At 63.5% G+C, this 56,320-nt stretch carries 56 protein-coding genes, 2 tRNA genes and 2 riboswitches (1 of these 60 only partly in view); of the genes, 28 read left to right on the forward strand and 30 right to left on the reverse strand.

Features of this window, described 5'->3' with window-relative positions:
- The 5 genes from sucD to ABFX19_RS14400 form a co-directional block, all read right to left on the reverse strand.
- A partial coding sequence (sucD, locus tag ABFX19_RS14380) for a succinate--CoA ligase subunit alpha (RefSeq protein WP_346028699.1) occupies positions 1–823 on the reverse strand: 823 nt, incomplete at its 3' end.
- A gap of 32 nt (positions 824–855) precedes the next feature.
- Complete coding sequence (sucC, locus tag ABFX19_RS14385; RefSeq protein ID WP_346028700.1) at positions 856–2,025, reverse strand: ADP-forming succinate--CoA ligase subunit beta; 1,170 nt, start codon at positions 2,023–2,025, stop codon at positions 856–858.
- A gap of 136 nt (positions 2,026–2,161) precedes the next feature.
- A complete protein-coding gene (locus tag ABFX19_RS14390) occupies positions 2,162–2,848 on the reverse strand; it encodes a hypothetical protein (RefSeq protein WP_346028701.1) in 687 nt (228 codons plus the stop codon).
- 29 nt (positions 2,849–2,877) lie between these two features.
- Positions 2,878–5,322 (reverse strand): DNA helicase PcrA, encoded by a 2,445-nt coding sequence (gene pcrA / locus ABFX19_RS14395; protein WP_346028702.1) that lies wholly within the window; start codon positions 5,320–5,322, stop codon positions 2,878–2,880.
- Between the two features lie 115 nt (positions 5,323–5,437).
- A complete protein-coding gene (locus ABFX19_RS14400; protein WP_277358950.1) occupies positions 5,438–6,982 on the reverse strand; it encodes an alanine/glycine:cation symporter family protein in 1,545 nt (514 codons plus the stop codon).
- Positions 6,983–7,142: 160 nt separating this feature from the next.
- Between ABFX19_RS14400 and ABFX19_RS14405 the strand changes: the two genes are divergently transcribed.
- The 6 genes from ABFX19_RS14405 to yczE all read left to right on the forward strand — a co-directional run bounded on the left by ABFX19_RS14405 (position 7,143) and on the right by yczE (position 11,256).
- Positions 7,143–7,739: a hypothetical protein gene (locus tag ABFX19_RS14405; protein ID WP_346028703.1), complete on the forward strand. Its 597-nt coding sequence runs from the start codon at positions 7,143–7,145 to the stop codon at positions 7,737–7,739.
- Between the two features lie 52 nt (positions 7,740–7,791).
- Positions 7,792–7,865 (forward strand) — tRNA-Arg (locus tag ABFX19_RS14410).
- A gap of 84 nt (positions 7,866–7,949) precedes the next feature.
- Complete coding sequence (locus ABFX19_RS14415) at positions 7,950–8,699, forward strand: hypothetical protein (RefSeq protein WP_346028704.1); 750 nt, start codon at positions 7,950–7,952, stop codon at positions 8,697–8,699.
- Positions 8,696–10,174, forward strand: a complete 1,479-nt coding sequence (locus ABFX19_RS14420; RefSeq protein WP_346028705.1) for a PGAP1-like alpha/beta domain-containing protein — start codon at positions 8,696–8,698, stop codon at positions 10,172–10,174. Before ABFX19_RS14415 ends, ABFX19_RS14420 begins: the two co-directional genes overlap by 4 nt.
- On the forward strand, positions 10,171–10,551 hold the full coding sequence (locus tag ABFX19_RS14425) for a hypothetical protein (protein WP_277358946.1): 381 nt from the start codon (positions 10,171–10,173) through the stop codon (positions 10,549–10,551). The genes ABFX19_RS14420 and ABFX19_RS14425 overlap by 4 nt, the downstream gene beginning before the upstream one ends.
- A gap of 63 nt (positions 10,552–10,614) precedes the next feature.
- Positions 10,615–11,256, forward strand: coding sequence for a membrane protein YczE (yczE, locus tag ABFX19_RS14430; protein WP_056550049.1), 642 nt, complete (start codon positions 10,615–10,617; stop codon positions 11,254–11,256).
- Between the two features lie 28 nt (positions 11,257–11,284).
- On the opposite strand, the gene ABFX19_RS14435 is transcribed toward yczE, so the two are convergent.
- From ABFX19_RS14435 to fdhD, 3 genes are read right to left on the reverse strand one after another with little or no spacing between them, the layout of a single operon-like run.
- Entirely contained in the window at positions 11,285–13,198 is a 1,914-nt protein-coding gene (locus ABFX19_RS14435) for an ABC transporter ATP-binding protein (RefSeq protein ID WP_346028706.1), read from the reverse strand.
- Positions 13,199–13,226: 28 nt separating this feature from the next.
- Positions 13,227–14,300, reverse strand: coding sequence for an LLM class flavin-dependent oxidoreductase (locus ABFX19_RS14440; protein WP_346028707.1), 1,074 nt, complete (start codon positions 14,298–14,300; stop codon positions 13,227–13,229).
- Between the two features lie 29 nt (positions 14,301–14,329).
- Positions 14,330–15,172, reverse strand: coding sequence for a formate dehydrogenase accessory sulfurtransferase FdhD (fdhD, locus tag ABFX19_RS14445; protein ID WP_346028708.1), 843 nt, complete (start codon positions 15,170–15,172; stop codon positions 14,330–14,332).
- 153 nt (positions 15,173–15,325) lie between these two features.
- Here fdhD and ABFX19_RS14450 point away from each other — a divergent pair, with 153 nt between their 5' ends.
- Positions 15,326–17,689, forward strand: coding sequence for an FdhF/YdeP family oxidoreductase (locus ABFX19_RS14450; protein WP_277358942.1), 2,364 nt, complete (start codon positions 15,326–15,328; stop codon positions 17,687–17,689).
- Between the two features lie 41 nt (positions 17,690–17,730).
- Here the strand turns inward: ABFX19_RS14450 and ABFX19_RS14455 are convergent, their stop codons facing one another.
- The 8 genes from ABFX19_RS14455 to ABFX19_RS14490 form a co-directional block, all read right to left on the reverse strand.
- Positions 17,731–18,984 carry a molybdopterin molybdotransferase MoeA gene (locus ABFX19_RS14455; RefSeq protein ID WP_277358941.1) on the reverse strand — a complete coding sequence of 418 codons (1,254 nt, stop codon included), beginning with the start codon at positions 18,982–18,984 and terminating at the stop codon, positions 17,731–17,733.
- Positions 18,981–19,265 (reverse strand): DUF6457 domain-containing protein, encoded by a 285-nt coding sequence (locus ABFX19_RS14460; RefSeq protein WP_346028709.1) that lies wholly within the window; start codon positions 19,263–19,265, stop codon positions 18,981–18,983. The genes ABFX19_RS14455 and ABFX19_RS14460 overlap by 4 nt, the downstream gene beginning before the upstream one ends.
- Before the next feature lie 13 nt (positions 19,266–19,278).
- Complete coding sequence (gene mobA, locus ABFX19_RS14465) at positions 19,279–19,920, reverse strand: molybdenum cofactor guanylyltransferase (protein ID WP_346028710.1); 642 nt, start codon at positions 19,918–19,920, stop codon at positions 19,279–19,281.
- Positions 19,917–20,417 carry an HNH endonuclease gene (locus ABFX19_RS14470; RefSeq protein WP_346028711.1) on the reverse strand — a complete coding sequence of 167 codons (501 nt, stop codon included), beginning with the start codon at positions 20,415–20,417 and terminating at the stop codon, positions 19,917–19,919. Before ABFX19_RS14470 ends, mobA begins: the two co-directional genes overlap by 4 nt.
- 185 nt (positions 20,418–20,602) lie before the next feature.
- The gene (locus ABFX19_RS14475; protein ID WP_346028712.1) at positions 20,603–21,451 is read right to left on the reverse strand and encodes an NlpC/P60 family protein; all 849 of its coding nucleotides are present in this window, start codon (positions 21,449–21,451) and stop codon (positions 20,603–20,605) included.
- 23 nt (positions 21,452–21,474) lie between these two features.
- Complete coding sequence (locus ABFX19_RS14480) at positions 21,475–22,203, reverse strand: NlpC/P60 family protein (protein ID WP_346028713.1); 729 nt, start codon at positions 22,201–22,203, stop codon at positions 21,475–21,477.
- 83 nt (positions 22,204–22,286) lie between these two features.
- A riboswitch (cyclic di-AMP (ydaO/yuaA leader) is annotated at positions 22,287–22,446 on the reverse strand.
- Positions 22,447–22,602: 156 nt separating this feature from the next.
- Positions 22,603–23,481: a M23 family metallopeptidase gene (locus ABFX19_RS14485; RefSeq protein ID WP_277358935.1), complete on the reverse strand. Its 879-nt coding sequence runs from the start codon at positions 23,479–23,481 to the stop codon at positions 22,603–22,605.
- A gap of 97 nt (positions 23,482–23,578) precedes the next feature.
- Positions 23,579–23,772: riboswitch (cyclic di-AMP (ydaO/yuaA leader) on the reverse strand.
- Positions 23,773–23,889: 117 nt separating this feature from the next.
- Positions 23,890–24,594, reverse strand: coding sequence for an iron-dependent transcriptional repressor DtxR (locus ABFX19_RS14490; protein ID WP_346028714.1), 705 nt, complete (start codon positions 24,592–24,594; stop codon positions 23,890–23,892).
- A 240-nt stretch (positions 24,595–24,834) separates the two neighbouring features.
- Between ABFX19_RS14490 and serC the strand changes: the two genes are divergently transcribed.
- On the forward strand, positions 24,835–25,962 hold the full coding sequence (gene serC, locus ABFX19_RS14495) for a phosphoserine transaminase (protein WP_346028715.1): 1,128 nt from the start codon (positions 24,835–24,837) through the stop codon (positions 25,960–25,962).
- Here the strand turns inward: serC and ABFX19_RS14500 are convergent.
- The 3 genes from ABFX19_RS14500 to ABFX19_RS14510 are packed head-to-tail and all read right to left on the reverse strand — an operon-like array spanning position 25,959 to position 28,225.
- Positions 25,959–27,245, reverse strand: coding sequence for an MFS transporter (locus ABFX19_RS14500; protein WP_346028716.1), 1,287 nt, complete (start codon positions 27,243–27,245; stop codon positions 25,959–25,961). The two genes, serC and ABFX19_RS14500, sit on opposite strands and share 4 nt — an antisense overlap.
- Positions 27,246–27,278: 33 nt before the next feature.
- Positions 27,279–27,836, reverse strand: a complete 558-nt coding sequence (locus tag ABFX19_RS14505) for a DUF3027 domain-containing protein (RefSeq protein WP_346028717.1) — start codon at positions 27,834–27,836, stop codon at positions 27,279–27,281.
- A 5-nt stretch (positions 27,837–27,841) separates the two neighbouring features.
- Positions 27,842–28,225, reverse strand: a complete 384-nt coding sequence (locus tag ABFX19_RS14510; protein ID WP_277358930.1) for a cold-shock protein — start codon at positions 28,223–28,225, stop codon at positions 27,842–27,844.
- A gap of 181 nt (positions 28,226–28,406) precedes the next feature.
- Between ABFX19_RS14510 and ABFX19_RS14515 the strand changes: the two genes are divergently transcribed.
- The 6 genes from ABFX19_RS14515 (at position 28,407) to ABFX19_RS14540 (ending at position 35,471) form a co-directional block, all read left to right on the forward strand.
- Positions 28,407–28,670 (forward strand): hypothetical protein, encoded by a 264-nt coding sequence (locus tag ABFX19_RS14515; protein WP_277358929.1) that lies wholly within the window; start codon positions 28,407–28,409, stop codon positions 28,668–28,670.
- Between the two features lie 102 nt (positions 28,671–28,772).
- Positions 28,773–31,157 (forward strand): helicase-associated domain-containing protein, encoded by a 2,385-nt coding sequence (locus ABFX19_RS14520; protein WP_346028718.1) that lies wholly within the window; start codon positions 28,773–28,775, stop codon positions 31,155–31,157.
- Positions 31,150–32,793 carry a DNA repair helicase XPB gene (locus tag ABFX19_RS14525; protein WP_277359118.1) on the forward strand — a complete coding sequence of 548 codons (1,644 nt, stop codon included), beginning with the start codon at positions 31,150–31,152 and terminating at the stop codon, positions 32,791–32,793. Before ABFX19_RS14520 ends, ABFX19_RS14525 begins: the two co-directional genes overlap by 8 nt.
- A gap of 63 nt (positions 32,794–32,856) precedes the next feature.
- A complete protein-coding gene (locus ABFX19_RS14530) occupies positions 32,857–33,567 on the forward strand; it encodes a response regulator transcription factor (RefSeq protein WP_056550000.1) in 711 nt (236 codons plus the stop codon).
- A gap of 71 nt (positions 33,568–33,638) precedes the next feature.
- Positions 33,639–35,033, forward strand: coding sequence for a sensor histidine kinase (locus tag ABFX19_RS14535; RefSeq protein WP_277359117.1), 1,395 nt, complete (start codon positions 33,639–33,641; stop codon positions 35,031–35,033).
- 147 nt (positions 35,034–35,180) lie between these two features.
- Complete coding sequence (locus tag ABFX19_RS14540; protein WP_056549995.1) at positions 35,181–35,471, forward strand: WXG100 family type VII secretion target; 291 nt, start codon at positions 35,181–35,183, stop codon at positions 35,469–35,471.
- Positions 35,472–35,639: 168 nt separating this feature from the next.
- On the opposite strand, the gene groL is transcribed toward ABFX19_RS14540, so the two are convergent.
- The 4 genes from groL to ABFX19_RS14560 all read right to left on the reverse strand — a co-directional run bounded on the left by groL (position 35,640) and on the right by ABFX19_RS14560 (position 38,940).
- Positions 35,640–37,274: a chaperonin GroEL gene (gene groL, locus ABFX19_RS14545; protein ID WP_204534288.1), complete on the reverse strand. Its 1,635-nt coding sequence runs from the start codon at positions 37,272–37,274 to the stop codon at positions 35,640–35,642.
- 298 nt (positions 37,275–37,572) lie between these two features.
- On the reverse strand, positions 37,573–37,779 hold the full coding sequence (locus ABFX19_RS14550; RefSeq protein WP_056549990.1) for a cold-shock protein: 207 nt from the start codon (positions 37,777–37,779) through the stop codon (positions 37,573–37,575).
- Positions 37,780–37,905: 126 nt separating this feature from the next.
- Positions 37,906–38,598, reverse strand: coding sequence for a LytR C-terminal domain-containing protein (locus tag ABFX19_RS14555; RefSeq protein WP_346028720.1), 693 nt, complete (start codon positions 38,596–38,598; stop codon positions 37,906–37,908).
- Positions 38,599–38,634: 36 nt separating this feature from the next.
- Positions 38,635–38,940 carry a DUF3263 domain-containing protein gene (locus ABFX19_RS14560; RefSeq protein WP_056550316.1) on the reverse strand — a complete coding sequence of 102 codons (306 nt, stop codon included), beginning with the start codon at positions 38,938–38,940 and terminating at the stop codon, positions 38,635–38,637.
- A 125-nt stretch (positions 38,941–39,065) separates the two neighbouring features.
- Between ABFX19_RS14560 and ABFX19_RS14565 the strand changes: the two genes are divergently transcribed.
- Positions 39,066–39,806 carry a uracil-DNA glycosylase gene (locus tag ABFX19_RS14565; protein WP_346028721.1) on the forward strand — a complete coding sequence of 247 codons (741 nt, stop codon included), beginning with the start codon at positions 39,066–39,068 and terminating at the stop codon, positions 39,804–39,806.
- Between the two features lie 10 nt (positions 39,807–39,816).
- On the opposite strand, the gene ABFX19_RS14570 is transcribed toward ABFX19_RS14565, so the two are convergent.
- A complete protein-coding gene (locus tag ABFX19_RS14570; RefSeq protein WP_346028722.1) occupies positions 39,817–41,442 on the reverse strand; it encodes a threonine/serine exporter family protein in 1,626 nt (541 codons plus the stop codon).
- Between the two features lie 28 nt (positions 41,443–41,470).
- Complete coding sequence (locus tag ABFX19_RS14575) at positions 41,471–42,544, reverse strand: lipid II:glycine glycyltransferase FemX (RefSeq protein WP_346028723.1); 1,074 nt, start codon at positions 42,542–42,544, stop codon at positions 41,471–41,473.
- A gap of 121 nt (positions 42,545–42,665) precedes the next feature.
- Between ABFX19_RS14575 and ABFX19_RS14580 the strand changes: the two genes are divergently transcribed.
- The 8 genes from ABFX19_RS14580 to ABFX19_RS14615 all read left to right on the forward strand — a co-directional run bounded on the left by ABFX19_RS14580 (position 42,666) and on the right by ABFX19_RS14615 (position 47,663).
- Complete coding sequence (locus ABFX19_RS14580; RefSeq protein WP_346028724.1) at positions 42,666–43,670, forward strand: aldo/keto reductase family protein; 1,005 nt, start codon at positions 42,666–42,668, stop codon at positions 43,668–43,670.
- A complete protein-coding gene (locus ABFX19_RS14585) occupies positions 43,667–44,515 on the forward strand; it encodes an NAD-dependent epimerase/dehydratase family protein (RefSeq protein ID WP_346028725.1) in 849 nt (282 codons plus the stop codon). Before ABFX19_RS14580 ends, ABFX19_RS14585 begins: the two co-directional genes overlap by 4 nt.
- Before the next feature lie 123 nt (positions 44,516–44,638).
- Positions 44,639–45,058, forward strand: a complete 420-nt coding sequence (locus ABFX19_RS14590) for a hypothetical protein (RefSeq protein WP_277359114.1) — start codon at positions 44,639–44,641, stop codon at positions 45,056–45,058.
- Between the two features lie 41 nt (positions 45,059–45,099).
- Entirely contained in the window at positions 45,100–45,435 is a 336-nt protein-coding gene (locus tag ABFX19_RS14595; protein ID WP_346028726.1) for a hypothetical protein, read from the forward strand.
- An 82-nt stretch (positions 45,436–45,517) separates the two neighbouring features.
- Complete coding sequence (locus ABFX19_RS14600; protein ID WP_056549972.1) at positions 45,518–45,964, forward strand: hypothetical protein; 447 nt, start codon at positions 45,518–45,520, stop codon at positions 45,962–45,964.
- A gap of 5 nt (positions 45,965–45,969) precedes the next feature.
- Entirely contained in the window at positions 45,970–46,572 is a 603-nt protein-coding gene (locus ABFX19_RS14605) for a hypothetical protein (RefSeq protein ID WP_346028727.1), read from the forward strand.
- Between the two features lie 59 nt (positions 46,573–46,631).
- Entirely contained in the window at positions 46,632–46,943 is a 312-nt protein-coding gene (locus tag ABFX19_RS14610; RefSeq protein ID WP_277359112.1) for a hypothetical protein, read from the forward strand.
- A 120-nt stretch (positions 46,944–47,063) separates the two neighbouring features.
- Positions 47,064–47,663 (forward strand): uracil-DNA glycosylase family protein, encoded by a 600-nt coding sequence (locus ABFX19_RS14615; protein WP_346028728.1) that lies wholly within the window; start codon positions 47,064–47,066, stop codon positions 47,661–47,663.
- 63 nt (positions 47,664–47,726) lie between these two features.
- Here the strand turns inward: ABFX19_RS14615 and ABFX19_RS16110 are convergent, their stop codons facing one another.
- On the reverse strand, positions 47,727–47,909 hold the full coding sequence (locus tag ABFX19_RS16110) for a hypothetical protein (RefSeq protein ID WP_404800739.1): 183 nt from the start codon (positions 47,907–47,909) through the stop codon (positions 47,727–47,729).
- A 146-nt stretch (positions 47,910–48,055) separates the two neighbouring features.
- On the opposite strand from ABFX19_RS16110, the gene ABFX19_RS14620 reads away from it, so the two are divergent.
- Positions 48,056–48,997, forward strand: coding sequence for an HNH endonuclease (locus ABFX19_RS14620; protein WP_346028729.1), 942 nt, complete (start codon positions 48,056–48,058; stop codon positions 48,995–48,997).
- Between the two features lie 43 nt (positions 48,998–49,040).
- On the opposite strand, the gene ABFX19_RS14625 is transcribed toward ABFX19_RS14620, so the two are convergent.
- Positions 49,041–49,117: transfer RNA gene (locus ABFX19_RS14625), tRNA-Thr, on the reverse strand.
- A gap of 109 nt (positions 49,118–49,226) precedes the next feature.
- On the reverse strand, positions 49,227–50,087 hold the full coding sequence (locus ABFX19_RS14630) for a DsbA family protein (RefSeq protein WP_277359109.1): 861 nt from the start codon (positions 50,085–50,087) through the stop codon (positions 49,227–49,229).
- Positions 50,088–50,208: 121 nt separating this feature from the next.
- Between ABFX19_RS14630 and otsA the strand changes: the two genes are divergently transcribed.
- From otsA to ABFX19_RS14650, 4 genes are all read left to right on the forward strand, one after another.
- Complete coding sequence (gene otsA / locus ABFX19_RS14635; protein WP_204534256.1) at positions 50,209–51,654, forward strand: alpha,alpha-trehalose-phosphate synthase (UDP-forming); 1,446 nt, start codon at positions 50,209–50,211, stop codon at positions 51,652–51,654.
- Positions 51,647–52,432 (forward strand): trehalose-phosphatase, encoded by a 786-nt coding sequence (otsB, locus tag ABFX19_RS14640; protein ID WP_346028730.1) that lies wholly within the window; start codon positions 51,647–51,649, stop codon positions 52,430–52,432. The genes otsA and otsB overlap by 8 nt, the downstream gene beginning before the upstream one ends.
- 136 nt (positions 52,433–52,568) lie before the next feature.
- Positions 52,569–53,657 carry an ABC transporter ATP-binding protein gene (locus ABFX19_RS14645; RefSeq protein WP_277359107.1) on the forward strand — a complete coding sequence of 363 codons (1,089 nt, stop codon included), beginning with the start codon at positions 52,569–52,571 and terminating at the stop codon, positions 53,655–53,657.
- Positions 53,658–53,783: 126 nt separating this feature from the next.
- Entirely contained in the window at positions 53,784–55,142 is a 1,359-nt protein-coding gene (locus ABFX19_RS14650; RefSeq protein ID WP_277359106.1) for a DUF4032 domain-containing protein, read from the forward strand.
- Positions 55,143–55,245: 103 nt separating this feature from the next.
- On the opposite strand, the gene ABFX19_RS14655 is transcribed toward ABFX19_RS14650, so the two are convergent.
- Both ABFX19_RS14655 and ABFX19_RS14660 read right to left on the reverse strand, forming a co-directional pair.
- Positions 55,246–55,812, reverse strand: a complete 567-nt coding sequence (locus ABFX19_RS14655; protein ID WP_346028731.1) for a hypothetical protein — start codon at positions 55,810–55,812, stop codon at positions 55,246–55,248.
- A gap of 124 nt (positions 55,813–55,936) precedes the next feature.
- Positions 55,937–56,320, reverse strand: partial view of an FAD-binding oxidoreductase gene (locus tag ABFX19_RS14660; RefSeq protein ID WP_428831050.1) — the final stretch only. It continues 993 nt past the right edge of the window; the window shows 384 of its 1,377 coding nt (coding positions 994–1,377); the start codon falls outside the window, past its right edge; the stop codon is at positions 55,937–55,939.

The raw sequence follows: 56,320 nt of genomic DNA on the forward strand, positions 1-56,320 counted from the left end.
GGGCCTCCTTCTTCGCCTGGGCAGTACCGGCCGAGCCGGACACGATCGCGCCCGCGTGGCCCATGGTTTTACCCTCGGGCGCAGTGAAGCCGGCAACGTAGCCCACAACCGGCTTGGTCACGTTGGCTTTGATGAACTCGGCTGCGCGCTCTTCGGCGTCGCCGCCAATCTCGCCGATCATGACGATCGCCTTGGTCTCGGGATCCGCCTCGAACGCCTCAAGGGCATCGATGTGCGTGGTGCCGATGACCGGGTCTCCGCCGATGCCGATTGCGGTGGAGAAACCGAGATCGCGCAGTTCGAACATCATCTGGTAGGTCAGGGTGCCGGACTTCGAGACCAGTCCTACACCGCCCTTGCCGGTGATGTTCGCGGGAGTGATACCAACCAGTGCTTCCCCGGGGGTGATGATGCCGGGGCAGTTGGGGCCGATAATCCGGGTGATCTGCTTGCCGTTCTCGTCCACGCGGGACTGCGCCAGCGCCCAGAACTCCGCGGAGTCCTGCACGGGAACACCCTCGGTGATGATGACGACCAGGCCGATACCGGCATCGATCGCTTCAACGACTGCGTCCTTGGTGAATGCCGGCGGCACGAAAATGATGGAGACGTCAGCGCCGGTCTCGGCGATCGCTTCCTTCACGGTGCCGAAAACGGGGAGGGTAGTTTCGCCGTGAGTGACGGTGGTTCCGGCCTTGCGGGCGTTGACGCCACCGACCACCTGTGTGCCGGCTTTCAGCATCAGCGCGGTGTGCTTGGTGCCTTCGCCGCCGGTGATGCCCTGGACGATCACCTTGGAGTCTTTGTTCAGAAAGATAGACATGTGAAGTTCCTTAGTCCTGGAGTCGCGACCGGTCAGCGAGCGGCGTGAGCCAGCTCGGCGGCCTTGTCTGCGCCTTCGTCCATGGTGTCGGCGAGAGTGACCATCGGGTGGTTTGCCTCGGCGAGGATACGGCGGCCTTCTTCGACGTTGTTGCCGTCGAGGCGCACCACGAGTGGCTTGTTCTCCTTGTCGCCAAGGATTTCCAGCGCCTTAACGATGCCGTTGGCCACGGCGTCACACGCGGTGATGCCGCCGAAGACGTTCACGAACACGCTTTTAACCTGCTCGTCATTCAGGATGACGTCCAGACCTGCAGCCATGACCTCGGCAGAGGCTCCACCGCCAATATCCAGGAAGTTGGCGGGCTTGACGTTACCGTGGGCCTCGCCTGCGTAGGCAACGACGTCCAGCGTGGACATCACCAGCCCGGCTCCGTTACCGATGATGCCGACCTCGCCGTCGAGCTTGACGTAGTTGAGGTCATTTTCCTTGGCCTTGGCCTCCAGCGGATCGGTGGAGTCCTTGTCCTCGAGCTCAGCGTGACCCTTCTGGCGGAAGTCAGCGTTCTCATCGAGGGTGACCTTGCCGTCCAGGGCAAGGATCTCACCCGATCCGGTCTTCACCAGCGGGTTCACCTCAACCAGGGTGGCATCTTCCTTGGTGAAGACATCCCACAGTTTCAGGATGGTGTTCGCCACGCCTTCCCGGAGCTCGGGTGCAAACCCGGCGGCATCGATGATCTCATCGGCCTTCGCGCGGTCAATACCGGTGCCCGGATCAATGGCGATCCGCGCCAGCGCTTCGGGCCGCTCAACGGCGAGCTGCTCGATTTCCACGCCGCCCTCAACGGAGCACATGGCAAGGTAGTTCCGGTTTGCCCGGTCCAACAGCACGGAGAAGTAATACTCTTCAGCGATGTCTGCGCCCTGGGCGATCATCACCTTGTGGACTGTGTGGCCCTTGATATCCATGCCGAGGATCGCGGATGCGTACTCGTAAGCCTCATCCGGCGTCTTGGCGACCTTGACGCCGCCCGCCTTTCCGCGGCCGCCAACCTTGACCTGCGCCTTGACGACTACGACGCCGCCAATTTTCTCAGCTGCTGCTTTTGCTTCTTCGGGGGTCTGCGCCACGATGCCGGCCAGCACGGGAACGCCGTGAGCCTCAAATAGATCGCGCGCCTGATATTCAAACAGGTCCACTTATCTAGTGTCCTTCTGCGTCGAAGTAGGTTTACACAGGGAACTCTAGTCCCTTGGCTCGGAGCGCCTTTTACAGACTAGCGGTTTCGTGAGTAAGCACACAGTTCTATGAGTTGTAGAAAAGTAACCCTTTCGGTTACCGTTCAGCGCCCTCGTCGGGTGCAATGATTTCGAACGCATCCGCCGACGCGGTGAAGCCGTGGCCGGTTTCTGACTCGACACACACCATGCCCCGGCCCGCGCTGCCGCAGCGGAAACCGTTCAGCTCAACGGCCAAGCCGTCCTCAAGAACCGGCAGGCGTGCGAGCGGGCTCTCTCCACCGTCTGAACCCGGACCCAGCTCCGCCTCCATCAGGGTCATGCCAACCCGGCATCCGCCGTACGCAACTCCCGAAGAGGTGAGCAGAACGGTCCCGCCCTTGAACCCGAGGTTGGTGCCGTGACAGTCGTCGGCGACCTCAGCAGGTTCCGGATAGCGTGCCAGTTCGCAGTACACGGCGGGCACCTCCAGCACAGCGTCATCCCGCTGCCCCCCGGAGAGCCGGGGATCCGCGGGTGAATCGATGATGCCGCCCTGCTCTGTGGTAATGACGCAGTAGGTATTCCGGTTCTCGGTGAGGAAAGCTGCAGTGTCCCCGCCGTAGGTCTGAAGTTCAGACGCCGGCAGTTCCGGCATGGCGGCAAGTTCCTGCTGCGGGGCCAGCTCGGGCACGGAATCCGGTGCCGGATCACTGACCGGCACTTCCACGCACCCGCTCAGAAGCGCGCTGCCGAGGAACACCAAACCGACGACGGCGGCACGCGCCCGGGCGCGCCGCTGCACTCCCCCTCCGGCCAGCTGCACCGCCTGTGCTACCCGACCTTGGTCAGCGGAGCGTACCGGAGCAGCAGTCGCTTCTCCCCGATGTCGAACCGCACCTTGGCCACCATTTTGTCTCCGCCGCCTTCCACCGCAAGGACGGTGCCATTGCCGAAGGTCGTGTGATTAACCTTGTCTCCAGCAGAGACGGCGACAACCTCCTTCTGGGGCTGCACCCTGCCGGCCGCCTTTCCGGGCAGCCCGCGACCGGACTCGCTACCAGAGGCTGCGCCCGCACCCCAGTAGGAGCCGCTGAACCGTGGGCCGTTGATGCTCTGGCCACCGGTCCATGCCGGCTTCGCAGCGCCCTCCCGCTTCCAGTGGATCAGTTCCTCCGGAACCTCGCCGACGAACTGGCTCGCCGGGTTGTACTGACTCTGCCCCCACAGGCTCCGGACTTCCGAGCGCGTGATGTACAGCCGCTTCCTCGCCCGGGTGAGACCTACGTAGGCGAGCCGGCGCTCCTCCGCAAGTTCCTTCGGGTCTGTCGCGGAACGCTGGTGCGGGAAAATTCCCTGTTCCATTCCGGTCAGGAAAACCACCGGGAATTCGAGTCCCTTGGCGGTGTGCAACGTCATCAGGGTCACGACGCCCTGCCGCCGGGCTTCCTCCACCGCCTTCTCCACGTCCTCCCCGGCACCGGCCGGTGCATCGGGAATCTGGTCCGCATCCGCCACCAGCGACACCTGCTCAAGGAAATCGCCCAGGGTCCCCTCCGGGTTGCCGGTCTCGTATTCACGGACCACCGCAACAAGCTCGGCAAGGTTCTCCACCCGGGACTCGTCCTGTGGATCCGTGCTCGTTCGCAATTGCGCGAGGTACCCCGTCTGCTCAAGGACCGCTTCCAGAGCCGCCGAAGCACCCGATCCCGAGGCGACCTCTGCCAGGTCATCGATGAGCTTCACGAATGACGCAACGGCGTTAACCGAGCGCGTTGCCATGCCCGGAGCCTCATCCGCCCGCCGAAGGGCTTCCATGAAACTTGTGCGGTCGCGTTCGGCGAGCGCGGCAATGGCGTATTCCGCCCGGTCTCCGATGCCGCGCTTCGGTTCGTTGAGGATGCGGCGGAGGTTGACGACGTCGTTCTGGTTGGCCAGCACACGCAGGTAGGCCAGCGCGTCCTTGATCTCCTTGCGCTCGTAGAAGCGGGTGCCGCCAACCACTTTGTAGGGCAGGCCTACCCGCATCAGGATTTCCTCGATGGAGCGGGACTGCGCGTTGGTCCGGTAGAACACAGCGACGTCTCCGGGACGCAGGTTTTCCTCGTCCTGGAGCCGGTCGATCTCGTCCGCTATGAAGCGTGCTTCCTCGTGTTCATTTTCACCGACATAGCCGATGATCTTCTCGCCGCTGCCCTCGGCCGTCCAGAGCCGTTTCGCCGGCCGGTTCGGGTTGCGGGAGATGACTGCGTTGGCCGCATTGAGAATGTTCTGCGTGGAACGGTAGTTCTGCTCCAGCAGGATGGTACGCGCGTTCGGGTAGTCCTTCTCGAACTCCACGATGTTCCGCACATCCGCGCCACGGAAGGCATAGATGGACTGGTCGGAATCGCCCACCACCGTCAGCTCGGCAGGCTCCTCGACGTTCTCCCCCGCGACTCCCACAATCTCGCGGACCAACGCATACTGGGCGTGGTTGGTGTCCTGGTATTCATCCACGAGCACGTGGCGGAACCGCCTGCGATAGTAATCAGCCACCCCGGGGAAGGCCCGGAACATGTAGACCGTCTGAGCGATCAGGTCATCGAAGTCCATGGCGTTGGCCTGGCGGAGCCGCTGGGCATACCCCTTGTAGACCTCAGCAACAGCCTGCTCAAACGGATCGGAAGAGTTGGCGGTGGAGGCGTACTCTTCCTCGTCGATCAGCTCGTTCTTCAAAGCAGAGATCTTGTGCTGAATCGCCTTCGGTGCGAAACGCTTGGGATCGAGGTCCAGTCCCTTGGCCACCAGGGTGATGAGGCGAAGGGTGTCCGCCGAATCATAGATGGAGAAGTTCGAGTTCAAGCCGATGGACGCTGCCTCGCGGCGCAGGATCCGCACGCATGAGGAGTGGAACGTTGAGATCCACATGCGCTTGGCAACCTCACCCACCAGCCCTTCGATGCGCTCACGCATCTCCGCAGCAGCCTTGTTGGTGAACGTGATGGCGAGGATCTGGCCGGCATGGGACCTGCCCGTGGCCATCAGGAACGCGATCCGGTGACTGAGCACGCGGGTCTTTCCGGAGCCGGCTCCAGCAACGATCAGCAGGGGTGAACCGCTGTGCTTCACCGCCTCCTCCTGTTGCGGGTTCATACCCTCGAGCAGTTCGCGGGCACGCGCTTCATCGACGTGCCCGCCGCGTCGCGGATGCTCCGCCGGATCAGAGGAGGAGGACGACGGCGCGCCGCGCCTTTCTGCGGCAGGTGTGCTGAGGTGCGGGTCAAAAAGCAAGTCCATGGTGCCTTTAAGTCTAGGCGCTGGCACGGACAGAACCTGTCCGCTGCTGGTCCAGGCATGGCTGTGCCCGCCGGGTCGGGGACCCGGCGGGCACATTGTGGACGGATAGGTGTGGTTACTTGGTGGCGGCTTCGCGGTCCTCAGGCTCGATGCCGAGGTCGAGGAGCTTGCCGCTCTTGCGGTCCGCGAGGTATTCCTTCATTTCGCGCTTGATCACCGGCAGGAGCATGTACACGCCGAGCAGGTTCACGAACGCACAGACGAACAACGCCGAGTCAGCAAAGCTGAGCACCTGGCCGAAGGTGAGAACCGTACCGGTCACCGTGAAGAACAGGAAGATGACCTTGTACAGGACCTCCGAGGTCTTGCCGCGGCCGAAGAGGTACTCCCAGGCCTTCAGACCGTAGTAGGACCACGTGATCAGTGTGGAGAACGCGAAGAGCGCGACCGCCACGGCCAGGACAATCGGGAACCAGTCAATGACGGTGGCGAAAGCGTCCGAGGTGAGGATGACGCCGTCGGGAGTGCCTTCACCTGCCTGGACCTGATCAATTCCTGCCTGCAGGCTGGGTGCCCCGGCAATGACGATGGTCAGGGCCGTCATGGTGCAGATGACCACAGTGTCGACGAGCGGCTCGAACATCGCCACGAAACCCTCGCTCACTGGACGGCGGGTCTTGACTGCCGAGTGGGCGATAGGAGCGGAACCCAGACCGGCCTCATTGGAGAAGGCAGCACGCTGGAAGCCGACGATCATGACGCCGACGATGCCGCCGGCCAGGCCCTGCGGGTTGAAGGCGCCTTCGATGATGGCACCGAATGCGGCTGGAACCTGACCGATGTTCACGATGATGACGAACAGGCAGGCAAGGACGTAGATGATGCCCATCGCCGGTACGAGCCTGCTGGTGGTGGCGCCGATGGACTTGATCCCGCCGAGGATGACAGCGCCGACAAGCGCCGCAAGGATAATGCCGAAGATCAGGGCTGCACCCGGGCTGCCGAGGAATCCGTCAGCACCGCCGGTGACTTCCTGCGCCTGGGCGAAGGTCTGGTTGGCCTGGAACATGTTGCCGCCTGCAACACCGAAGATCAGGATCGCAACCGCGAAGATACCGGTGAGGATCTTGGCGGGCCATTTGCCGAACTTCTTGAAGGCAACCGGCAGGTACTTGAATGGCCCGCCGGAGACGGTGCCGTCCGGGTGGACCTCGCGGTACTTAACCCCGAGCGTGCACTCAGCGAACTTGGTGCACATGCCGAGCAAGCCGGCCAGGATCATCCAGAAGGTGGCACCGGGCCCGCCCAGCGCCATTGCTGCGCCGACACCGGCAATGTTTCCAAGCCCGACCGTCCCGGACAATGCCGAGGTCAGTGCCTGGAAGTGTGGGACCTCGCCCGGGTCATCCTTGGACGAGTAGCGTCCGCGGATCACCTCGTAGGAAACCTTCAATCCGCGGAACTGGATGAAGCCGAAGTAGATAGTGAAAATGACGGCCGCGGCGATAAGCCACGCGACCACTACCGGAAAACTGACCTCGCCAATGGTGATCGGGACGAAGACAATTGCGGCGAACCACGTTGCGACAGGTTCGAAGACGGCATCAATGGCGTCCTCGATGGCTGCGAGCCATCCCACCTGATCCGCAACGCTAGACATGGGTAATGCTTGGTTTATAGCCATCCGTTAAACAAACCCCACTAGGTGCTGTGATTGCAATCACAGGCAGCTAACGGCGCCCATCTTTATCAAAATGAGATCAAATACAGGGTGGATTTTCAGGAACTGTTGCTGCATGGTAACGGTCTAGCATTGTGGCATGGGCAAAACGAGGGCACAGATCGCACGCAAGCACGGGCCGGCCGCGGCTGGCCTACCGGCGAACCCGGGCGAGCAGCCTCCCCCACCCCGCCATAACGGCAACCTGATCCTCATTCCGGCAGTGGCTGCGGCTCTCTTCCTGTTTTGGTACTTCCATCTTCTGACGCTCTCCCAGATGACCCAGCTCTCCGGTGGGCTGAGCATGCCGGACATGCTCTTCGGTGGATATGATGCCGCCTATATCGACCAGCTGCGTGCCGTCATGGACTCTGCGGCTCTCGGGCAGCTGAGCTACGTGCACAAGACGGCCGGCACGCTCTTCCCGCTGCTTTTTGGACTGGCCTGGCTCCTGCTGGTTCAGCTCAACGTTTCACGGCGATGGCTTCGCTGGCTGCTGTGGAGCCCGGTGCCGCTCTTCGTTGTGGTGGACCTCTGGGAGAACGTCGCGATCGACTCCATTCTTTCCGGGCCCGACGCCGGTTCGGTCGCCCTGGCGTCCGTACTCACCATCGCCCGGTGGGTGCTGTTCGCGTTGAGCTGCGCGGCCGGTTTGACCGCGGTGCTGCTGCCGCGGAGGATGCGGTCACGGAGTTAGGAAGACTGTAAGCTGGTACCGCCTGCGCACCGCCCGGTGCGGTGGCGCACCCGCCTCTGTAGCTCAGTAGGATAGAGCGTCCCTCTCCTAAAGGGAAGGTCGTCGGTTCGATTCCGGCCAGGGGCACAACCGTTGTCCACATGGGTACACCTGCCCATGGCAGAGAATCCCCGCCTGCACTAGCTTGACGGGATGGGGAATCTTTCAACTGTGCCACCACCGTCTCACGTCGTCCGTCTATCACCGGCCGCCTGGTCGCTCGCACTGAGCTCAGCTTCGACAGCACACTCAGGCCATACCGATCCTTCGACTGCGCCTGCGCCGGATGCCGGGTGGGCGGAACTGAACTCCCTCGGATTGGCAACCGGCACCGAATTGTCATCACGCTGGCATACGGCTCTGCAGGAATTCCTCTCGCCCGCGATCCTTCTTCGCCTGTCGGCTGCCTACAACAGCGTGGGAGCCAACAGTGACCTCACGCTCACCGCAGACCGCGGTGTGTGCGTTCACCGCCGCAGCACCGTGGAAACAGACAACGACGGCAGCATCCGTGCACGGGGCCACGAACCGTCCCTTGAGGTAGCTCTCTTCGACGCGGAAAACATCTGGGGCGCAATCAGCCGCGTCCTTCCGCCGCTCCCCGAACTTCGAGCTGATGCGGTGCATGCCCGGACAGATTCCGGTGACACCGTCGTCCACATGCCGCTCACGCCTTCGGAAGCGGCCGCCGTCGTTCCGGAAGAAGCGATCCTGAGCGCAGCGATGACCACGCGGGCCGGGCAGAGCCGGCAGGTCTGGGCGGGCCGATGGTCAGTCAGCGAGAGCACGCTCTATTCGGTGCGCACCACAGACGGCGCTCTGCTCCTCACTCCGCAGCGAGCCGGTCATGTGGCCCGCGAAATCACCTTCGCCCTCGCCGGCGCCTATGAGTTCGTCGCGGGAGCAGCGGCGAGCGCATGAGCCAGCTCCTCGGGATGGACCCGGGCCAGGTTCGTCAGCTTGCCCGTTCCCTCGAGAATGCTGCGGCGCATTTCGAGCTGGTCGGACGGCAGGTCTCCGGGAAGCTCTCGGTCATCGGCTGGCAGGGCGGAGATGCGGACTACTTTCGCGCCGACTGGGCCGGCAGGCACCGCCCCACACTGTTGGGTATCGCTGAGCAGTTGAGGCAGGCCGCCCTCGAGGTTGTGGGTCATGCGGATGCCCAGGAAGGAACGAGTGCCACCGGCGCAGTAGGTCCACCTGCCCCTTCCGCCGCTCAGCCGCTCGCCTCCAGCACCCGGGAAACGAGCGGGGACGACAACGGCAACTGGATCACCGACGGACTGGCGTGGGTCGCAGGCGGCGCGGACTGGGTTGTCGACACCACCGCAGACGGAGCCGAGTGGTTCGGGAACCAGGCGGAACTGGGATACGGCAACATCGCGGAATCGTTTCGCGACCTTGTCGATGGCGGCATCCATGCAGGCGGCCTGTTCGATGAGATGCTGGCCGGAAGTCCGCCATCGATCATGGAATTGTCAGCGTCGGTCGCGTTGGCGGGGAGCAGCCTCGTCGATTTCGCTGTCACTGCCGGGACGTTCGGCCAGTGGGCTCCACTGCTGCTCGACGATGGAACGCCCTGGGCAGGAGAGCCGATTCCTGTCAGCGTGTCCCGGGATGGCATGAACCGTGGGCCCTCACAACATCTGGACAGCGTGGTGCCAACAGATCTTGCTGCGCTGGCGTTCCTCACGGCCCAGGCATACGGTGACGCGAGCAATCCATCCACCGCTGACGGTGCTGTCCGAATCACGCGGGTAGAAAACGCCGAGGGTCCCGCCTACATCCTGAGCATTCCAGGAACCCAGTCATGGAATCCTGTTACTTCTGCGATCTCGGCTGACTTGACCGGCAATCTGGTGAGCGCTTCGGGCCAAATGTCGACTGCGGCCGCGACCGTTGCGTTGGCCATGGAACGGGCGGGGATCGAACCCGGCGCGCCGGTGATGCTGTCAGGACATTCGCAGGGCGGAATGATCGCGGCCTCGCTAGCCTCGGACCCTGTGTTCCTGGAGCGGTACAACGTCACCAACGTGATGACGTTCGGCTCACCGGTTGACGGGACGGCCATGCCGTCGAACGTTGATGTCATTTCATTCCAGCATCAGAACGACGTCGTCCCGCGCCTCGATCTTGGAGGTACGAGCGTCAATGGTGCGGTGCCGGAGCAATCCGGTGAACAGGTCACCCTTCCGGACCCGCCCGGCAGCGGCTGGAGCGACGTGGCCGCCAACCACGACTACAACAACTACGCACACTCCATCAGCGAGGCTGAAGACGATCCCGCCAATCGCGCATTCCAGTACGCTCAGTCACCCTCTACTCAGCGATTCCTCACCGGCGACACCTCAGCGGTAGAGTCCTTCGTGATTCCAGTCGGAAGGCGACAACAATGAGACGCATAAGCTCGTTATTTGCTGTGCTGGCTTTGCTGCTCCTCCCAGCCTGTGGTGCATCGTCACCGGCAGACACGTATAGAGAGGCGATCTCCGCAATCGATGGCGTTGAGCGCGTCAGCGTGGAGTGGGCAAGGATCGGTGCCGGCGACTCCACCTCCATCGAGATTGATACAGCGACAAGTGATACCGCCGAGCTGCATCGGATACTCGATGACACGGTGCGCGCCTTCGTCGAGAGTGCCGATCGGCATGAAGAAACAACGCTCAACTACATGGTCTACTCCCAGGATCGCTCCGAATACCTCACCCCGAGCGACCTCGGCTCGGTGATGCGTTCGCTCAGCGATATCCGCGAGCACTACGGCATCGACTAGCAATCCCGGGTACACCCAGCTGAGCGGCTCATCTGAGCCGTAACCGTAACCGATACTGGAACCATGTCCCTTCTCCTTCTGCGTCGGATTGTGCAGCTGCTCGTTGGCCTCTTTCTTTACGGGTTCTCGATCGGCATGATGATCCGCGCCGGCATTGGAGTGTCCCCCTGGGACGTGCTGGGTCAGGGCGTTTCGGTCCAGAGCGGCATACCCTTCGGGCTGACCACGAACCTGATTGGTCTAGCCGTACTGCTGCTCTGGATCCCTATCCGCCAAAGGCCCGGAGTGGGGACAGTACTCAACGTCCTCCTCGTAGGACCGAGCGCTGAAGTGGGCCTCGCCGTCATCCCGCAGCAGACGGTCCTGTGGGTGCAGATTCTCCTGTTTACCGGCGGCCTGGTTCTGCTCGCGGTTGCCACTGGTCTCTACCTTGGGGCGCGCATGGGGCCTGGGCCACGTGACGGGCTGATGACCGGCATGCACAAACGCTGGGGCTGGCCCATCTGGGCAGTGCGGACGGGCATCGAGGTGTCGGTCCTCGCGATCGGCTGGGCTCTGGGCGGAACGGTCGGCGTGGGCACCGTGGCCTTTGCCCTCTTTGTGGGCCCGCTGGTCAACCTCACACTGCCTCGGTTCCACATTCCGGAGAAGCCCGGGGAGCCACGGCTGGACGGTCAGGCTGCACCATCCGGCGCCGCTCCCTAAGAATCCCGCGTCCTAGCAAAACATTGCTTCAGGCGCCGGAGCCGGTCAGCGCTTCCGCAGGCTCGTCCGGCGCGACCGACTTCTGCACCGCGAACTGTGTGCGGTGCAGCTCGTCATACCGCCCGCCGGCGGCGAGCAGTTCCTCGTGCGTGCCGCGCTCGGCGATGCGGCCGTCCTCGATGACCAGGATCTGGTCCGCACTCCGGATGGTGGACAAACGATGGGCGATCACCAGAGCCGTACGGCCGGCGAGCGCCTCAGTGAGTGCGGCCTGAACGGCGGCTTCCGACGTCGAGTCCAGGGCTGCTGTGGCTTCATCCAGGATGACAACGCGCGGCTGGGCGAGCAGCAGACGCGCAATGGTCATGCGTTGCCTCTCCCCACCGGAAAGCCGGTAACCGCGTTCACCCACCATGGTGTCCAGTTGGTCCGGAAGCGACTGGATCAGGGTCTCCAGCCGTGCCCGGCGAACCGCATCCCAGAGCTCCTCATCCCGTGCTTCAGGGCGGGCCAACCTCAGGTTGGAGGCGATTGTCTCGTGGAACAGGTGGCCGTCCTGGGTCACCATGCCAAGGGTATGCCGCAGCGACTCGAACGTGGTTTCCCGGACGTCCTTCCCGCCAATCCGGACAGAGCCGGAATCGACGTCATACAGCCTGGCCAGCAACTGGGCGATAGTGGATTTACCCGCACCGGAGGTACCCACCAGTGCAACGGTCTGCCCGGGCTCAATGCGGAAGCTGACACCGTGCAGCACCTCCTCACCGCCACGGGTGTCCAGCGTTGAGACCTCCTCCAGCGAAGCGAGGGAGACTTTGTCCGCTGACGGGTAGGCGAAGCGGACGTCGTCGAACTCGACTGCAACCGGACCAGCCGGAATCATCTGCGCGTCCGGCTTCTCCTTGATGAGTGGGTCGAGGTCGAGCACCTCGAAGACCCGCTCGAAGCTCACCAGAGCGCTCATGATCTCCACCCGCGCGTTGGCGAGGGATGTCAGCGGCGCGTAAAGGCGGGTGAGCAGCAGCGCCAGCGTCACGACTTCACCGGTATCCAACGCGCCGCCGAGCGCCAGGCTGCCGCCCAATCCGTACACCAGTGCAAGGGCGAGGGCAGAAACAAGCATCAGCGCAGAGAAGAACACGAATTGCAGCATCGCCGTCCGGACACCGATGTCCCGGACCCGTGCAGCGCGGACACGAAACTCTTCGGACTCCTCATCAGGGCGCCCGAAGAGCTTGACCAGCGTGGCGCCGGGGGCGGAGAACCGCTCAGTCATCTGCGTGCTCATGGTCGAGTTGTAATCAGCGGCCTCGCGCCGAAGGGACGCCAGCCTGCTGCCCATGCGGCGGGCCGGCAGCAGGAAGATGGGCAGCATGATGATTGCGAGCACGGTGACCAGGACGGACGTGCTCAGCATGACGATCAGGGTGAGAATCAGCGCCACGAGATTACTCACCACGCCGGACAGCGTGCCGCTGAACGCCTGTTGGGCGCCGATCACGTCATTGTTGAGCCTGCTCACCAACGCACCAGTGCGGGTACGCGTGAAGAACGCGATGGGCATCTTCTGAACGTGGTCAAAGACCGCTGTCCGTAGATCGAGGATCACTCCCTCGCCGATCCGTGACGAGTACCAGCGCGTCAGCAGTCCCACGCCGGTGTCAGCTACGGCCACAATCGCAATCACGACGGCGAGCCACACGATGGTCTCTACCGCGGCTTCGGCGATGATCGCGTTAACAACCTGCCCGGCAAGGACCGGCGTGGCAACCGCCAGGAACGCGGATACCACTGACAGCGCGATGAAGAGCACCAGCTTGACCCGGTACGGCACGGCAAAGGACAGGATCCGCTTCAGCGTTTCCCTGGAAAATTTGTTGCTGCCGTTCTTGGCGGAGGAGATCCGGTACAGGGAACTCCAGGCCGCGCCTTCCATGCTCATGGGTGCCTCCAGCTAGTGAACTTCAAGCTTAGGACCCGCCGCGGACACTTTCGGTCCGGGAAACGGCGTCCTCGAGTTGGTGGACGCCGAGGGCCTCATTGACGAGGGGCAGCACCTGTGTACCCAACAGTTCGATGGACTCAAGAACCTGTGCCTGGGGCACAGATGAGAAGTCGAGCTGGAGGATGTGCCGGTCATGGCCCATGGCGGCGTGCGTGAGAACAATCTTCTCCGCCACTTCTTCAGGGGTACCGACATAGAGCGCCCCCGTACGCGCCGCCTGCATGTTGTAAGTGACTCCGCTGGGTTTGGGAAAGCCGCGTTCCGCGGAAATACGGGTCATGCTGTCGAGCCAGTGCGGACGGAAGGCCTCCCTGGCTCCGTCACGGAGGATCAACCCGACGCCGCTGACGCCGACCCGCGGCACGGCTGTCCCCCTCGCGTTGAACTGTTCCCGGTAGAGCGCGGCGTGCTGCGCGAAATTGTCGACGGCACCACCCAGCAGCGCGTAAATGACCGATGTGCCCAGCCGTGCAGCACGCACCGACGACGACGGCGTCCCACCGGTTGCGATCCAAATGTCCAACTGCTCCCGGACCGGTCTCGGCAGGATCAGCGCATCCTGAAGCGGCGGCCGAAAACGGCCGGACCAGGTCAACCGTTCCTCGGCGTTGAGGCGCAGCAGAAGCTCGATCTTTTCCTCATAGAGTGCGTCGTAGTCCTCGAGGGCAGCACCGAACAGCGGGTAGGACTCGATGAAGGAGCCGCGGCCGGCGGTCAGTTCCGCCCGTCCGCCCGAGAGGAGGTCGAGGGTGGCGAACTGTTGGAAGACGCGCACCGGATCCTCGGTGCTGAGTACGGTGACCGCTGATCCCACGTGGATCTGCCGGGTCTGTGCGGCGGCGGCGGCCAGAACCGGCACCACGGAGGACACCGCGTAATCGGGCCGGTGATGTTCTCCGATACCGAAGTAGTGCAGGCCCACCTCATCGGCAAGCCGTGCCCGCTCCAGCAGATCGGCCATCCGTTGTTCGGGTGATACCCGTTCGCCGGTTACCGGGTTCGGGTGGATGTCGCCGAAGCTGAAGATGCCAAGTTCCATACTGGTGTGCAACTCCGGGCCCGGTGCACCTATTCCGGGTTTGAGCCTGCGACAATACGCTGCGGGTGTGTGTAGCAGTTCAGTGTCTGCCCCCGGCTGAAACCGACAAGCGTGATCCCGGATTCCTCCGCCAGGTCCGCAGCCAACGACGACGGGGCGCTCACGGCCGCGAGGATCGGTATACCGGCAAGGTGCGCCTTCTGGACCAGCTCGAACGAGGCGCGTCCAGAGACCTGCAGAATTGTTCCCCGCAGCGGCAGCAGATTCGAGCGCAGTGCCCAACCCACCACCTTGTCCACGGCGTTGTGCCTGCCCACGTCCTCACGGAGGCACAGGAGCTCGCCGTCCCGGGAGAACAGTCCCGCCGCGTGGACGCCGCCCGTACGGTCGAAAAGCTTCTGGCTGGTCCGCAGCCGGTCCGGCAGGGAGGCAAGGACCGGCAGATCCACGGTGCCGTCGTCGTCGTGCACGTCGAAGCGGCCCGACTTCCGGACCGCGTCAATGGAGGCTGTTCCACAGATGCCGCAGGAACTGGAGGTATAGACATGGCGTTCCATCGATGTATCCGGCAGCGCTACGTCCGGGCGGAGCTGGGCCTCGACCACGTTGAAGGTCTGCCGGCCCTCCTCGTCCACCCCGGCGCAGTAGCGAAGTGCGAGGATTTCACCGGGTTCGGCAACTACTCCCTCGGAGACAAGGAAACCTGCGACCAGATCGAAATCGTCGCCCGGGGTGCGCATGGTGACGCTGAAGGCCCGCCCGCCCAGCCTGATCTCCAGGGGCTCTTCACCGGCCAGACGGTCTTCCCGCCGGCTGACCGTGCCGTCCAGCCGATAGCGCGTAATCCGCCGCCTGTCCATCACCCGCGTCATCAATCTGCCTTCCGGTTGGGTCTGGATTGAGCCTAATGGACGCTTCAACCTTCAGCGACCGGCGCCGCGTGTATCCCACATTCGATGTTCCTGAGCGACAATGGGTCAGGTAGGACCACTCAGCGCTGAGAAGCGGCCTAGAAAGGATGCGCGATGACTCGCTCAAACCCTCCCGTCGAAGAAGCAGACGAGAACGATCTCGATGTCGGTACACCCAAGGAATGGGCGGCCGGATTGCCCGGCGTGTACCACTCCATGCAGCCTGCTTTCAAGCATATGGGTGTTGAACGAAGCGTGCGCACCCTGCTCCGGATGAACCAGAAGCAGGGTTTCGACTGCATGAGCTGCGCCTGGCCGGACCCGTCGGATCACCGCAGCACCTTCGAATACTGCGAGAACGGCGCCAAGGCGGTCACTTGGGAGGCCACACCGGTCACTGTGTCCTCCGAGTTCTGGGCAGAGCATTCCATCACCGAACTGCGCGGACGGTCAGAGTACTGGCTCGGCATGCAGGGCCGGCTGACGGAACCCGTCTACAAGGCGGCCGGTGAGGATCACTACCGGCCCGTGAGCTGGGACAGGGCGATCACGATCATCTCGGACAAGCTGAAGAGCCTCGCCTCCCCCGATGAAGCGGCGTTCTACACGAGCGGGCGCGCGTCCAACGAGGCAGCATTCATCTACCAGCTGTTCATCCGTGCACTGGGCACCAACAACATGCCGGACTGCTCGAACATGTGCCACGAGTCATCCGGCGTTGCCATGGGCCAGACCATCGGGATCGGCAAAGCGACCGTCGCATACAACGACTACCTGAACTGCGATCTGATGATCGTCATCGGCCAGAATCCCGGGACCAACCATCCGCGGATGTTGAGCGCCATGGAGAAGCAGAAGGAAAACGGCGGCCAGATAGTGGCAGTCAACCCGCTGCCCGAGGCCGGCCTGCGCCGGTTCAAGAATCCCCAGAAGCCCAAGGGCGTAGTGGGTCGCGGCACCGATCTTGCCGACCAGTTCCTGCAGATCCGAAGCGGCGGCGACATGGCGCTGCTTCAGGCGGTGTCCAAGCGGGTGCTCGAGGCCGAGGACAGGAACCCCGGCACGGTGCTGGATCATGAATTCATCGCTGAATACTGTGAGGGGCTGGACGAACTACGGGAACACCTGTCGGGTCTTGATGAGGAGACCGTGCTGGAGGCGACGGGGCTGCGTTCTGAAGAGATCGACGAACTGGCCGACCGCTACATCAGGTCCAAGAGGACCATCATTACCTGGGCCATGGGCGTCACGCAGCAGAAGAACGGCGTCGGCACCATCAAGGAAATGATCAACCTGCTGCTGCTGCGCGGCAACATGGGCCGGCCTGGCGCGGGCGCCTCTCCCATCCGCGGACACTCCAATGTGCAGGGCGACCGCACCATGGGCATCTGGGAGCAGATGCCGGACTCGTTCCTGGACGCGCTCGGTAAGGAATTCCGGTTTGAACCACCCCGCGAGCACGGCGTGGACTCCGTCGCGGCGGTCAGGGGAATGCGCGACGGCGACATCAAGTTCTTCCTCGCACTCGGCGGCAACTTCGTCGCAGCGATGTCGGACACCGCAGCCACCGAAGCGGCCATGCAGAACCTTGAGATGAACGCGCAGATCTCCACCAAGCTCAATCGCTCCCACACGGTTATCAGTGAGGACGCAGAAGCGCTCATCCTTCCCACGCTCGGCCGCACCGAGATCGACATCCAGGCAACCGGCCCGCAGTTCGTCTCCGTCGAGGACACTGTCAGCGCCGTGCACTCCTCTGAAGGCAGGGTAGACCCGGTGGCACCGGGGCTGCTGTCCGAGGTTGCCATCGTGAGCCGGTTGGCACAGGCCACCATCGGTGACCGCATTGACGCTGACTGGCAGGGATTCGAGGACGACTACGACCGCATCCGGGACCACATTGCACACGTGGTTCCAGGGTGTGAGAACTACAACCGGCGGATCCGCGAGAAGGACGGCTTCCTGCTGGCCAACGGGCCGCGTGATTCGCGAAAGTTCAATACCCCCAGCGGCAAGGCGATGATCACCGTCAACGAACTGGACCCGATGGAGTGCCCGCCCGGCCGCTTGATCCTCCAGACCATGCGCTCGCATGACCAGTTCAACACCACCATCTACGGCTACAACGACCGCTACCGCGGAATCAAGAAGGGCCGCCATGTGGTCTTTGTGAATCCCGAGGATCTCGCAGAACTCGGCTTCAAGGACGGCGATCTTGTGGACGTGCACGGCGAGTACCTGGACGGCAAGGACCGCGCGCTGCGCAAGTTCCGGGCGGTTGCGTACCCCACCGCACGCGGCTGTGCTGCGGCGTACTACCCGGAGGCAAACGTCCTGGTTCCGCTGGACGACACCGTGAAGGGCAGCAACACCCCGGTCTCAAAGGGCGTCATCATCCGGCTGGAGCCGGCAGCTGACGGGCCGGCGGGCGGCACCGGCGAGGAGAACGCGCGGGAGAACATGCCGGCTACCGTCTGACCTGCACCGCCCTGCCGCGTTTCAGCTGAACGAGGGAGCTGCTAGCTGAACCACGGCAGGGTGAGTGCCGGTACCTTTTCGTCCGGCTCACAACCATGTTCAGGTACAACGAGGACGCCGTCGGCATCCGCCAGACCGCGCAGCATGCCCGAACGGTGGTGGACTGTGGGCATGGCGCGTCCGTTCTCCAGGCGGTACGGCACCAGCCGAGTGCGCCCTTCCAGCGGCTTGAAGGCCTCACCTGCCAGAACTGAGCGGGACTCCGGGAAGGCGGCTCCCCGCAGACCGGCCAACAGCGGTGCTCCCACCGTGAACAGCGCCATCATCGCGGCGAGCGGGTTGCCGGGCAGGCCCACAAAGAATCGGCCGTCCGGCAGCCGTGCCAGGAGCGTAGGGTGTCCGGGGCGCATGGCGATGCCGTCGATGAGAAGCTCAGCCTCGAGCACAGCCAGCGCGCGGCGGATGTGGTCCGCATCCGAGGAACCGGTGCCGCCGGTGCTGATCAGGACGTCTCCGGAAGCCCTCGCGAGAGAGACTTCATCTGTGGCCTCGGCGCTGATGGCAGCAACGACGTCGTCCAGATCATCACGCGCGCGGGCCACCGTATCCACGTGGCCGCCCAGCATGGTGAGCAGGCCGGGCAACTGCGGGCCGAACGTATCGCGAACCTGGCCCGCCTCGGGCAACCCTGCCTCGATCACTTCATCACCGGTCAACAGCAGGGACACCCGTGGCGCACGGAGAACGGGAAGCGTGTCATACCCGCAGACTGCGGCCAGCGCGATCTGCGCGGGATTGAGCACCGCACCGGCAGCTATGGCCTGCGCTCCCTCTGCCGCTTCCTCACCTGCCGGGCGGATATGTTCGTTCTCGAGCGGCTCGTCGGGGCGGGCACGGTCATTGCGGGTGAGCATGCCATCCCGGATGGCTCCGTGCTCAGAACGAAGAATTCCGGTAGCCCCTCGGGGCACCACGCCGCCTGTAAGGATGAACGTGGCCTGACCGGGTTCCAGCGTGGCGTAGCCGGACTTCTTGTGCTCGTGTGCCCGGTGCCAGGGGCTCTCATCCTCCTGAACGGGTGTGATCAGCATCCACGGCGGCTCACCGCTGAGCGCCCAACCGTCCATCGCCGAGGACGCGTAGTGCGGGATGGGCTGCAGCGCCACGACAGGTTCAGCAAGGGTCTGGCCGAGAGCGTCCGCGAGGTTCACGGTCTGTACAGGCTTAGGAGATGCCGATTCATACGCCAGCCGCCGGGCCTCCTGCCAGCTCAACTCGTGCCCTGCACTGCTCATCGGCGGTCTTCCGACCCGGCGACGGGCGGGCACGCCGCATGGGCGGCCCGCAGCGCTGACCGCATGGCCGTTCCGCTGTCTGCCTGCCCGATCCCGACGGCCATTCCGGCTGCATAACCGGCGATGAACGTGGTGAGCGGCGCTGCGGGTCGAACAACCGAGTGCGCCGCCTGACCGGCCAGCGCCAAAACGGCATCGACATCGACCTCGATGCCCTCGAGTTCAAACGTTTCCAGAAGCTTCTCGCTCCACTGCCTGAGCAGGCGTTCCCGATCCTCCATGGTGAACCTTCCGCTATCTGCCCGCGCCTGGCTCCTCCACCCCGAACTGCCGGGCATCGGACCACGTATCAATGTCAGTGGTTGAGCCCGCGGGAACTTCGACTGGACTCCATGTCACCCTAGCAAGGAGCGCGCGCATAGACAGATTCCTTACTTCCTGCTTTTCCACTGTGGCCAGGTCAGCCCAGCGGTACAGTGCGGCAAGCGGTTGGTCCCTGCCGCCGTCGTGAGCCAGAACCGAGGCGCCCGTTTCAGCGGCGCCTAGCATGAGTGCAGGCAGTGCGTCGCTGATCCGCGGCATGTCGCACGCAAGCACAAGCACCCAGGGCGCGGGATCGGTCATCAGATGTACGACGGCGGCGCTCACCGCCGCTGCCGGCCCCCCGAAGGGCGGGTCTTCCCGTACCAGTTCCGCCCGGGGCGGCAGATCGGGCGCCGGTCCGCCAACAACGACAAGCCGCCGGGCTTCATTCAGAGCGCTGCAGGTTCGTTCCAGAAGGGAGAATCCATCGACGATCAGGGTTGACTTGGCGACCCCTCCGAGCCTTGAGGACCTGCCTCCTGTGAGCACAACGGCGTCGTACATCAACTCGCTGGCGCCACCGACACCGGCGGCAATGCTACCGGCGCCCCGGCCGTCGCGTGTATTGCTCACGCGGCGTTGTCAGCGGGCAGGAATTCGCTCCACTGCGGCAGCGGTTTTTCCAATTCCCGGATCTGCCAGAACGTCCCCCGGGGCGGCGTAGGCACAATTCGCAGGGACCAACCCAGCGAGGCCAGTGTCTTGTCACCCTTGGCGTTGTTGCAGCGTAGGCAGCAGGCCACCAGATTCTCCCAACTGTCCTCGCCCCCACGCGATCGCGGAACAACGTGATCAATGGTCGAGGCAGGCTTGCCGCAGTAGGCGCACAGGTGGTTGTCACGCCGGAGCACTCCACGGCGGGTCGCGACGGTGCCGCTACGGTAGGGGATCTTCACATACCTGTTGAGGAGGATGACTGATGGCCGCGACAGCACTTCGTTGGGGCCCACTACCGGGTCCTCCCCTTCTGCGACGACGCTGGCCTTGCCCGTAAGAACAAGCACGAGCGCCCGGCGGAAGGTCACGACCGCCAGTGGTTCGTATCCAGCATTCAGAACGAGAGTGCGCATGCACATTCCTCTTTGCCATCCATAGCCGCAGGATTGAATCCCTGAGGTCCCTGAAGCTACGGCGAAGGTACTTCGGATTGACAGTGCAAGAGTAAGCCGTTGCCGGGAGGATCCGTCAATCGCCACGCACGACAAAGCCCTCCGCCTGATAGGCAGAGGGCTTTGTCGAGGGAGGGTAAGGGAGATCAGCCGCCAACGCGGATGTAAACACCGCCGGAGCCGAGTTCTGCAGGTGCCACAACGGTCTGGTTGCCATTGAAACCACCGTGAACGGCCTGCCCTCCACCGATGTATACAGCGATGTGGGCTGCGCCCATGCCACCGTCAGCGTAGTAGATGAGGTCGCCGGGAATAGCTTCCGCGGCGCTGACCGTGCGGCCGAGGGAGAGATAGCCGGCCGGCCATCCATGGAAGTTGATGCCGGCAGCGGCAAGGGCGTTGCTGGCGAGGCGGGTGCAGTCCTGGATTACTCCGAGCTGACCCTGCGCAGCGGCAGCAATGGTGGCGGCTACACCCGAGGAGACCTGGGGAGCTGCGGGCGCGGGCTTCTCGGCGACAGCAGCCGGTGCAGCAACAGGAGCCGCTGCCTGTATGGCGACAGCGGCCTCCGCTACGACGGCGGGTGCTGCTTCTGCGACTGGAGCTGTCTCCGCCACCGGAGCGGCTTCGATGATCTGGGCCTGCGACTGCACAACAGGTACAGCCTCGACAACAGGGGCAGCCACAGTGGGCGCCGCCACTGCCTTGACGGCAGCCTTGTTGAAGGAGATTTTGGCATCCGCCGGGGCCTGAATCGGGGCCTTGGCGCCCTGAACCTCAAGCGTGGTGGTGACGGTGTTGCGCTCCGCGGGCAGCTCCACAGCGTTGGCCGCGACTCCGCTGGAAAGAACGAGGCCCGAAGCCGCCGCGATGACGGCTGCCTGGCGACCTACACCGCCGGCGTTGTCACTGACTGCGCGGGCAATGGAGGAGAGGTGGGCTGAACGCTGCACTTCGGCGCGGTGGCGCGCTATGGCACGGGTGTTAGAGGTCATGTGTGTGCTCCAGGTATCTGTTCTTAGCTAACGCGGACGAAGCTAGAGCCAGCGAGATCGGACAGGCTGTGCAGCCCGGTATTCATACCGTTCAGGCCACCGCTGATGACCTGGCCGTTACCTACGTAGATGGCAACGTGACCTGCGGAGACAACGAGGTCACCGGGTGCAGGAGTGGAAACGACTGAGCCGAAAGCGAAGAAATCGCTCGGCGCGATGTCCCCGACCGACTTGCCGATTGAGCGCAGTGCCTTCTCAACCATGGCGGTGCAATCCTGGGCAACGCCGATCTGCGAGTAGGCCGAGCCTACGAGCGCTGCGCCGATTCCGCTGGAGGTGGGCGCCTCGACGGGAGCCGGAGCCTCAGCGGCGGGAGCCTTTACCTCAACCTCTGCCTGGGGAGCTGCCGCAACCTCGACGGCGGGCTCAACGACCGGGGCCGGAGCGGCCACAGCTGCTTCATTCTGAACTACTGCTTCAGCCTGCACTGTGACGGCTGGGGCGGGCTCAACAGCCTCGACGACCGGAGCTGCTACAGCTTCAACGGCTGCTCGCTCGAAGGTGACGGTTGCGTCAGCGGCGGCGCTGACGCTGACCGGCTGAGCTGCCACGGCACTGAGGGTCTTGACTGCCTGGGCCGAGCGCTGGGCGTCAGAAGCGCCATGAGCCGGAAGGCCTGCGGTGAGGACGAGTCCGGAAGCAGCGACGATGACTGCTGCCTGGCGTCCTACGGAACCTGCGTTCGAAGACACAGCCCTGGAAATGGCTGCGAGCGAATTTGTATGAGCCGGAACCGCACGATGGCGCCCCAGCGCAGAGCTATTTGACACGTTGAATTGCCTCTCCCTACGCCTGCGAGGTGAGCTGTCGGATTCGGATGGGAGTCACCCGGCCGCGGATCGTCTCAGATCCAGCGACTTAACCCCAAGGACTTCAAGAAGAAGCCCACAATTGGTTCCCCCGCCCCTGCCATGCGATTGTTGCGAACGGAACTCGTACAGTGGCAGAGCTAGGCGATCTGCACGAGTGCGCCGAACCCCCTGCGATTCGGCACGAGTTAGACGGTACATCAGTTCTCTGGCTATGTCACATTCCGGTCACGGAACGGTGTGTTCATGATTACGACGCGGCCAACCGGCGCGGAAAATGACTCAGAGCCAGCCGAGCGGATCGACGTTTTTGCCGTCGACAAGGACCTCAAAATGCAGGTGGCATCCGGTTGAGGCGCCTGTGGAACCCACGCGTGCTATCGCGTCGCCACGCTCCACAATCTGGCCCACCGCCACGTCCATGGCCGACAGGTGGTTGTAGGTGGTTTCCAGTCCGTTGGCATGCTTGATCACCACACGGTTGCCGCCCCCGTATGCGTGCCAGCCTGCAAACGTGACGGTGCCGGCCGCAGCCGCCAAGACAGAGGTCCCGCAGGCTTCGCTCATGTCCTGTCCGGTGTGGAGTTCCCCTGCACCGGTGATTGGGCTGATCCTGGTTCCGAAAGCGGAGCTCATCACCATACGGTCCAAGGGTGCTGAGAGAGAGCCCTTGGCCTCCGCAGTCACGATGTCTCCACCGGATGCGGAAACGATCTCGGCAAGCTTCGCATCGGGATCGAAGGTGCTGTGCAGTGCCGCGCGGTCAAATGAGACATCCGCACCGGCGGCAGCCTGCACTGGCTGCAGTTCTTCCTGCTCAGCTGCAGCAGCCACGGTTTGCGCTTCAGCGGGCACCACTGCGGCGGTGGTGGGCAGCGCAACCGTGAGCACCATGCCAGAGGCAGCGGCCGCAATGGCAACCTTCTGGCTGAGTCCGGCGAAGGAAACGTCGCGGCGAGTGCTGGCTGCGCGGCGTCGTCGTTCGGTGCGTTGGGCATCACGGGGGCGTAAGGAAACTACCGGGGCTACCGTTCCGGTGCGGGCTTCACGGCGGGGCAGCGGATTATCCGGGCAGGTGGAAACCGGCGCCGGGAAAGCGTTGATTTCAGTGCACACCGGGCTGGACGGCGCTGCTGCGTTGTCCGCAGCCTGACGTGCCAAGCGCTCAGCTCGTTCCCGCCTATGCGCATCGCGTGGCCGCGCTTCAGCGACCGGGGTGCTCGCACGGCGGCGCCCCGAAGCAGTGTTCGACAAGGAGACCCTTTCTCATTTTTTGCCTGCGAAGTTAGCTGTCGGATTCGAGTATGAGAAGACTCGGTTCAGATCCCTGCGGTGTGGCAGCATCCGAACTTCACCCCAAGGCCATGGCATGCCATGACCGGTTGTGGGTCCTCCGCCCCTGTCCATCTGTGTAACACTGCGTTCGCTGACAGGGTTAGGCAGGCGAACCAGGTAACGCTGGAGTATCAGCGCCAGGAACCAACTATAGCCGTGAGCGCCGGAAAGTAATCATTTCGTAACCATGCTGTGGATATCCTTCGGGAATCCAGAGCCTTCCGGTCCGGCGCCTCAGAACTGCGGCTGAACCGCCACAAAAACATGCGAAGCAACTTCCGGCGGCAACTCCAGCGCACCCTCCACGCCGGGCACCCGAACGGACACGTAGTCTCCCACTGCCTGCAGGGTCATCTGCGCTCCGGGACGCAGACCGCCTTCGTCCAGTTGGGTCAGCAGTTCGGGATCCACCTGAATGGGTTCGGCCAGCCGGACAAGGGTCACAATCGAACCCGCATTGTAGTTTGCCATCGTGTCCGTAAGCGTGCGCACGCCCAAGGTGAACGCTTCCGACGGGGTACCGCCCAGGGCCTCAAGGCCAGGGATGGGATTGCCGTAGGGTGATTCGGTCGGCTGGCCCAGCAGCTCATACAGGCGCCGCTCAACCCGCTCGCTCATCACGTGTTCCCACCTGCACGCCTCATCGTGGACGTAGGCCCAGTCCAGGCCGATGACATCGGAGAGCAGCCGTTCCGCCAGCCGATGCTTGCGCATCACCTCGGTGGCCCGCCGGCGCCCGAGCTCGGTCAGTTCAAGGTGACGGTCGCCGGTCACCACTACGAGTCCGTCACGTTCCATCCGACCGACAGTCTGCGAGACCGTCGGGCCTGAGTGACGAAGGCGCTCGGCGATCCGGGCACGCAGCGCAACGATGTTTTCTTCCTCAAGTTCAAGGATTGTCCGCAGATACATCTCGGTGGTGTCGATGAGGTCCGTCATTTGCGGGGTTCAGCTCCTTGGCACTGGTGCGGTTTGAGCGTTGATGCAGCGGCTGCCTGCAGTGCCCAACAGATGGGCCGCCGTCGTCATCCCTACGCCCCACAAGGTTAACCCATTTACACAGCGTCACCCGCCCCGCTGATCCGGGCGCATCCGAAGCCGGTCACAATGCATCTGCGCTGAGCGTGCTGGGGCAGAATGGTCTGCGACCCCATCGCAAGCAACCTCCCTGGAGTAACCATGAGCGATCCCGCCGACATCCGCATCCCCGCCGAGCTGCTGCCGCAGGATGGCCGGTTCGGTGCGGGTCCCTCCAGAACGCGCCCCGAGCAGCTGGAAGCGCTGAACCGGGCAGGAACGGCCCTGCTTGGAACCTCACATCGGCAGGCACCGGTCAAGAATCTGGTGGGTTCGGTCCGGGCCGGTTTGATGGACTTCTTCGGCGCCCCGGAAGGCTACGAAGTGATTCTCGGTGTTGGAGGGTCCACTGCTTTTTGGGATGTCGCCTCCTTCGGTCTCGTTGAAGCGCGTGCGCAGCATCTCTCCTTTGGTGAGTTCGGATCCAAGTTCGCAGCGGCGACGTCCAAGGCACCATTCCTGGGCGAGTCAACGGTCATCACCTCTGACCCCGGCTCCCGGCCGGTGCCCGTCGCGGAGCCGGGCATCGACTTCTATGCCTGGCCGCAGAACGAAACCTCAACCGGTGTGGCGGCGCCGGTCGAGCGGGTGGCGGGCGCGGATCACGGCGCGCTCATCTGCATCGATGCAACCTCCGCTGCCGGCGGGTTGTCGGTGGACGTCTCAGAGGCTGACGTGTACTACTTTGCTCCGCAGAAGAACTTCGCGTCCGACGGCGGACTCTGGCTTGGCCTCTTTTCCCCCGCTGCACTCGAAAGGGCAGCGGCGATCAAGGCTTCGAAGCGCTGGATCCCGGACTTCCTCGACCTTAAGACGGCGATCGACAACTCACGCCTGAATCAGACCTACAACACACCGGCACTGTCCACGCTTGTGACACTCAATGCTCAGATCGAGTGGCTCAACAGCAACGGCGGGCTGGATTTCGCAGCCGCGCGAACCGCTGATTCCGCCGGCCGCATCTACAGTTGGGCTGAGTCCTCCGCCGTTGCCGCGCCCTTTGTGCAGAACCCGGACCACCGCTCCAACGTCATCGCGACGATCGACTTCGCGGAGACTGTTGACGCTGCCGCCGTAGCCAGGACCCTCCGCGCAAACGGGATTGTCGACGTCGAACCGTACCGGAAGCTGGGCCGCAACCAGTTGCGCATCGCCACCTTCGTGGCAATCGAGCCCGCCGACGTATCGGCGCTGCTGGAATGCATTGACTACGTGGTGGAGCGTTCCTAGCCGTTCCGTTCCGCAGTATTCCGCGCTGTCGCGGCAAGGGTCAGTTTGAGCCGCCGCGGCGAGGGATGGATGAGACGGACCCGCACGTGATGCGACCGCGCTACCCAGGCCAGCCCGGCCACCGCGGCCACGAAGCCCGACGCCGCAGCGACCACCAGTCCCCACCGCGGCCCGTAGGCGTTGGTCACCCAACCGACGATGGGCGCTCCGATAGGCGTCCCGCCCAGGAAGATCGCAAAGTACAGGGCCATGACCCGGCCGCGCATCTCCTGCACGGTTGTGGTCTGAACGTAGGCGTTGGCGCTGGTCATCAGCGTCAGCGCGAAGAGTCCCACTGGAACAAGGGCCAGCCCGAAAAGCCAGACGGACGGTGCCAGCGCAGCCAGCAGGCACGCGAAGCCAAAGGCACCGGCTGCTCCGAAGACGAACCTGAGCCGCGGCCGGTCCCGCCTCGCCGAAAGCAGCGCCCCCGCCACGGAACCCACCGCCATGATCGAGGACAGCGTGCCGAAGACTCCCGCGCCTGTTCCGAACTCAGTGCGTGCCATCGCCGCAATATAGACGGCGAAGTTCAAGCCGAAGGTTCCGACCACGAAAATTGCGAACATCACCATCATGAGATCCGGCCGCTGCTGCACATAGCGGAAACCTGCTCGGATCCTCCCGCGACCGGGCGCCGAGCGGTTGAGTACACGCAGTTCTTTTTGACGGATAGTGACGAGGACGAAGATCATCGCCCCGAACGTCACTGCGTTGATCAGGAAGACCCAGCCGGGCCCTACGGCAACCGTGAGTAAACCCGCAACTGCGGGACCGAACATCCGAGCGCCGTTGAAAGAGGCGCTGTTCAGGGCCACCGCGTTGGGAAGGTAATCATCGCGCACCAGTTCGGAGACGAAGGCCTGGCGCGCGGGAGCGTCAATGGCGGAGACGACGCCCAGAGCAAGCGCAAACGCGTAAACATGCCACAGCTCCGCCAGGCCGAGCACCACGAGGAGGCCCAGCCCTACGCCGAGCGCCGCCATCGCGGCCTGGGTTCCCATCAATAGCTTGCGGCGATCAACGGAGTCAGCGATCAGCCCGGCCCACGGAGCTATGAAGAGCTGCGGCCCCAACTGCAAGGCCATGACAATACCCATAGCCGCGGCGTCCTGATCGGTGAGGATGTCATAGACAAGCCAGTCCTGGGCTGTGCGCTGCATCCAGGTGCCCACGTTGGAAATCAGGGCGCCGATGAACCAGAGCCGGTAGTTGTGGATATGCAGGGATCGGAACATGCCCATCAGGCAGCCTTCCTTTCCGCGCTCCCCCACACCTCAGGCAACTGGAGATTCGCCTCCAGGGGCGGCCTCGGCGTCAGTCTCAGCAACGTCAACCTCCGGAACCCGTGCGGCGTCCTCCGAAGTTGCATCTTCCGGAGTTGCATCTTCCGGCGTTACGGCTTTCGGTGCTGCCGAGTCTTCCTCCGCTGTGTCCTCCGGGCGAACGCGTTCAGACCAGGGCACCCAGTCAGGCGCCAAAAGTGCGTTTTCGGAGGGCAGCAGCCCTACTTCACAGACCGTGGCGTCCTTGCTGCGCGGAACCCGCGCCAGGGTTGCGAACCAGTGCCAGCCCTCGTACCCGGGGACGTGTGCGGCGAAGCGATGCGTCACGAGCCGCTCGGCATCGGGGAAAGCACCGACATGCTCCCCCACCTCATGTTCCCCGGCAACCTCCAGCAGGCCATTCCGCGCGGCGTCCACCGCCGCAGCCAGCACAGCGTCAGGCCTGGACGGCTTACGGACCGGCCTGCGCTTTGCTGCAGGCGCTGCGGGGGCCGCCGTCGCGACGGGCTCCGCCTCAGCTGTTTCCATTGATGCCGGGGTTTCACTCATGCGGGCTAAACGTCCAGATCATCCGCGACCGCGCGCAGCACTGCGGCGACCTTCGCGGAGTGCGACTTGTCCGGGTACCGCCCGCGCCGCAAACCGTTGGACACATCATCCAGCAGCCGGATCAGATCCTCGGTGATCACGGCCATGTCATCAGCGTTCTTGCGCGTTGCCTTGGCAACCGAGGGCGGCACGTCAAGAATGCGTGCGGACAGCGCCTGGAGACCCTTGCGTCCGTCAGCGACTCCGAACTCGAGCCGCGTTCCGACCTTGACTTCAGTCACGCCGGCCGGAAGCGCCGAGGCATGCAGGAACACTTCCTTGCCGTCATCCGTCGCCAGGAAACCGAAACCCTTCTCGGAGTCGAACCATTTGACCTTGCCGATAGGCACGTAATTACCTCGTTCTCGAACTACTTGCGCGCAAGCCGTTGGCGCTTCACCAATGGTTACCGAGGGCAACCGGAAGGGTGTCAGTCAGCCGGGGCTGCGCAGGGAAAAAGTCTGCCTTAACAGGATACCCGGCACTGACGGGCGAAATGGGCGATCCGCGTCCTTGTACGCTAGGAGCATCATGTCGCAAAACCCTTCCTCTGTCCCTGCCGCCAACGATGACGGCGGCCGCAACACCCGGCGTGCGCGGCTGGCCCTGCTCATTGCCGCGGTCGGCTTCGCGGTCCTCGGCCTGCTGTCCCTGGTGGCGGTACTCTTCTCCGCGTGGGCCGGCGCGGAGGCTTGGCCGGGATTTGTTACCGCTGCCTATTTCTTTCTGCCGCTCGGCTTCCTGTTGATGGCTGCCAGCGTGGTTGTCAGCGTTCTTAGGCGCGGGCGCAGCTGAGTTTTCCCTATAGTCGCCGCTGGATTCCCATTTCCTACGGGCGCCCACGCCCAGACATCGGCAGTCATCTCACCGCCGCCCGGTGCGAGTAACGTTAATCCGGTGTCCGCTATCCGTGCTCTTGCCGAGGACCTTGTTTCCCGCAGCGACGCCGAACTCCGAAGGCTGATGTCCGCGCGCCCGGATGTTGTCCTGCCGCCGGTGCCGGATTTTGCAGCCCTCGCGGCCCGGGCCTCGACCCGGGTAAGCGTCCAGCGTGCCCTTGAGGGCTTGAATACTCCGCAGCTCATGGTGCTCGAGGCAGTAGTGCTCACCACCAACCTCGACGCGGCCGTCGGTGCCACAGCCACAGGCCTCAAGGCGTCCATATCCTCGATGACGGCGAAGACGCTCGAGCCCTTTCTCACTCAGCTTCACGAGGTGGCGCTCCTGCGAACCGGCCCCGCGGCCAGGGGCCGCCGCTCCTACTTCCCCCTTGAATCCCTTCACGAAGCGCTTGGTCCCTACCCTGCAGGCCTTGGACGTCCGCTGGCCTTGCTGGCCCAGCAGTACCCGGAGTACGCCGCGCGGATGGCGGCCGGACTGGAACTACTGTCCGCTTCCGGGATTCCTGGTGCAGCGGGTCCGTCCGCATCCGATCCCGCAACTACCCTCGCGGCGATCCTCGACACATCCTGGGACGCTGTGCTGGAGGCGGCTCCCAGCGCAACGGGTGACCTGCTGGAAAAACTCGCGGCCTCTCCGGTGGGCTCGGCAAAGGCAGGCGCATCAAGCACGGCGACGCCCCTTGAGTGGCTTCTTGAGCGCGGACTCCTCATCCGTCTCGACGCCAATCATGTCGAGCTTCCGCGGGAAGTGGGAATTGCGGCACGTGGTGGCATGATCATTCCCTCGCTGCCGGCCTCGCCACCGGTTCCGCAGCTCGCTGCGGTCCGCGCCGGCCTTCGGGACAACGCCGCCTTCGGGGCCATCGCTGAAACGCTCAGGCTCGTCACCGAACTCCTTACCAGCGTGCAGGCGGAGCCAATCGCGACCCTCCGCACCGGAGGTGTGGGCGTTCGGGAGATTCGACGGCTCGCCGATGCCCTGCGGGTGGACCGTGTCCAGGTGGCCTGGCTGCTTGAGCTGGCAGCACTGGGCCGCTTGATAGTGCTGGATCCGGACAGCTCACGCTGGATGGCCGCCCCTGGTGGATCCTGGCACCTCGCCGAACGCCACGAGCAGTGGCTCCGGCTGGTGCAAGCGTGGCTCGACGCTGAGCGCGCTCCTTCCCTGGCGGGCGGGCAGCTGCCCACCGGTAGTACGGTCAATGTGCTGTCTTCGGAGGCAACGCGCACTGACGCGCCGGCGGTCCGCCGTCGTCTGTTGTCAGCCGCGGACGCGCTCTCGGCCGAGACAGAGCACGATGACGGCCGCGCCCCGGTCCTTGACGCACCATCCCTCGTCGAACGCCTCACGTGGCACCAGCCCCGCCTGCGCCGGCGGTTTTCGCGGCTGGTGCCGGGCATGGTCGAGGAGCTGGGCCACCTCGGCCTGCTGGGATCCGGTGCGCTGACCGGGCTGGGCGCGGCGATCGCCCAGGACCGGTTCGACGATGCCGCGGCCACACTTCGCAACGCGCTCCCCGAGCCGCTCACGCACTTCGTGCTGCAGGCGGACCTGACCGCGGTAGCGCCGGGCTACCTTGAGCCGGGTGTGGCGCGCGAGCTGGCGCTGCTGGCATCCGCGGAGGGGCAGGGCCCGGCAACCGTATACAGGTTCTCCGCACAGTCAGTGCGCCGGGCGCTCGACGACGGGCAGGACGCCGTGGCAATCCTGACCTTCCTTGAGAAGCACTCCGCGACAAACGTCCCACAACCGCTGCGCTATCTGGTGGAAGACACCGCAGCCCGTTACGGCTCCCTGCGCGTTGGTCCCGCATCCAGCTACGTTCGAAGCGACGACGACGCCGCTCTAACGGCCCTGCTCTCTGATCCTGCCGCTGCCTCGCTCGGGCTCGCCCGGCTCGCTCCGACGGTCGTGACGGCCCGGGCCACGCCGGCTGAATTGGCCGCTTCCCTGCGTGAGCTCGGCTATTCGCCCGCCTTGGAGGGCGGCGCGGCACCGCGGGTTACCTTACGGGCGGCAGCCGGCTCCGCGCCGTCGTCGTCCGCGGTACGGACCAACCCCTGGGTACTTACGGAGACAGATCTTGAAGCGCAGATGACGGTGCTGCGGGGCAACGGCCGGCCCGGCACGGGCGGAGGAGCCGAAAGCGAGGCGATGATCGGCCTTGAAACGCTGCGGACTGCGATCCGAACAAAGCAGGCCGTCCGGATGGGCTTTGCGGACAGCGCAGGGAATTCCACCCGTCAGGTGTTTGTTCCACTGTCGGTCCATGCCGGCCGTGTACGGGTCTTCGACCCGGAGAAGGAAACCGAGCGCGTAATTTCCGTGCATCGGATCATGGATGTGGAAACTGTGGAAGGGGCTTCAACGGATGCCTAACGGGCCGCTGATCGTCCAGAGCGACAAGACCATCCTGCTGGAGGTGGATCACGAGCAGGCCACCGAAGCCCGGCATGCCATTGCCGCTTTCGCCGAACTGGAGCGCGCGCCGGAGCATGTGCACAGCTACCGCCTCACTCCCCTTGGGTTGTGGAACGCCCGCGCGGCAGGGCTCGACGCCGAACAGGTGCTGGATACGCTGCTGAAGTACTCCCGTTTCCCGGTGCCGCACGCGCTCCTCGTCGACGTCGAGGAAACAATGTCCCGCTACGGCCGGCTGCGGTTGGAAAAGGATGACCAGCACGGCCTCGTGCTGCGCACCAACGACTACCCCGTGCTCGAGGAAGTCCTGCACGCGAAGAAGATCGAGCCGCTTCTGGGCCCGCGCATTGACGGCGAGACGGTGGTGGTGCACTCGTCCCAGCGCGGGCAGCTGAAGCAGCTCCTGCTCAAACTCGGGTGGCCGGCTGAGGATCTCGCCGGCTATGTTGACGGCACCCCGCACCCCATCATGCTCAACGAAGACGGCTGGGCGCTGCGTCCCTATCAGAAGGTGGCCACGGAGAACTTCTGGGCGGGCGGGTCCGGCGTCGTTGTGCTTCCCTGCGGGGCAGGTAAAACCCTGGTGGGCGCCGCGGCCATGGCGACGAGCTCCACGACCACCCTCATCCTCGTGACGAACACCGTCTCCGCCCGGCAGTGGAAGGACGAACTGCTCAAGCGGACCTCGCTGACCGAGGAAGAGATCGGCGAGTACTCCGGATCCGTCAAGGAGGTCCGGCCGGTCACCATCGCGACCTACCAGGTGCTGACCCTGCGCCGCGGCGGGCTCTACCCGCACCTCGAACTGCTCGACGCCAATGACTGGGGCCTCATTGTGTATGACGAGGTTCATCTGCTGCCCGCACCGATCTTCCGCATGACCGCTGACCTGCAGGCCCGTCGGCGGCTCGGCCTGACCGCCACCTTGGTGCGTGAGGACGGCCGCGAAGGCGAGGTGTTCTCCCTCATTGGACCGAAGCGCTATGACGCGCCCTGGAAGGACATCGAAGCGCAGGGCTACATTGCGCCTGCGGACTGTGTTGAGGTGCGGGTCGACCTCCCGCGCGATGAGAGGGTCGCCTACGCAATGGCCGACGACGGCGACAAATACCGTCTGTGCGCAACCTCCGAGACGAAGACAACAGTCGTGGAGAAGCTGGTCGCCTCGCACAAGGGCGAACAGCTCCTCGTGATCGGGCAGTACATCGATCAACTGGATGAGCTGGGTGAGCGGCTCGATGCTCCCGTCATCAAAGGTGAGACGTCCGTCAAGGAACGCCAGCGCCTGTTCAATGCCTTTCGCTCCGGGGAGCTGCACATCCTAGTTGTTTCCAAGGTCGCTAATTTCTCGATCGACCTTCCGGAAGCGTCAGTGGCAATACAGGTGTCAGGGTCCTTCGGCTCCCGGCAGGAGGAGGCGCAGCGGCTGGGCCGGCTGCTGCGGCCGAAGGGTGACGGTAGGGCAGCGCGGTTCTATACCGTCGTCGCGCGTGACACCATCGACCAGGATTTTGCAGCAAAGCGTCAGCGGTTCCTCGCTGAACAGGGCTACGCCTACACCATCATGGATGCCGCAGACATCCCACAGACCTGACACCCGACGCGCATACAGCAAGCATCCAGACAACTCCCAGCTGCTGGGAGCATACTGGGAATCGTGAATAAATCAGTACCTGAAGCCAAACTGCTTGTAGTCGATGACGAGCCGAATATCCGGGAACTGCTCTCCACTTCCCTGCGGTTCGCGGGATTCGATGTTGTCGCCGCCGCCAACGGACGCGACGCCCTCGCCGCAGCGGAAACTCACAATCCAGACCTCGCCGTCCTCGACGTGATGCTGCCGGACATGGACGGCTTCACCGTCACCCGCCGGCTCCGCGCCGCTGGCCGCCACTTCCCCGTGGTCTTCCTGACGGCACGCGATGACACCGATGACAAAGTCACCGGCCTCACCGTGGGCGGTGATGATTACGTGACCAAGCCCTTCAGCCTCGACGAGGTGGTTGCCCGTATCCGCGCCGTCCTGCGCCGCACCCAGCCACACGACGACGACGGCGCCGTCATCCGTGTCGATGACCTCGAACTGGACGACGACGCCCACGAGGTGCGCCGCGGCGGGGAGGTCATTGACCTCTCCCCCACAGAGTTCAAGCTCCTCCGCTACCTGATGATGAACCCGAACCGCGTCCTGTCCAAAGCGCAGATCCTCGATCACGTCTGGGAGTACGACTTCAACGGAGACGCCTCCATCGTGGAGTCCTACATCTCCTACCTGCGGCGCAAGATCGACAAGAACCCGGATGCCGCGGCGCTGATTCAGACCAAGCGCGGGGTCGGTTACCTGCTGCGCACCGCTGACAAGCGGTAACAAGCATCTCTGTACCCGCCGTGATACGTCGCTGGAAGTCTGCCTCCCTCCGCACGCAACTCATCGCCATCATGACCCTGCTCATGGTGTTCACGGTTGCCATCACGGGGATCGTGACCATCTCCCTGCTCCGCAACAGTCTCATAGTCCAGATGGACCAGGACATCGATGCCAACGCGCAGCTGGTGACCAACACCATCGGCACCATCGGCAGTGACACCAGTCAGGACCTTTCCCGCTTCTATGGCGTCTGGCTCGACTCCAACGGAAACGCTATCCGCGCAACCCACTCGTCTGCGCTCTACGAGGTTCCAAAACTTCCTCTACTCGATCACGAAGAAGTTGAGGAACGAGACGTGGAGGGCTTCACGGTTCCCGGGAGCAGGGGTGAGAGCGAGTGGCGCGTCATGGTGTTCCCGCTGCAGGCGGACAACACGTCGGTGGCTGTTGCCAGCCCCATGTCTACCCTGAACCAGACAGTGTCCGAAGCCGGGCGCATCATCTTCACAGTCGGACTCTTTTCAATTGCCGCCGCCTCGATCGTCGCCTACCTTGCGGTTACCCGGCAGTTCCGTCCGTTGAGCCGCGTCGAGCGGACAGCGGCGGCGATCGCCGCCGGCGACCTCTCACGCCGCGTCGAGGTTGAGCGTCCCGCCACCGAGGTGGGCAGGCTCTCCCGCTCCCTGAACGCCATGCTTGCGCACATCGAGTCTGCGTTTGCAGCCCGGATGGATTCAGAACGGAAAATGCGCCGCTTCGTCGCGGACGCTTCGCATGAACTTCGTACACCCCTGGTCACCATTCGCGGATTTTCCGAGCTGTACCGTCACGGTGCCCTCCAGAACGACGACGACGTCAAGGCCGCCATGGGCCGTATCGAGAGCGAAGCCAAGCGGATGGGCCAATTGGTCGAGGATCTGCTCACCCTGGCGCGCATCGACGAGCAGCGGCCCCTCGAGTCCCAACCGCTAGACCTGCTGGTGCTGGGAAACGATGCCGCCATGGACGCCCGAGCCATCGCACCGGAACGCACTATCCGCGTGATCGGCCTCGACGGTGGACCGGCGCGTCATGCCCCGACAGTCGGTGACGAGGCCCGCCTCCGCCAGGTCGTCGCAAACCTGATGACCAACGCCCTGCGGTATACGCCCGAAGGGTCGCCGATCGAGGTTGCCGTGGGCGTCGCTCCCGTGATCCATGGCCGAAGCGATTCGGTGATCGAGGTACGCGACCACGGTCCCGGCATCTCCGAGGAAGACGCCGCGAGGGTCTTCGAGCGCTTTTACCGGGCAGACTCCTCACGCTACCGGGAAACCGGCGGTACCGGCCTTGGCTTGGCCATTGTCGCGGCGCTGGTTGCGCAGCATGATGGAAGCGTTCGGCTCGAGGACACCCCCGGCGGCGGCGCCACCTTATCCATTCGGCTGCCGCATGACACGGAAAGCACGCCGCCGGCAGACGACTGACGCGCGATTCTTGCAGGGGACTCCTCCTCCCCAGCCCCTTGGGTGCAGGCAAATTACCCACATTCCGCGGCCGAGGGCATGCGCTGCTACCGGTGCACTCTAACGTCGAAGGCGCAGTGCATACACAGCAGAAGCCCAGGAGGAACCATGACCTACTTCAACGTCAATACGGACTCGCTCGCCGCCAAGAGCGCAGACGTGCAAAATACCATCGCCCGGCTCCAGGCAGAGGTCAATGCCATGCAGTCAGGGCTGAGGTCCCTTGAGTCCGAGTGGCAGGGTCAGGCCTCGCAGAACTTCCAGCAGCTGGTGACGGACTGGCGTGCAACCCAGCTCAAGGTCGAGGAATCGCTGACCAGCATCAACCAGGCTCTCGGCGTTGCAACCGAGCAGTACAGTCAGGCAGAGCTGAGCAACGCCCGCATGTTCATGCACTAACCGAACCGGCCCACCCCCGAAGTTTTGTGCAGCTGCGGCGGCTTCCAGGCCGGAGAACCCGCCATAGCTGAACAAATCTTCCAGCACAGCCCAAAGGCCGGCCCCGTGAGGGACCGGCCTTTGGTGTAACTCTCTTCGCAGGTATTCCTGCTGGTGAGGCTGGGAAGCTTAGAAGCCGCCCATCCCGCCCATGCCGCCCATTTCGTCGCCGCCGCCTGCGGGAGCAGCCTTCTCAGGCTTGTCCGCGACAACAGCTTCGGTGGTGAGGAACAGGCCCGCAATGGAGGCAGCGTTCTGCAGTGCAGAGCGGGTAACCTTCACGGGGTCGTTCACGCCGGCAGCCAGGAGGTCCTCGTAATCGCCGGTCGCGGCGTTGAGGCCATGGCCGGCGGGCAGGCCGCGAACCTTCTCGATCACAACGCCGGGCTCGAGGCCAGCGTTGAAAGCGATCTGCTTGAGGGGAGCGTCGATGGCGATGCGAACGATGTTTGCACCGGTTGCCTCGTCGCCCTCAAGGTTGAGGTTGGCGAATGCCTTGGCGCCGGCCTGAATCAGGGCCACGCCGCCACCGGCAACAATGCCTTCTTCAACAGCAGCTTTTGCGTTGCGGACGGCGTCCTCAATGCGGTGCTTGCGCTCCTTGAGCTCAACCTCGGTTGCGGCTCCGGCCTTGATGACTGCAACGCCGCCTGCCAGCTTGGCCAGACGTTCCTGCAGCTTCTCGCGGTCGTAGTCCGAGTCGGAGTTCTCGATCTCGGCGCGGATCTGTGCAACCCGGCCGGCGATCTCCTCGGCGTTGCCTGCACCCTCAACGATGGTGGTCTCGTCCTTGGTGACAACAACCTTGCGCGCCTGGCCCAGAAGGTCCAGGGTTGCGTTCTCCAGCTTGAGGCCAACTTCCTCAGCGATGACCTGACCACCGGTGAGGATGGCGATGTCAGCCAACTGAGCCTTGCGGCGGTCGCCGAAGCCCGGTGCCTTGACGGCAACGGACTTGAAGGTGCCGCGAATCTTGTTGACCACGAGGGTAGCCAAGGCTTCGCCCTCGATGTCTTCGGCGATGATCAGCAGCGGCTTGCCGGACTGCATGACCTTCTCAAGAACAGCGACGAGATCCTTGACGTTGGAGATCTTCGAGTTGACGATCAGGATGTAGGGGTCTTCAAGGACCGTCTCCTGGCGCTCTGCGTCGGTGACGAAGTAGCCGGAAATGTAACCCTTGTCGAAGCGCATACCCTCTGTGAGCTCAAGCTCGAGGCCAAAGGTGTTGGACTCCTCGACGGTGATGACGCCTTCCTTGCCCACCTTGTCGAGGGCTTCAGCGATGAGGTCACCGATCTGCTGGTCACCGGCGGAGATCGAAGCCGTAGCTGCGATCTCTTCCTTGGTCTCGATCTCCTTGGCGGAGGCGAGGAGCTCGGCGGTGACGGCGTCAACTGCCTTCTCGATTCCGCGCTTGAGGCTCAACGGATCAGCACCGGCGGCTACGTTGCGCAGGCCTTCCTTGACGAGTGCCTGGGCGAGGACTGTGGCGGTGGTGGTTCCGTCACCGGCGACGTCGTCGGTCTTCTTTGCAACTTCCTTGACCAGCTCGGCGCCGATCTTCTCGAACGGATCGTCGAGTTCGATCTCCTTGGCGATGGAAACGCCATCGTTGGTGATCGTGGGAGCGCCCCACTTCTTCTCAAGGACAACGTTGCGACCGCGGGGGCCCAGCGTAACCTTGACTGCGTCAGCGAGGATGTTCAATCCGCGCTCGAGGCCGCGGCGTGCCTCTTCATCAAAAGAAATGATCTTGGCCATAACGGCGTAGGTCCTTTCGGGACGGTCATGCGTATGCTGCTACCGGCCTGTGATGCCCGCGACGGACGGACTGATCCGGGAGGATCTCTGTACCTCCCCAACCAGCCCTCACCACAGAGGTTGCCTGGTTCACTCCCAGTGTGGCGTCTTAGCAGTCGTCACACCAGAGTGCTAAGTCAATAATTAGCACTCACACACTGCGAGTGCAAGCTGTTTCGCCTTGGGGAAAACAACGACGACGGCGCACCAGCCCTGACAGGGGAAGCGCGCCGTCGTTGTTTGGTGTTGCTTGGGTTGCTCAGGATGCGAGCCGCACGGCCTCCGCCTGCGGGCCCTTCTGGCCTTCTCCGATTTCGAATTGGACCCGCTGGCCCTCATCGAGTGCACGGTAGCCCTCCATGTCTATTGCGGACCAGTGCACAAAGACATCCGCCCCGCCCTCATCGACAGTGATGAAGCCGTAGCCCTTTTCAGCGTTGAACCATTTCACGGTTCCCTGCGCCATGTTGTTCTCCCACTATGTAGATCCCCCGCTTAACTGTTGACGGCGGGGCTGAGATACATCTAATCCCAGAACTCGAAAGCAGTGATGCGGAACACAGTGAATGTTATTGATCCTTAACCGGGCGGCTCACTGGAAGCCGGGGCCAACCACCACGGTGATATCGCCGAAACCCGCATTGCCCTGGACAGCGCCGATACCAAGGGCACCGGCGAGCGCCTCAGCCGTGGGGCGCTGCTCCTCTGCGTTGTAGAGCACGATGGACCCCTGCAGCTGCTGGCCGGACCAGTTGCCGATCTGGGTCACGTTCCAGCCATCCGCCTGCAGCCTGCCCGCCGCTGTGCTTGCCAGCCCGCTGACCGCGGTGGCGTTCAGCACGGCAACCGGCTGGGTGATGTCGACGACTGCTGCCGCTTCTGACGGCGAATCGGTTGCCTCGGCTGTCGGTTCCTCTTCGGTTGTCGGTTCCGAGCCGGCAGTCGACTCTTCCCCGGGAGTGGGTGCGGCACTGGGCGACACAGATTCCGTGGACTCCGCAGATTCACTGGCGTCTTCGCTGGGTTCGCCCGCCGCCCCCTCGGCCGTGATGGACGGCATCGGCGCAGAACTGGTGCTCCCCGGAGTGACATCGCTGGCCTGCCCAAGCCCAAGGCGCGGAAAGAGGAAGTATGCGGCCAGGCCAACCGCGAGGACCAGGACTCCCGCAACAACCTTCAATGCCAGACCGCTAGATCGCGGAGGCACAATGCGCTCGCGGTGAACTCCCTGCCGGGCGGCGGATTCGGGAACCTGGTCGAATTCGTCGCGGGGGTATTGGGTCATGGTGCGGGGAATCCTTGGATTGGGTGGACGTGGGTGCTAGACATCGACGCCAAGACGGCGCGCTGATCGGGCGCGTTGGCGGGTTGTACGTAGTCTACGCAGTCTCTTCACGAGCATCGGGTCATGGGCAAGCGCGGCTTCTGTATCGATAAGCGCATTGAGGATCTGGTAATAGTGCGTGGCAGAGAGATCAAACAGCTCACGAATGGCCTGCTCTTTGGCCCCCGAGTATTTCCACCACTGTCTCTCGAGCTCAAGTATCCGCTCTTCCCGCTCACCCAGGCCTGACTCCCGCACGCCCGCTGCGTGGCCGTTCTGGTCTGTCTGCGCCGGTCCCTGCATGCTCACGACACACCGTCCAATCCACCGTTTCCGCCCAATTTACTTTCCCCATGGTAGTGGCGAATCACACCGTTGTCATTCACCCGCAGTGGAGCTTGAGTGCCCATCCGGGCAAAGATAGAACCATGAACGACGACGACGGCGGCACCACCCTGCCCATTCCTTCCAGCCCGGGCGCAACGCTGCCGTTCGCCGCTCCGGCGACGCTCGAGGAAATCATGGCTTCCGACTGGGCGGCAGCGCTTCAGCCCGTTCAACCACAGATTCACCAGCTGGCGCGGCGCCTGGCTCTCGAGCAAGCGGCCGGCGCCCACGTGCTGCCGCGCCCGGACCACATAATGCGGACCTTCACCTACCCACTCAATCACGTGAAGGTCATCATCGTCGGCCAGGACCCCTACCCCACTCCCGGGCACTCCGTCGGCCTGGCGTTCTCCGTTACCCGGCAAACCAAACTGCCGCGCAGCCTGGTCAACATTTACAGGGAGCTGTCCACGGATCTTGGGGCACCGGCACCCAGCCACGGTGACCTTTCGGGCTGGGCTGACGAGGGGGTCTTGCTGCTCAACCGGGTCCTCACAGTCCGAGCGGGGGAAACGGGTTCACACCGGAAGCTTGGCTGGAACGCAGTCACTGATGCCGCCGTCCGGGCTCTGGTTGCCCGTGACCAGCCGTTGGTTGCCATCCTGTGGGGCCGGGAGGCACAGCAGCTCAAGCCACTGTTGGGCTCTACGCCGCTCGTCGAGTCCGCTCACCCGAGTCCCTTATCAGCCTCCCGCGGCTTCTTCGGCTCCCGGCCCTTCAGCCGGGCCAATGCGCTCCTCGCCGAACAGGGCGCCGAGCCGGTGAACTGGCTTCGCGGCTAGAGTCTCCGGATCATCTGCGTCGATTACGGCGTCGTTCGTTGCTGCTGAGCTTCTTGGTGAACGGCCGTGCCAGATTGTCGCCCAGGACCACGCCGCCGGCGATGGCCAAAATGATGGTGAGAGCGTTGAACAGGCCGATGGCGCCAGCGCCGGTCACGTCCGTCTCGATTGTGAGGTCATACATCGACCGGAAAATCGTGAGCCCGGGGTAGAGGAACATCACCGCAGGCACGGCGACCACCAGCTGCGGTGCGCCCATCCGGAGGGCAACCACCCGCGCGAGCATGCCGATCAGGACAGCCGCAATGGCGGGCGCAAGCCGATAGCCGACGCCGAGGTTCACAACGAGCGAATAGAGCAAGAACCCGGCAGTTCCGATGAGGGAGGTCGGCACAACCAGGGCCATGTCCGTCTGCTCGGCAATGCAGATCATTGCAACCGCGATGAAGATGAGCACCGCAACCACCGGCAGCGGGTACAGGGAGCCGACCGACGACGTCACGTCAAGCTCAGGAACCCCGAGGAGGTTGCCGAGCACCAGCGCAACGGCGATGCCGGACACAATTCCTGCGAAGACGAGGAAGGCAGACAGGAACCTCCCTGCTGCAGTCACCGGGAATCCGTTGATCGCGTCCTGGGTTGCAGATACGAGCCTGCCGGTGGGCAGGAGCAGCAGAATCCCGCCGACCACAACCAGGGCGGGCGCGATCGGTACGTTCAGCGACCACAACAGCACTGCGGTCAACGTGACGAGGGCGGCCGAGGTGGCCGTCGCAAAAAATTCAGGCACCCGCCAACGCCCCAGCTGACGCGAGAGCAGGTCAACACCGATACAGCTTGCAAACGAGATCAGGGAGCCAAGCGGTCCGCCGCCGATGAACGCCACGATGGCCGCGGCGAAGACACCGAACGCGGCCGTGACCATCCAACGCGGGAAAGGCTTGGGCCGGTGGGTTATCTCGTCAAGGCGCCGGATGGCTTCGGAACGGTCCACCCCGCCGTCGACGACGTCGGTCACCAGCTGGTGGACCCGTGTCAGTCCCGCATAATTGTTGGTCCAGGACCGCACCACGCGCAGAACGGTTGTGGGGGTCTGGTCCTTCGCTGAGTAGTTGAGCACCACCGACTGGTTGGTGATGTCCACCTCGATGTTGTCGAGCCCGAACGCCGCGGTCACGGCAATGATGCTCGTCTCGACTTCCAGCGCCCCGGCACCGTATCGGAACATCGTCTCAGCGAGACTGAGCGCGAAATCGAGCGTGCGGCGGGCACCGACGTCGGGGCCTCCCACCTGGATAGTGGGGTTGGCATAGGGACTGCCGGCGAGCCGCTCCACCAGGTTCATCGCCTGGGTGGGCGGAGATTCTCCCTGGACAAGGCGCCGAAGCATCTTGCGGGCGGCCAGCTGTGAACGGTCAGGGCGGGCGGATTGCGGGGTGATCGGCAGGGCATCGGTCGGGTTGGACTGCGGCCGGGCGGCTGCTTTCCGCGCGATTTTCGACTTGGCCTTGCCCGGTGATGCGGGCGACTTCACTACGGGAAGCTGTTCAGCCACCGGAGAGGGGTTGGTATCCGGGCTCCGGCGCTTGCCCGCACCGGTCTTGTCTGCCACTCTTATGCCCCTTTCCTGGCTCATGATCGCTCGTCGTGCCCGGGCCTGCTGTTTAGTAGAACGGTTGATTTGTGCGCCGCCAGTACACCTGACGCGTGATGCGTTCGCCCAGCTTCTGCCACGCACGGTACTTCATGGGACTGAGCACCTGGTCATAACAACCCACGAAGTCGGTGACCGTCTTGGTGAAGCTCGTCTTGAACAGGCCGAGACCGTGGTGCTGATGGCTCTTGTCCTTCAGCTGATCGCTAGGAGGGGTCCCGCAGAAGTCGTACTCAACAATATTGTGCTCGGCCTTGAGATCATTGATCGCCCTCCACTGAAGGAGATGCGAATCACCGTATTGCGAGCGGCCCGGCTTGGATCCACCGTCTTTGTAGGTGCCCTTGCGGCCGTAGTTGATGACGAAGGCGCCAACGGAAGGCTCGCCGTCCTCGTGCACAAAGTAGAGCCGGCCCTGACCGGCGGAAACGAAGTTCGTCCAGAATCGCCGGTAGTACTCGAACGAGCGGAGACGTGCCGCTGAGCGGTCCTCAATGTGCGCCATGAGGCGGTACATCGTGCGGAAATTTTCATCCGTGGGTTCCATCTGCTGCACGGTGACGCCCTCCCGCTCGGCCCGCCGGACGGCGTTGCGCCCACGCGAGTGCAGGTTGCGCAGCAGCTGGTTCGGCTCCGGGGTGGTGTCGAGGATGGCCGTGTGATCGTTGGGCTGGAGGTTGAAGGCCTTCACCAGACCGGCGCGCCGGAAGAGGGTGCGGACGCCGTCGTCATCCTCAATGTCCGGCTCGATCTTGACTGCAAAGACTGCGAGCTTTGACTCCCGGATGAAGGATTTGCACGCGTCCAGGACCGCAGGAACATCCTCAGGGGCTGCCACATCCGGGCCCTTGATCAGGTACCAGAGGCTCCCGAGAAGCGGGACCTTTTTCTCGAGGACGAGGTTGTAGGTGGTGTATCCGGCGGATTCGAACACGAGAAACAGGGGCTTCCAGCCATGGTGGGACTTGACCTCTGCAAACGCCGCCGACTGCAGGAGGTTGCCGCCGTTCGGATTGGCGGTGACCAGGGAATCCCAGTTCCCGCGTTCTTCCGCAGTGGCAAATCGCGCAGTAAACGTACCCATGGTCCTCAATCACAATTGGTCGGAAGGCGTCGATTCAGTGTAGCCGTTGGCACTGGCCGGATCCGGCGTCGCCCGCAGGTGCACTGTACCGCTGGACCCGGGGATGGATAGCATCGAAACCATGGAATTCAGATACCTCGGAAACAGCGGACTCAAAATCTCGGAGATCACTTACGGAAACTGGCTCACGCACGGCTCCCAGGTGGAGAATGACGTGGCCACGCAGTGTGTGCGTGCAGCCCTCGACGCCGGCATCAGCACCTTCGACACCGCGGACGTGTACGCCAACACCGCAGCCGAGACGGTCCTCGGGGAAGCCCTCAAGGGTGAGCGCAGGCAGTCCCTTGAAATCTTCACCAAGGTCTGGGGTCCGACCGGCCCCAAGGGTCATAACGACGCCGGTCTCTCCCGGAAGCACATCATGGAGTCGATCGACGGCTCGCTGACGCGCCTTCAAACAGACTATGTGGACCTTTACCAGGCCCACCGGTATGACCACGAGACTCCCCTCGAAGAGACCATGCAGGCGTTCGCCGACGTCGTCAGGCAGGGCAAGGCCCTCTACATCGGGGTCAGTGAGTGGACTGCGGAGCAGTTGCGCGCCGGGCACGGGCTTGCGAAGGAGTTGGGTTTCCAGCTCATCTCCAACCAACCGCAGTATTCCATGCTCTGGCGGGTCATCGAGGAGAAGGTAGTGCCGGCGTCGGAGGAACTCGGCATCTCCCAGATCGTGTGGTCCCCTGTCGCGCAGGGCGTCCTCACCGGCAAGTACAAGCCGGGTCAGGCACCGGAACAGGGTTCGCGAGCTGCCGATGACAAGGGCGGCGCGGACATGATCAAGCGCTGGATGTCTGATGAGGTCCTCACCGGAGTGCAGAAGCTGGAACCGCTCGCAGACGAGGCCGGGCTGAGCATGGCGCAGCTCTCTATCGCGTGGGTGCTCCAGAACCCCAACGTTGCCTCAGCAATCATCGGCGCGTCCCGCCCTGAGCAGGTCGAGTCCAACGTTGCGGCCGCCGGCGTCACGCTGGAGCCCGCCCTCATGAAGAAAATCGATGAAGCGATCGGGCACCTGGCCGAAACTGACGCGGCCAAGACAACTTCCCCTGACAAGCGGCCGGCGTGAGGCTCGCGGTCACGGGATCCAGCGGCAAACTGGGACGCAGTGTTGTTGCGGGTTTGACGGAGGCCGGACACGAGGTCCATGGATTCGACCTGCACGGCGAGCGCGGGCTTGGCTTCCTCTCAATCGACCTGACCAACTATGGTCACGTCGTCGATGCGCTGCTGGGAGTGGATGACCGGCACTCAGGTTTCGACGCCGTCGTCCATCTCGCTGCGATCCCCGCACCGGGGCTGCAGCCTGATTCCGCCACTTTCCACAACAACATGCTGGCGACCTACAACGTGTTCCAGGCCTGCCGGCGGGCGGGGATCCAGCGGATTGTCTACGCCTCCAGCGAGACAGTCCTCGGGCTTCCGTTCGACGAGGACCCGCCGTACATTCCGGTCGATGAGGAATATGACGCGCGGCCGGAGAGTACCTATTCCCTGGTAAAGCACCTCGAAGAACAGATGGCCATCCAGCTGACCCGCTGGGATCCCTCGCTGAGCATCACGGCGCTGCGGTTCTCCAATGTGATGGATCCGTCGGACTACGCCGAGTTTCCGACATTCGATTCGGATCCGCTGCTGAGGAAGTGGAATCTATGGGGATACATTGACGGCCGGGACGGAGCCCAGGCTGTGCTGCAGGCTCTGGAGAACGCGCGGAACGGCTTTGACCGGTTCATCATCGCGGCCGCCGATACCGTGATGAGCCGATCGAGCGCCTCGCTGGCCGCGGAGGTATTTCCCGGCGTAGAGCTGGTCAGGGAAGTCGGCGAACATGAAACGCTGCTCTCGATCGAGAAGGCACGGCGCCTACTGGGATTCGACCCGCAGCACAGCTGGCGGGATCACGCAGGCTGACGGCTCGGATGGGAGGCCTCCGGTATTGGGAGCTTCCCATCCGGCTGGCCTCGACCTTGAATGATCAGTAGGCTTACATTCACGGGAGCACCTCCCGGAATGCAATCGTCGAAAGGACCGGTCATGACTGAGAATCTTCCCGATGAGGAATTGCACGTTGTCGGCGAGGAGCCGGACGCCGTGAACGAGTCGATCGCGCCCGAGGCGCTCGATCCCGTGCAGGACGGCCAACCGGACGGCTATCCCACAGCTGCCGAGAATGATCCGGATAACTGGCAGCAGGATCCACTGCTGCAGGATGAGCCCGGAGCCGGCACGATTGCCGAGGAAAGCGATCAGAGCCTTCGCGATGATACCGAGGAAGCGCGCTTCCGTGACGGTGAAGAGCAGGTGCCGCCGGAAGAACCTACCATCGGCGAAGCCGCATCCGACGTCGATTTCGGTGATCCCATGAGCAGCGAGGAAGTCGACGCGAGTGATGACGAGGCGAACTTCGGAGGGTCCCCCTTGAGCCAGTTCGAGCCTGAGGACCTGGACCGATAGTTACCCAGGGGCTGCAGGGCCAGTGCCCGTAGACTGGAACCGTGAAGAAAATCGCTGCACTGTCCCTGCTCATCCCTCTGGGCGCCCTGTTGGTGGGCTGCAATCAAATTGAGGAAACTGCCGGTGAGATAGCCAGTGATGCGGCATCGCAGGTGGCTGGCGCCGCCGCGGAAGAAGTCCAGTCACAGGTGTGTTCACTCGTCAGCGACGGGAACGTCAGCGCTGGAGATCGCGAACTGCTCGGCGGATTGGTTGACGCCGCAGAGACCGCGGGTGTTCCTGCCGAGATCACCGGCCCGCTTCGCGACATCGCTGCAGCCGGCGATCAGGTTCCGGCAGAGTCGGTGGAAGCGCTGAATGAGGCGTGTGCGCCGTAGTCGTAAGCCGGTGATGTCGCGTTTAGGTGTCAATTGTCCATCAACTGTTCTATTGACTGCCCGCTAGCAGTAACTTTGCCCTATGAGAGGCGGCTCAGCCAGGGTCGTACGTGAGGCGACTGCTTACCAGGACGCGGTATCGCGTTCCGTGAGGGCGGCCTGCGCCAAGTGGGTTGCCATCGAGTTGGAGTTCGGGCTGCTGAGCGGCGCCGACGTTGACGCGCTGCTGGGGCCACACTGGCCACCCGCCGGGTGCCTCGCAGCCGAACGCAGGATCCTCGGCGTCGCGACGAAGGCCGGTCGTGTCCTGTACCCCGGATTCCAGTTCGACTCAACGGCGCACACAGTGCGTCCGATCCTCGCCGAAGTAGCCCAGATCGGGCTCGACGCCGGCTGGAAGGATCGCCACATCCTGCAATGGTTCGTTGCACCGAACGGCTCCCTTCACGGGGATCGGCCCGTGGATCTTCTCGATGACAGGGAGCGCCTCCTCGCAGCGGTCCATGCGGATCTGGAGACCGTGTGGTGAGGGGTTTGGCGATCATTCTGGCAGCCTGCCTGCTCTTGCTCACCGGCTGTGGCGCGGTGGCAACGCCCGGCGCGAGCCCCGGCGAAGTGCCGCTTCCCCCCGCTTCCCAGGAGCTGATTGGGCAGGGCATGGTGATTTCGGACGAAGACGGTCCCGCGATGCTGTGCCTCGGACCCGTGATGGAGTCCTATCCCCCGCAGTGTTCCGGCCCCGAAGTCATCGGCTGGGACTGGGAAGCGGTGAAGCTGTGGGAGAGAGCAGGGGGTGTGACCTGGGGGACCTACGCCGTGCACGGAACCTGGAACGGCGAGACCTTCACTCTCACACGTCCGCCGACCCCGCTGGCGCTTTATGACCCTCCCGCAAATATCGATCCGCGTACCGAACCTGCGAATTCGGGCGCAGGAAACCACGCGGAGCTGGAAGCAGTGCAACAGGACCTCCTCGAGACGGCGGGCGAGAGGATACTCACCTCGTGGATCGAGAACGGTTACGTGTTTGTCACGGTCGTGTATGACGACGGCACGCTGCAGGATTCCTATGACGCCAGCTACGGGGAGAACATGGTGGCGGTTCAATCGGCCCTGCAGCCGGTGAACCCTGATTGATCCGTAACTCGCCGAGCCGGTCCCGCGAAATTGTCAGAGGCACGACGTATTTTGATCGCATGAACATCTCAACGTCTCCTTCGAGTACTTTCACAGGTAACCTTCGCCACCCCGAGAGGGGGCGGAGATACACCATTGACGAACTCCGCGAGCTTGCCGATCAGGGTGATGCGTGGGCACTTTGCCAGGTCGATCAGTGGGAGCGCGAGTTCGCCAACGAATACGCGGGAACCCTGACGGAGCAGTGCACGGACCACAGCTGTGAAGGCTTCGGTGAACCCGTGGACGTGTGCTTCGGCCAGGACGGAGAGCCGATCGACGTAGACCACGGCGATTGGGGACACGCAGTCAGCCGGCTCCGCGCCGCCTGATTTTCCCGTTCGCGGACTGCATCCATCTTCCGGACACCCACTCCGGGCAGATCCGGTCGAGCGGATGGATCTGGAGAACCCGACGCATACGAAGTGGCTGAGCGCGGATACAGTGGAGATATGTACCTCGATCATCCGCAAGCCCTGGCCGACGATGCGGTTCTCGAGAACCGCCGATCCATGCTGGCAACCGCCCCGCACATTCAAAGCCTGGAGCAGTGGCGAGCCAGCTACACGGCCACCAGGCCAACCCCTGTACCGCACTTTGACCCGGCAGACGCGGGAGATCAGGCCCGCGTGCTTTTCGTGCTGGACCGCCCACAGGAGGAAGTGCTCTCCGAAAGCGGCACCGGTTTTGTATCCGTCGACAACCCGGACAGCGCCGCTGAGCGCTGCTGGATAGAACGCGATTCAGCCGGCCTGCATGAAGGCGTCCTGATGTGGAACATGGTCCCGTTCCTCGTGTCGAATCCCAATGCCGACAACCGCACGGCCGGCGCCAAGGCGTTGGGTTCGGTCCTGCGCCTCCTGCCGCGACTCGAGGTGGTGCTGCTCTGCAGCGATGCCGTGCAGCAGACCTGGGACAAGCACCTGCAGGATCGCGTCCCCCGCGTCACCGTCATCAAAGCTCCCGGCGTAGGTCCCCAGTCCCTGTCCCGCAAGACCAAACAGGATGAGCTGCGTAAGGCCGTCGAGCGCGCCAAGCGCCTCGTGGGCTGACTGGCGCTCTGGTTCCAACGGAATACGGCACGCGCTCAACCGTACGTAGCCCGCTGGGAAGCGCTAGGAAGGCTTGACCTCTTCGTGCTGGTCCTTCCACACGGTAGCTGTCCGGTGGCCTGGATTCAGATAAACGTGATTCTGCGCGATCACGGTTTCAGCCTTGGTTGTTGTTACGGTCCACGTTCCTGGACACGTCTTGCACTTGATGGTTCCCATATCCGCCCCCGATGAGTCCTTTTGCACTGCGTAATCTCAGCATCTGCCGCAGACACTTCAAGCGTCAAGGGCTTCCATCAAGTCATGAGAGTAACTTGCACGGGTCTTGAGATTACCTTTCAGTAACCATCGGCACCCGTACCCGTGCGAGTCCGTAGTGACACACTGATCCCATGGCAGCGGTACTTTTGGGGTGGAACCCGGACACGAGTCACTGGAGCGGACCTTATGCATCAGCTGTCGCCGAGGTGCGGAACTCCGGCGGGCATCTGGAACAGTGGTTTCTCAATGACGGAATGATGCTTCCCACCGGAACTGAGGTCTGGTTGCTCGTACAGGGAACGGGGCCCAACAGGCGGGGTCTGATTGGGCATGGCGTCACGGTGGGTGAACCGATTGCGGTCACGTACCTCGATCCGGAGGCCTCGGGCAGTCGGCTGTCTGTCACAGTTCAATTCGACCTCCTGCTGCCGGAAGGGGAACAGTTGCACACCGATGAGCTCGCGGTTCGTGCCCCGGAAATTGACTGGGACGCCGCTGCTGATTCGTTCTGGCACATCCCGCCGGACACCGAGTCGGCAGTGAGAGACGCCTGGTCCGGCCATGTGGTGGACAGCGTATGTCAACACGCAGACACCGTGGATCCAGTCCCCGGCTCCTACCCGGAGCACGCGCTGCAGCGGATACCCGTCAACCGGCATGAACGCGATCCCGAGGCAAAAGCGGTAGCGATTGCTCATCTCGGGTCCAGCTGTCACGCGTGCGGCTTTGACTTCGAGGCTACGTATGGGCCGCCGGGCGCAGGTTTCAGCCATGTCCATCACACAGTGCCTGCTGCAGGTCTTCGGCCAGATTATGAGATCGACCCGATCATCGACCTCGTACCCCTTTGCCCGAACTGCCACTACATGGCGCACCGCAGGGTCCCCACCCCGTATACCGTCGCTGAACTGCGCGCAATGGTTGCAGCGGCCGGCCATCTGCCGGGAATCATAGTCACCGCGGAACAGGAGCAAGCACAGAACGATGCACGAGCGATTAGCGGAAGTATCTCGATCTCTGGGGAGCAAACCGGACAGTATGTCGAGCAGTCCGGACACAATAGAGCGGAATAATGCACCGTTTTGTCCAGGTTGCTCTGAGTTCCGGCTGAGCTGGTGGAGCCCCCTGTCGGATTCGAACCGACGACCCCCGCTTTACAAGAGCGGTGCTCTGGCCAACTGAGCTAAGGAGGCGGACTGGCTGAGCCAGCGGGCGCCGTCGTCGTTATCCAACTTCAACAGCGCTAGACAAGGTTAGCCCAGCGCCGCCGCCAGCGGGAAATCAACCGGGTCTCAGAGATCCTCAGTTCTTCGCTTCAATCTGCTCCTGGGTGACCGTGGCGAAGTCGGATACCGCATCCGGCACTTCTTCGCCGTCCACGAAAACCGTTGGAGTCCCGCTGACGCCATAGGTCTCTGCTGCCTGGGTGCCGAACTTCACCCATGGTCGGAAGGTATCTTCCTCCAGGCAGGCGGAGATGTCGCCGGCCCCGGCGGTTGCTGCCATCTCGGCGAGTTCCCCATCGGAGAGCTCGCCGTTCTCGAAGTTGCCGAACAAGGCTGCAGAGAAGTCCCAGTAGGCCCGCGGCGAGGTGTCCGCCACACAGGCAAGCGCCGCAGCACCGCGGGACGAATACTCCGTCTGCGAATTGGGATCCAGGTATGCCACATTCCGGTACTCGAACGTGATGGCGCCCTCATCCAGCCAGGTCTGAATTTGCTCGGCATGCGTCTGCTCGAAGTTGGCGCAGTGCACGCAGTTCACGTCGACGTATGCCACAACCTGTACAGGCTGGTCAGTAGCAGACGCCTCGACGCCGGGCGGAGGATCCGCTGCGTTCGGGGCTTCATCAGGGAGGGACGCGACGTCGACCGTTTCAAGGGACGTTGTTGCCAGCTCCGTTGTGGAGGTCAGAGTGATACCGCCGTACTCATTGCCATGCGCAGGAGCCGGGCCAGCATCGGGAACCTGGCTCCGAAGGTTTCCGGCAACGATCAACCCAATGATCACAAGGATTGCAACGATAGCGGCAACAACGCCCCACTTGATGAGGAACGATGCACGCTTCTCACGGCGCTCCCGCTCCTCCACCACCCGCCGTGCCTGCTCCCGCGACTCTGACTTCCGTTGTGCCTTGCTCGGTCTGGGGTTGCTGGAAGTCATCAGTCCTCATTGCTCACTCGGTTACGCGTCCTACCATTTTAGGTGATGCTGCTGTCCGCTCCCCCTACCCACCCAACCGGCTAAAGTCGTCAGTAGGCCTACGATCGTCAGAGGAGACAGTATGCAATCAGGGGACACACCGTACGGTGAGTTCGAATTCATTGTGGTGTCCAACCGACTTCCGGTTGACCGCGTGAACGACGACGACGGCAACGGCTCCTGGCGGCGCTCACCCGGCGGTCTGGTCACCGCACTGGCTCCTGTGATGGAGAAGGCCGACGGCGCATGGGTAGGATGGCACGGCGCCGCGGACGAGGCACTTGAATCCTTCGACCACAGTGAGATCCGGCTGGTTCCCGTTCCGCTGAGCGCTGAGGAAGTCGAGTTCTACTATGAGGGCTTCTCCAACGCGACCCTGTGGCCGCTCTACCACGACGTCATCGCCCCGCCTGAGTTTCACCGCCACTGGTGGGATTCCTACCGGAAGGTCAACGAGCGCTTCGCAGCGGAGACTGCGGCCGTCGCAGCCGAAGGCGCCACCATCTGGGTCCAGGACTACCAGCTTCAGCTCGTTCCCAAGCTGTTGCGCGAGGCCCGTCCTGATCTGAAGATCGGCTTCTTCAACCACATTCCGTTCCCTCCGCTCGAAATCTATGCCCAGCTCCCATGGCGGCGCCAGGTGATCGAGGGCCTGCTCGGCGCTGACCTGATCGGGTTCCAGCGACCGAGCGACGCCAGCAACTTCCTGCGCTGCGTACGCAGATTCCTGGGGCTCGCGGTCCGTCAGCAGCAGGTACAGGTGAAGGGCGCAGACGGATCCCCTGACTACGTTTCACGGGCAGAGGCGTTCCCCATTTCCATCGATGTCCAGCGCATCGTCGACCTCGCCAACCGCCCCGACATCATCGAGCGGTCTCAGGAGATCCGTCGTGAGCTCGGTAATCCCCGGCACATCCTGCTCGGAGTTGACCGGCTGGACTACACCAAGGGCATCGGCCACCGCCTGAAGGCCTACGAGGAACTACTCGCCGACGGCCTGATCCAGGTCGAGGACGCCGCCCTCATCCAGGTCGCCAGCCCCAGCCGTGAACGGGTGGAGCAATACAGGCTCCTGCGTGAAGAGGTGGAGGGCGCCGTCGGGCGTATCAACGGCACGTACGACACCATCAAGAACACTGCTATCCGCTACCTCCACCACAGCTATCCGGTGGAGGAAATGGTGGCTCTCTACCTGGCTGCCGACGTCATGCTCGTGACAGCGCTCCGCGACGGTATGAACCTCGTGGCGAAGGAGTATGTCGCAGCCCGTACGGGAAACCGCGGAGCGCTGGTCCTGAGCGAGTTCGCCGGAGCAGCTGACACGCTCCGGCAGGCAATCCTGGTCAATCCGCATGACATCGACGGTCTCAAGAGCGCCATCCGCGGTGCCCTCGATATGAGCGCCTCCGAGGCAACCCGCCGGATGCGCACCATGCGCCGTCAAGTACTGCAGAATGACGTGGAGCGCTGGTCGAAGGCCTTCCTCTCAGAACTGCAGAAAGGCGCACGGGAGGATCTCCTTGTCTGATTCACTCAGCCCGGAATTGCTTGCCGCTCTCGCGACGGCGGCCGCGACGAAGACGCTGCTGGTTGCGCTCGATTTCGACGGCACCATGTCCCCGCTGGTTGACCGCGCGGAAGACGCCCGTGCGCTGCCCGGATCGGCGGCAGCATTGCGCGATCTGGCGCAACTGCCAAGGACGACGACGGCGCTCATCTCCGGACGCGCTCTGGACAGTCTGCGCCGGGTCGCCTCTCCAGAGCCGGAAACGCTCCTCATCGGCAGTCACGGAGCTGAGGCGTGGACCGGCCCCGGTGGTGCACCCCTTGAACTGACGCCCTCGCAGGTGGAAATCCTGCGCCATGCGACCGGCGCCGTCCAACAGGTGGTCGATGCCCATCCCGGTACGCTGCTGGAACTGAAACCAGCCGGCGTCGTGCTGCATATGCGGACGGCAGACGCAGAGACAGCCCAGTCGGCCGCAACTGCGGCGCGTGCCGCACTGTCATCGCTGAACGGCGTCCACCTGAGCAACGGCAAGAATGTCCTGGAACTCTCCGTGGTGCAGGCGGACAAGGGAAGGGGTCTGCAGTCCCTTCGTGAACTCACCGCGGCAACCGCAGTAGTGTTTGCCGGTGACGACGTCACCGACGAACACGCGCTGAAGACCCTTCAGGCACCCGACGTCGGGATCAAGGTCGGAGACGAAGAGAGCGCTGCGACGTACCGCATCACCTCCCCGGAGCAGCTCGTTGAGGTCCTTCAGGAGTTGGTGAGGTTACGTCGTGCTGGCGTCGCTACCTGACTTCGTGCCATACTTTTCCTTGTGACGCAGTTCACGGTGGGTCAACTTTGGCCTCCGTCCTGATCACGCCAACTGAATATTTCCATTCACAACGGATCGTCGGGCACGTACCTGCCCGTGAAAAGGATAAGAAAAAATGGCAACGGTAACGTTTGACCAGGCTACGCGCCTGTACCCGGGCACTGACAAGCCCGCAGTTGACGGCCTCAACATCGAGATCGCAGACGGCGAATTCCTCGTTCTCGTCGGGCCCTCCGGTTGCGGAAAGTCCACCTCCCTCCGCATGCTGGCCGGCCTCGAAGATGTGAACTCCGGCCGCATCCTCATCGGTGACCGCGATGTCACCGATGTTCCGCCGAAAGACCGCGATATCGCGATGGTCTTCCAGAACTACGCGCTGTACCCGCACATGTCCGTTGCCGACAACATGGGCTTCGCACTGAAGATCGCGGGCATCTCCAAGGAAGAGCGCGCCCAGCGTGTCCGGGAAGCCGCAAAGCTCCTCGATCTCGAGGACTACCTCGACCGCAAGCCGAAGGCTCTTTCCGGTGGTCAGCGCCAGCGTGTTGCCATGGGTCGTGCAATCGTCCGCAACCCGCAGGTCTTCCTCATGGATGAGCCGCTGTCCAACCTCGATGCGAAGCTCCGCGTGCAGACCCGTACCCAGATCGCCTCGCTCACCCGTCGCCTCGGTGTCACCACCGTGTACGTGACCCACGACCAGGTCGAGGCCATGACCATGGGCGATCGCGTCGCAGTGCTGAAGGACGGCATCCTTCAGCAGGTGGATACCCCCCGCAACCTCTACGAGCGCCCGAAGAACGTCTTCGTTGCCGGCTTCATCGGCTCCCCCGCCATGAACCTGCTGGAGCTGCCGACCTCGGAGGACGGCGTGAAGTTTGGCGACACCACGTACCCGGTGGCGCGCGAGGTCCTGAGCTCCGCACACGGCGGTACAGTCACGCTGGGTGTTCGTCCCGAAGATCTTGGCCTCGTCGGTGCCGGCGAAGGCCTGCAGGTTGAGGTGGATGTCGTGGAGGAACTTGGCGCTGACGCTTACCTCTACGGCCACACCACGCTCAACGGCCAGGACCACGACATCGTGGCACGCGTAGACGGACGCCGCCCTCCAATGAAGGGTGACACGGTATATGTACGGCCGGTAAAGGGCCACGTGCACCTGTTCGACACCAAGGACGGCCTTCGCCTGGCCGACCACGTGTAGCAATTTGACCGCTAGCGGTTAGATGCACATTCCGCGGTGGCCCCTGTTGGTTGACGGTAAACTCAACCAGCGGGGGCCATCGTCGTTGTTAGGACATACAGGTCGCCGTGAGGACACCCAATCACCATGACTGATTCGACCGAAGCCAACTGGCATCACGAGCCAACGGACTATGACCAGGCCGGCAAACTGCCCAGGACCCGAAGTGCGTTCGGGGAAGGCTCGCTGGGATCGCTCAACATCACGGCAGCGGCCACCGACCCGGAGCTCCTCGACCTCCCATGGCATCTGGGACTGGAGGAGTGGCCGGCCGAGTATCTCGCTGCTCTGCCCCGTGGAATCTCCCGCCATATTGTCCGATTCGCCCACCTCGGCGGATCCGTGATCGCTGTGAAGGAAACCAGCGAACATATTGCACGCCACGAGTATCACATGCTCCGCAAGCTGCAGCGCCTGGACGTTCCGTGCGTGGAGCCGGTTGCCGTCATCGCAGGCCGGAAGACGCGTGACGGCGAGGACCTGAACCCGGTGCTGGTCACCCGCCACCTGAAGTTCTCCATGCCGTACCGGGCGCTGTTCTCACAGATGCTGCGCAAGGACACTCTGACCCGCCTCATCGATGCCCAGGCGCTGCTCCTTGTCCGTCTCCACCTCATCGGTTTCTATTGGGGAGACGTATCACTCTCCAATACCCTGTTCAGGCGAGATGCCGGGGCGTTCGCTGCTTACCTCGTGGACGCTGAGACCGGTGAACTGTATCCGGAATTGTCTACCGGGCAGCGCGAGTATGATCTCGAGATTGCCCGGGTGAACATCGCCGGTGAACTGATGGACCTGGCAGAGGGCGGTCTCATTGAGGAAAAGGTGGACCCACTGGCTACCAGCGAGCTCATCATGGACAGCTACCGACGCCTGTGGGCCGAACTCACCGACAAGGAGTCGTTCGAGCTCGGTGAGCGCTGGCGGGTGAACGCAAGGATTCGGCGCCTGAACGAACTCGGCTTCGACGTCGAGGAGTACGCCATACGGACAGTTTCCGAGACTTCCCAGATCCAGCTGCAGCCCAAAGTGGTCGACGCCGGGCATCACAGCCGTCGTCTTATCCGGCTCACCGGCATAGATGCCCAGGAGAACCAGGCCCGCCGGCTGCTCAATGACATGGACGCCTACCGGGCAGACAACAGTCCGGGCCTCGACGAAGAGATCAGCGCACACCAGTGGTTCAATGATGTCTTCGAGCCGATCGTTCGGGCAGTTCCGCGGGAGCTCGGCGGAAAGCTGGAGCCGGCGGAAGTGGTCCATGAGGTGCTGGAGCACCGATGGTACATGTCTGAAAAGCAAGACAGAAACGTTCCGCTTGCCGAAGCCGTGCAGTCATACCTGGATTCGGTGCTGCGGCATCGCCGCGACGAAGCCGCGATCATGCTGACTGCTGACACCAAGACGTTGGACATCATCAGCGGTGGGGCGCAAGAGGGCAGCTGAGCCGTCCTGTGAGCAAGCAATACCTAGAGAGCGTCTGCGGTCCCGGCTTGAGCCGGGACCGCAGACGCTCTCTGATTGGAAGTTTCCGCGCTTCCCGCCTTGCTTACGGGGTCAGCTGACTGCAGTCAATTTGCTGGCCCTGGAACTCCTGAATGCCGGGCCCTGCACTCTGGCAGAATTCGACGACCTCCTGCGAGAACGGAATGAGCGCAATCAAGCCGATTACCGCGATGATGCCCGTAATGACGCCGATCGCTCCGATGATAATGCCGGCAAGTGCGAAGCCATTGCCCATCCCGGCCTTCCTCGACTTCACCATCGCGACGATAGAGATGATCAGACCCACGATCGAAATGGGCCAGATGATAGAGCAGACCAGACCGACAATGCCGAGCGTCTTTCCAGGGTTCTCCGTCGGTTGACCGTAACCGCCGCCGTAGCCGCCGGGTGTGCCATACGGTGAAGCCGGCGCCTGGCCATAGCCCTGAACGGGCTGCTGGCCGTAGGACTGACCGGACTGCTGGCCATAAGACTGACCGTAACCGGACGGCTGCTGTCCCGAATGCTGGTCGGACGACGTGGGCTGCTGCCACTGCTGCCCCGCCGGGTATCGGCGGGAGTCGTCCTGGCCGTCATCGTTGCCCGGTTGACCGGTGGTGTTGTCTGACACGGTGTTGTCCCCATTCTTCAGTGCGATGCCACTGGCCTCTTCCAGGGCGCTGGCTCAATCCAGTCTATCCGTCTGGAAGGTTCGGCAACGGTAGCGGGATACCGATGGTTTCAGCGGCGTGTTCTCAGGTGATCGCCTTGCCCGGATTGAGTATCCCGAGTGGATCAAACGCTTCCTTGACCCGTCGTTGCAGGCTCAGCACCTCAGCACTCTGTTCCCACGCCAGCCAACGTAACTTGTACTGCCCCACCCCATGCTCGCCGGTGATGGTTCCACCCAGCCCCAGGGCAACCCGCACCGACTCGTCGAGCGCTGCCTGCAGCCTGAGCATTCCCGCCTGCCCTTCGTCTCGATTAACCCAGAACGTGGGGTGGAGGTTGCCGTCTCCCGCGTGCGCAACGAGGCGAAGCCTCACGCCGTGTTCCGCGGCCATCCGTTCAAGCTCACCCGCATAGTGCACCAACTGGGATCGCGGAACTGCGACATCCTCCCCAACGCGGAAATCGTC

The organism is Arthrobacter parietis, assembly GCF_039530425.1.
GTDB lineage: Bacteria > Actinomycetota > Actinomycetes > Actinomycetales > Micrococcaceae > Arthrobacter_D > Arthrobacter_D parietis.

Excerpts from the sequence above, each read along its gene's own strand:
- ABFX19_RS14525 (WP_277359118.1), top strand. The coding sequence starts at position 31,150 with ATGCCTAACGGGCCGCTGATCGTCCAGAGCGACAAGACCATCCTGCTG.
- fdhD (WP_346028708.1), bottom strand. The coding sequence starts at position 15,172 with ATGACGCGGGTGATGGACAGGCGGCGGATTACGCGCTATCGGCTGGAC.
- ABFX19_RS14650 (WP_277359106.1), top strand. The coding sequence starts at position 53,784 with ATGACTGATTCGACCGAAGCCAACTGGCATCACGAGCCAACGGACTAT.
- serC (WP_346028715.1), top strand. The coding sequence starts at position 24,835 with ATGAGCGATCCCGCCGACATCCGCATCCCCGCCGAGCTGCTGCCGCAG.
- ABFX19_RS14425 (WP_277358946.1), top strand. The coding sequence starts at position 10,171 with ATGAGACGCATAAGCTCGTTATTTGCTGTGCTGGCTTTGCTGCTCCTC.
- ABFX19_RS14600 (WP_056549972.1), top strand. The coding sequence starts at position 45,518 with ATGAGAGGCGGCTCAGCCAGGGTCGTACGTGAGGCGACTGCTTACCAG.
- ABFX19_RS14515 (WP_277358929.1), top strand. The coding sequence starts at position 28,407 with ATGTCGCAAAACCCTTCCTCTGTCCCTGCCGCCAACGATGACGGCGGC.
- ABFX19_RS14475 (WP_346028712.1), bottom strand. The coding sequence starts at position 21,451 with ATGACCTCTAACACCCGTGCCATAGCGCGCCACCGCGCCGAAGTGCAG.
- ABFX19_RS14460 (WP_346028709.1), bottom strand. The coding sequence starts at position 19,265 with ATGGAGGATCGGGAACGCCTGCTCAGGCAGTGGAGCGAGAAGCTTCTG.
- ABFX19_RS14560 (WP_056550316.1), bottom strand. The coding sequence starts at position 38,940 with ATGCAGGGACCGGCGCAGACAGACCAGAACGGCCACGCAGCGGGCGTG.
- ABFX19_RS14610 (WP_277359112.1), top strand. The coding sequence starts at position 46,632 with ATGAACATCTCAACGTCTCCTTCGAGTACTTTCACAGGTAACCTTCGC.
- ABFX19_RS14500 (WP_346028716.1), bottom strand. The coding sequence starts at position 27,245 with ATGGGCATGTTCCGATCCCTGCATATCCACAACTACCGGCTCTGGTTC.
- ABFX19_RS14565 (WP_346028721.1), top strand. The coding sequence starts at position 39,066 with ATGAACGACGACGACGGCGGCACCACCCTGCCCATTCCTTCCAGCCCG.
- ABFX19_RS14550 (WP_056549990.1), bottom strand. The coding sequence starts at position 37,779 with ATGGCGCAGGGAACCGTGAAATGGTTCAACGCTGAAAAGGGCTACGGC.
- ABFX19_RS14435 (WP_346028706.1), bottom strand. The coding sequence starts at position 13,198 with ATGAGCATGGAAGGCGCGGCCTGGAGTTCCCTGTACCGGATCTCCTCC.
- ABFX19_RS14420 (WP_346028705.1), top strand. The coding sequence starts at position 8,696 with ATGAGCCAGCTCCTCGGGATGGACCCGGGCCAGGTTCGTCAGCTTGCC.
- ABFX19_RS14440 (WP_346028707.1), bottom strand. The coding sequence starts at position 14,300 with ATGGAACTTGGCATCTTCAGCTTCGGCGACATCCACCCGAACCCGGTA.
- ABFX19_RS14540 (WP_056549995.1), top strand. The coding sequence starts at position 35,181 with ATGACCTACTTCAACGTCAATACGGACTCGCTCGCCGCCAAGAGCGCA.
- ABFX19_RS14490 (WP_346028714.1), bottom strand. The coding sequence starts at position 24,594 with ATGACGGACCTCATCGACACCACCGAGATGTATCTGCGGACAATCCTT.
- pcrA (WP_346028702.1), bottom strand. The coding sequence starts at position 5,322 with ATGGACTTGCTTTTTGACCCGCACCTCAGCACACCTGCCGCAGAAAGG.
- ABFX19_RS14575 (WP_346028723.1), bottom strand. The coding sequence starts at position 42,544 with ATGGGTACGTTTACTGCGCGATTTGCCACTGCGGAAGAACGCGGGAAC.
- ABFX19_RS14615 (WP_346028728.1), top strand. The coding sequence starts at position 47,064 with ATGTACCTCGATCATCCGCAAGCCCTGGCCGACGATGCGGTTCTCGAG.
- ABFX19_RS14630 (WP_277359109.1), bottom strand. The coding sequence starts at position 50,087 with ATGACTTCCAGCAACCCCAGACCGAGCAAGGCACAACGGAAGTCAGAG.
- ABFX19_RS14570 (WP_346028722.1), bottom strand. The coding sequence starts at position 41,442 with ATGAGCCAGGAAAGGGGCATAAGAGTGGCAGACAAGACCGGTGCGGGC.
- ABFX19_RS14645 (WP_277359107.1), top strand. The coding sequence starts at position 52,569 with ATGGCAACGGTAACGTTTGACCAGGCTACGCGCCTGTACCCGGGCACT.
- ABFX19_RS14590 (WP_277359114.1), top strand. The coding sequence starts at position 44,639 with ATGACTGAGAATCTTCCCGATGAGGAATTGCACGTTGTCGGCGAGGAG.
- yczE (WP_056550049.1), top strand. The coding sequence starts at position 10,615 with ATGTCCCTTCTCCTTCTGCGTCGGATTGTGCAGCTGCTCGTTGGCCTC.
- ABFX19_RS14400 (WP_277358950.1), bottom strand. The coding sequence starts at position 6,982 with ATGTCTAGCGTTGCGGATCAGGTGGGATGGCTCGCAGCCATCGAGGAC.
- ABFX19_RS14620 (WP_346028729.1), top strand. The coding sequence starts at position 48,056 with ATGGCAGCGGTACTTTTGGGGTGGAACCCGGACACGAGTCACTGGAGC.
- ABFX19_RS14470 (WP_346028711.1), bottom strand. The coding sequence starts at position 20,417 with ATGCGCACTCTCGTTCTGAATGCTGGATACGAACCACTGGCGGTCGTG.
- ABFX19_RS14505 (WP_346028717.1), bottom strand. The coding sequence starts at position 27,836 with ATGAGTGAAACCCCGGCATCAATGGAAACAGCTGAGGCGGAGCCCGTC.
- ABFX19_RS14405 (WP_346028703.1), top strand. The coding sequence starts at position 7,143 with ATGGGCAAAACGAGGGCACAGATCGCACGCAAGCACGGGCCGGCCGCG.
- ABFX19_RS14555 (WP_346028720.1), bottom strand. The coding sequence starts at position 38,598 with ATGACCCAATACCCCCGCGACGAATTCGACCAGGTTCCCGAATCCGCC.
- otsA (WP_204534256.1), top strand. The coding sequence starts at position 50,209 with ATGCAATCAGGGGACACACCGTACGGTGAGTTCGAATTCATTGTGGTG.
- ABFX19_RS14450 (WP_277358942.1), top strand. The coding sequence starts at position 15,326 with ATGACTCGCTCAAACCCTCCCGTCGAAGAAGCAGACGAGAACGATCTC.
- groL (WP_204534288.1), bottom strand. The coding sequence starts at position 37,274 with ATGGCCAAGATCATTTCTTTTGATGAAGAGGCACGCCGCGGCCTCGAG.
- ABFX19_RS14535 (WP_277359117.1), top strand. The coding sequence starts at position 33,639 with ATGACCCTGCTCATGGTGTTCACGGTTGCCATCACGGGGATCGTGACC.
- ABFX19_RS14580 (WP_346028724.1), top strand. The coding sequence starts at position 42,666 with ATGGAATTCAGATACCTCGGAAACAGCGGACTCAAAATCTCGGAGATC.
- ABFX19_RS14455 (WP_277358941.1), bottom strand. The coding sequence starts at position 18,984 with ATGAGCAGTGCAGGGCACGAGTTGAGCTGGCAGGAGGCCCGGCGGCTG.